The sequence below is a fragment of the Embleya sp. NPDC050493 genome, from assembly GCF_044458105.1.
GTDB lineage: Bacteria > Actinomycetota > Actinomycetes > Streptomycetales > Streptomycetaceae > Embleya.
Genome location: NZ_JBITHP010000017.1, coordinates 1 through 57,671, shown reverse-complemented (window position 1 = coordinate 57,671; position 57,671 = coordinate 1). Strand labels below are relative to the sequence as shown.

The 57,671-nt window shown below is 71.4% G+C and carries 42 protein-coding genes (1 of these 42 running past the window's edge); 23 read left to right on the top strand and 19 right to left on the bottom strand.

Annotated elements, in window-relative coordinates:
- Positions 1-410, top strand: partial view of an SDR family NAD(P)-dependent oxidoreductase gene (locus tag ACIBM5_RS28805; RefSeq protein ID WP_396009427.1) — the end only. 430 nt of this gene lie to the left of the window's left edge; only the last 410 of its 840 coding nucleotides appear in the window; its start codon lies off the left edge, out of view; it ends in the stop codon at positions 408-410.
- Between the two features lie 70 nt (positions 411-480).
- Here the strand turns inward: ACIBM5_RS28805 and ACIBM5_RS28800 are convergent, their stop codons facing one another.
- The 3 genes from ACIBM5_RS28800 to ACIBM5_RS28790 all read right to left on the bottom strand — a co-directional run bounded on the left by ACIBM5_RS28800 (position 481) and on the right by ACIBM5_RS28790 (position 7,832).
- Positions 481-759: a hypothetical protein gene (locus ACIBM5_RS28800; RefSeq protein WP_391584626.1), complete on the bottom strand. Its 279-nt coding sequence runs from the start codon at positions 757-759 to the stop codon at positions 481-483.
- A gap of 238 nt (positions 760-997) precedes the next feature.
- A complete protein-coding gene (locus ACIBM5_RS28795; RefSeq protein WP_396009426.1) occupies positions 998-6,535 on the bottom strand; it encodes a carboxyl transferase domain-containing protein in 5,538 nt (1,845 codons plus the stop codon).
- 388 nt (positions 6,536-6,923) lie between these two features.
- Entirely contained in the window at positions 6,924-7,832 is a 909-nt protein-coding gene (locus ACIBM5_RS28790) for an SDR family NAD(P)-dependent oxidoreductase (RefSeq protein WP_396009425.1), read from the bottom strand.
- Positions 7,833-8,530: 698 nt separating this feature from the next.
- On the opposite strand from ACIBM5_RS28790, the gene ACIBM5_RS28785 reads away from it, so the two are divergent.
- Genes ACIBM5_RS28785 through ACIBM5_RS28775 form a run of 3 tightly spaced genes read left to right on the top strand, consistent with a single transcriptional unit; the run spans position 8,531 to position 11,515 of the window.
- The gene (locus ACIBM5_RS28785; protein WP_396009545.1) at positions 8,531-8,836 is read left to right on the top strand and encodes an acyl carrier protein; all 306 of its coding nucleotides are present in this window, start codon (positions 8,531-8,533) and stop codon (positions 8,834-8,836) included.
- Positions 8,829-10,082, top strand: a complete 1,254-nt coding sequence (locus ACIBM5_RS28780; RefSeq protein WP_396009424.1) for a beta-ketoacyl-[acyl-carrier-protein] synthase family protein — start codon at positions 8,829-8,831, stop codon at positions 10,080-10,082. Before ACIBM5_RS28785 ends, ACIBM5_RS28780 begins: the two co-directional genes overlap by 8 nt.
- Positions 10,079-11,515 (top strand): hypothetical protein, encoded by a 1,437-nt coding sequence (locus tag ACIBM5_RS28775; RefSeq protein WP_396009423.1) that lies wholly within the window; start codon positions 10,079-10,081, stop codon positions 11,513-11,515. The genes ACIBM5_RS28780 and ACIBM5_RS28775 overlap by 4 nt, the downstream gene beginning before the upstream one ends.
- A 708-nt stretch (positions 11,516-12,223) precedes the next feature.
- Here ACIBM5_RS28775 and ACIBM5_RS28770 read toward each other — a convergent pair.
- Both ACIBM5_RS28770 and ACIBM5_RS28765 read right to left on the bottom strand, forming a co-directional pair.
- Complete coding sequence (locus ACIBM5_RS28770) at positions 12,224-12,592, bottom strand: chaplin (protein ID WP_391584621.1); 369 nt, start codon at positions 12,590-12,592, stop codon at positions 12,224-12,226.
- A gap of 183 nt (positions 12,593-12,775) precedes the next feature.
- Positions 12,776-14,275, bottom strand: coding sequence for an MFS transporter (locus ACIBM5_RS28765; protein WP_396009422.1), 1,500 nt, complete (start codon positions 14,273-14,275; stop codon positions 12,776-12,778).
- Positions 14,276-14,608: 333 nt separating this feature from the next.
- On the opposite strand from ACIBM5_RS28765, the gene ACIBM5_RS28760 reads away from it, so the two are divergent.
- The gene (locus tag ACIBM5_RS28760; RefSeq protein ID WP_391584619.1) at positions 14,609-14,980 is read left to right on the top strand and encodes a YciI family protein; all 372 of its coding nucleotides are present in this window, start codon (positions 14,609-14,611) and stop codon (positions 14,978-14,980) included.
- A complete protein-coding gene (locus tag ACIBM5_RS28755) occupies positions 14,977-16,188 on the top strand; it encodes an RNA polymerase sigma factor (protein WP_396009421.1) in 1,212 nt (403 codons plus the stop codon). The genes ACIBM5_RS28760 and ACIBM5_RS28755 overlap by 4 nt, the downstream gene beginning before the upstream one ends.
- A gap of 25 nt (positions 16,189-16,213) precedes the next feature.
- Here the strand turns inward: ACIBM5_RS28755 and ACIBM5_RS28750 are convergent, their stop codons facing one another.
- Entirely contained in the window at positions 16,214-16,576 is a 363-nt protein-coding gene (locus ACIBM5_RS28750) for a hypothetical protein (RefSeq protein WP_396009420.1), read from the bottom strand.
- A gap of 262 nt (positions 16,577-16,838) precedes the next feature.
- On the opposite strand from ACIBM5_RS28750, the gene ACIBM5_RS28745 reads away from it, so the two are divergent.
- From ACIBM5_RS28745 to ACIBM5_RS28735, 3 genes are all read left to right on the top strand, one after another.
- The gene (locus tag ACIBM5_RS28745; protein WP_396009419.1) at positions 16,839-17,513 is read left to right on the top strand and encodes a TetR/AcrR family transcriptional regulator; all 675 of its coding nucleotides are present in this window, start codon (positions 16,839-16,841) and stop codon (positions 17,511-17,513) included.
- Positions 17,514-17,592: 79 nt separating this feature from the next.
- Positions 17,593-18,174, top strand: coding sequence for a TIGR03086 family metal-binding protein (locus ACIBM5_RS28740; protein WP_396009418.1), 582 nt, complete (start codon positions 17,593-17,595; stop codon positions 18,172-18,174).
- 109 nt (positions 18,175-18,283) lie between these two features.
- A complete protein-coding gene (locus ACIBM5_RS28735; RefSeq protein ID WP_396009417.1) occupies positions 18,284-19,468 on the top strand; it encodes a GDSL-type esterase/lipase family protein in 1,185 nt (394 codons plus the stop codon).
- Between the two features lie 78 nt (positions 19,469-19,546).
- Here ACIBM5_RS28735 and ACIBM5_RS28730 read toward each other — a convergent pair whose 3' ends face one another.
- On the bottom strand, positions 19,547-20,083 hold the full coding sequence (locus ACIBM5_RS28730; protein WP_396009416.1) for a TetR/AcrR family transcriptional regulator: 537 nt from the start codon (positions 20,081-20,083) through the stop codon (positions 19,547-19,549).
- Between the two features lie 208 nt (positions 20,084-20,291).
- Here ACIBM5_RS28730 and ACIBM5_RS28725 point away from each other — a divergent pair, with 208 nt between their 5' ends.
- The 6 genes from ACIBM5_RS28725 to ACIBM5_RS28700 all read left to right on the top strand — a co-directional run bounded on the left by ACIBM5_RS28725 (position 20,292) and on the right by ACIBM5_RS28700 (position 32,761).
- Positions 20,292-21,491: a trypsin-like serine peptidase gene (locus ACIBM5_RS28725; protein WP_396009415.1), complete on the top strand. Its 1,200-nt coding sequence runs from the start codon at positions 20,292-20,294 to the stop codon at positions 21,489-21,491.
- 206 nt (positions 21,492-21,697) lie between these two features.
- The gene (locus ACIBM5_RS28720; protein WP_396009414.1) at positions 21,698-23,299 is read left to right on the top strand and encodes an amidase family protein; all 1,602 of its coding nucleotides are present in this window, start codon (positions 21,698-21,700) and stop codon (positions 23,297-23,299) included.
- Positions 23,300-24,425: 1,126 nt separating this feature from the next.
- A complete protein-coding gene (locus ACIBM5_RS28715) occupies positions 24,426-28,535 on the top strand; it encodes a Pls/PosA family non-ribosomal peptide synthetase (protein ID WP_396009413.1) in 4,110 nt (1,369 codons plus the stop codon).
- A gap of 212 nt (positions 28,536-28,747) precedes the next feature.
- Positions 28,748-30,109, top strand: coding sequence for an aspartate aminotransferase family protein (locus ACIBM5_RS28710; RefSeq protein WP_396009412.1), 1,362 nt, complete (start codon positions 28,748-28,750; stop codon positions 30,107-30,109).
- Positions 30,110-30,200: 91 nt separating this feature from the next.
- Positions 30,201-31,475 (top strand): aspartate kinase, encoded by a 1,275-nt coding sequence (locus ACIBM5_RS28705; RefSeq protein WP_396009411.1) that lies wholly within the window; start codon positions 30,201-30,203, stop codon positions 31,473-31,475.
- Positions 31,476-31,672: 197 nt separating this feature from the next.
- The gene (locus ACIBM5_RS28700) at positions 31,673-32,761 is read left to right on the top strand and encodes a MaoC family dehydratase N-terminal domain-containing protein (protein WP_396009410.1); all 1,089 of its coding nucleotides are present in this window, start codon (positions 31,673-31,675) and stop codon (positions 32,759-32,761) included.
- Between the two features lie 38 nt (positions 32,762-32,799).
- Here ACIBM5_RS28700 and ACIBM5_RS28695 read toward each other — a convergent pair whose 3' ends face one another.
- Positions 32,800-34,128 carry an aspartate aminotransferase family protein gene (locus ACIBM5_RS28695; RefSeq protein WP_396009409.1) on the bottom strand — a complete coding sequence of 443 codons (1,329 nt, stop codon included), beginning with the start codon at positions 34,126-34,128 and terminating at the stop codon, positions 32,800-32,802.
- An 87-nt stretch (positions 34,129-34,215) separates the two neighbouring features.
- Between ACIBM5_RS28695 and ACIBM5_RS28690 the strand changes: the two genes are divergently transcribed.
- On the top strand, positions 34,216-35,124 hold the full coding sequence (locus ACIBM5_RS28690; protein ID WP_396009408.1) for a LysR substrate-binding domain-containing protein: 909 nt from the start codon (positions 34,216-34,218) through the stop codon (positions 35,122-35,124).
- Between the two features lie 150 nt (positions 35,125-35,274).
- Here the strand turns inward: ACIBM5_RS28690 and ACIBM5_RS28685 are convergent, their stop codons facing one another.
- The 6 genes from ACIBM5_RS28685 to ACIBM5_RS28660 form a co-directional block, all read right to left on the bottom strand.
- The gene (locus tag ACIBM5_RS28685) at positions 35,275-35,757 is read right to left on the bottom strand and encodes a hypothetical protein (RefSeq protein WP_396009407.1); all 483 of its coding nucleotides are present in this window, start codon (positions 35,755-35,757) and stop codon (positions 35,275-35,277) included.
- Between the two features lie 146 nt (positions 35,758-35,903).
- The gene (locus ACIBM5_RS28680; RefSeq protein ID WP_396009406.1) at positions 35,904-36,911 is read right to left on the bottom strand and encodes a DUF4034 domain-containing protein; all 1,008 of its coding nucleotides are present in this window, start codon (positions 36,909-36,911) and stop codon (positions 35,904-35,906) included.
- A gap of 190 nt (positions 36,912-37,101) precedes the next feature.
- Positions 37,102-38,433 (bottom strand): cupin, encoded by a 1,332-nt coding sequence (locus ACIBM5_RS28675; protein WP_396009405.1) that lies wholly within the window; start codon positions 38,431-38,433, stop codon positions 37,102-37,104.
- On the bottom strand, positions 38,430-39,707 hold the full coding sequence (locus ACIBM5_RS28670) for a hypothetical protein (protein ID WP_396009404.1): 1,278 nt from the start codon (positions 39,705-39,707) through the stop codon (positions 38,430-38,432). Before ACIBM5_RS28670 ends, ACIBM5_RS28675 begins: the two co-directional genes overlap by 4 nt.
- A complete protein-coding gene (locus ACIBM5_RS28665) occupies positions 39,704-41,866 on the bottom strand; it encodes a DUF4135 domain-containing protein (protein WP_396009403.1) in 2,163 nt (720 codons plus the stop codon). Before ACIBM5_RS28665 ends, ACIBM5_RS28670 begins: the two co-directional genes overlap by 4 nt.
- Before the next feature lie 101 nt (positions 41,867-41,967).
- Positions 41,968-42,117 carry a hypothetical protein gene (locus ACIBM5_RS28660; protein WP_391584599.1) on the bottom strand — a complete coding sequence of 50 codons (150 nt, stop codon included), beginning with the start codon at positions 42,115-42,117 and terminating at the stop codon, positions 41,968-41,970.
- A 762-nt stretch (positions 42,118-42,879) separates the two neighbouring features.
- On the opposite strand from ACIBM5_RS28660, the gene ACIBM5_RS28655 reads away from it, so the two are divergent.
- Positions 42,880-43,629 carry a DUF4328 domain-containing protein gene (locus ACIBM5_RS28655; RefSeq protein WP_396009402.1) on the top strand — a complete coding sequence of 250 codons (750 nt, stop codon included), beginning with the start codon at positions 42,880-42,882 and terminating at the stop codon, positions 43,627-43,629.
- 134 nt (positions 43,630-43,763) lie between these two features.
- Entirely contained in the window at positions 43,764-45,176 is a 1,413-nt protein-coding gene (gene proS, locus ACIBM5_RS28650) for a proline--tRNA ligase (protein ID WP_396009401.1), read from the top strand.
- Positions 45,177-45,233: 57 nt separating this feature from the next.
- On the opposite strand, the gene ACIBM5_RS28645 is transcribed toward proS, so the two are convergent.
- Complete coding sequence (locus ACIBM5_RS28645) at positions 45,234-46,919, bottom strand: PucR family transcriptional regulator (RefSeq protein ID WP_396009400.1); 1,686 nt, start codon at positions 46,917-46,919, stop codon at positions 45,234-45,236.
- A 277-nt stretch (positions 46,920-47,196) separates the two neighbouring features.
- Here ACIBM5_RS28645 and ACIBM5_RS28640 point away from each other — a divergent pair, with 277 nt between their 5' ends.
- On the top strand, positions 47,197-48,183 hold the full coding sequence (locus ACIBM5_RS28640) for a hypothetical protein (RefSeq protein ID WP_396009399.1): 987 nt from the start codon (positions 47,197-47,199) through the stop codon (positions 48,181-48,183).
- An 85-nt stretch (positions 48,184-48,268) separates the two neighbouring features.
- On the opposite strand, the gene ACIBM5_RS28635 is transcribed toward ACIBM5_RS28640, so the two are convergent.
- Positions 48,269-49,117: an SAM-dependent methyltransferase gene (locus tag ACIBM5_RS28635; RefSeq protein ID WP_396009398.1), complete on the bottom strand. Its 849-nt coding sequence runs from the start codon at positions 49,115-49,117 to the stop codon at positions 48,269-48,271.
- A 239-nt stretch (positions 49,118-49,356) separates the two neighbouring features.
- Between ACIBM5_RS28635 and ACIBM5_RS28630 the strand changes: the two genes are divergently transcribed.
- The gene (locus tag ACIBM5_RS28630) at positions 49,357-50,361 is read left to right on the top strand and encodes a GlxA family transcriptional regulator (protein WP_396009397.1); all 1,005 of its coding nucleotides are present in this window, start codon (positions 49,357-49,359) and stop codon (positions 50,359-50,361) included.
- 120 nt (positions 50,362-50,481) lie between these two features.
- Positions 50,482-51,105, top strand: a complete 624-nt coding sequence (locus ACIBM5_RS28625; RefSeq protein ID WP_396009396.1) for an isochorismatase family protein — start codon at positions 50,482-50,484, stop codon at positions 51,103-51,105.
- Positions 51,106-51,179: 74 nt separating this feature from the next.
- On the opposite strand, the gene ACIBM5_RS28620 is transcribed toward ACIBM5_RS28625, so the two are convergent.
- Positions 51,180-51,842, bottom strand: coding sequence for an O-methyltransferase (locus ACIBM5_RS28620; protein WP_396009395.1), 663 nt, complete (start codon positions 51,840-51,842; stop codon positions 51,180-51,182).
- 97 nt (positions 51,843-51,939) lie between these two features.
- Here ACIBM5_RS28620 and ACIBM5_RS28615 point away from each other — a divergent pair, with 97 nt between their 5' ends.
- The gene (locus ACIBM5_RS28615) at positions 51,940-52,605 is read left to right on the top strand and encodes a TetR/AcrR family transcriptional regulator (protein WP_396009394.1); all 666 of its coding nucleotides are present in this window, start codon (positions 51,940-51,942) and stop codon (positions 52,603-52,605) included.
- A 114-nt stretch (positions 52,606-52,719) separates the two neighbouring features.
- Here ACIBM5_RS28615 and ACIBM5_RS28610 read toward each other — a convergent pair whose 3' ends face one another.
- Positions 52,720-55,431, bottom strand: a complete 2,712-nt coding sequence (locus ACIBM5_RS28610) for an immune inhibitor A domain-containing protein (RefSeq protein WP_396009393.1) — start codon at positions 55,429-55,431, stop codon at positions 52,720-52,722.
- Between the two features lie 636 nt (positions 55,432-56,067).
- On the opposite strand from ACIBM5_RS28610, the gene ACIBM5_RS28605 reads away from it, so the two are divergent.
- Complete coding sequence (locus ACIBM5_RS28605) at positions 56,068-56,331, top strand: hypothetical protein (protein ID WP_396009392.1); 264 nt, start codon at positions 56,068-56,070, stop codon at positions 56,329-56,331.
- A gap of 45 nt (positions 56,332-56,376) precedes the next feature.
- Here ACIBM5_RS28605 and ACIBM5_RS28600 read toward each other — a convergent pair whose 3' ends face one another.
- The gene (locus ACIBM5_RS28600) at positions 56,377-57,315 is read right to left on the bottom strand and encodes a phosphotransferase family protein (RefSeq protein ID WP_396009544.1); all 939 of its coding nucleotides are present in this window, start codon (positions 57,313-57,315) and stop codon (positions 56,377-56,379) included.
- Positions 57,316-57,671 lie beyond the last annotated feature (356 nt).

Below are 57,671 nucleotides of genomic sequence, written 5' to 3'. Positions count from 1 at the left end.
TCGGCATGCCCTTGCGCAGCGCCTACTCCGCGACGAAGTACGCGGTCCGGGGCTTCTCCGAATCCCTGCGCAACGAACTGCGCCGTGAGGGCAGCGGGATCGGGGTGACCACCGCATACCCCGGCGGGATCAAGACCGCCATCGTGCGCAACTCGCGGGCAGCGCAGGGAACCGACCGGACCGAGGTCGCGGCGGTGCACGACACGTTGGCCAAGACCTCACCGGAGATCGCGGCGCGGGTGATCCTCACCGGCGTCCGCAGGGGCCGCACCCGCGTGTGCGTCGGCCTCGACGCGAAGGTCATGGACCTGGGCACCAGGTTGCTGGGCTCCGCGTTCGAACCGGTCGTGCACGCCTCGATCGAACGCGCGCGGTCCAAGGTCGTGCGAAGCAGCGCGCGCGCCCTGTGACGACGACTGCGGCCTGCTCGATCCGATCGGATCGGGCAGGCCGCAGTCGTGTCCGGTTGCGGTGGAACGGCTACCGGTGGCCGCCCCAACCGCCGCCGCCGCCTTCGCCGCCGCCACCGCCGCCGCCCCACGGGCCCCAGCCGCCACCACCGCCGCCGCCGTGCGCGTCACCGCCGCCGTGGCCCCAGCCGCCGAGGCCGCCACCGGCCCCCCAACCGCCCGAATGCGGAGCCGATGCACCCGCGTTCGGGTCGGCGTCGGCCGCCGCGCAGAACGCCGGTGTCGCCGACGCCGCGCCGGCCATGAGCACGGCCGCGACGGTGACGGAGGCGCGAGTGAACCTACGCATGAAATCCCCTTACCTTCGAAAAGCACCACCTCGCCCGAGGTGGTCGGATTCATCCTGAACGCAGATCCGAGCATGCGGCACGCGACCACCCCGCAAAACCCGCCACGATTATCGGGTTTCGGCGCATCGTCGCTGCTCACCGACCATGTCGGCGATTGTCGAAACCACCCCTACGGACGCAGGCCGCATTGCTGCATTCGGGCGACCGGCGGGACGACGGAGTCGGCGGTACGCCCTTTCACAAGAGCGAGCGCTCCGGTACCGGTGCCCGATGTGCGAGCGGATCGGCCCCGGTTGCCTCGGGATCGCCCCCGAGAGTCGGGCCCAGGCGGGACTCGATGGCCTCGATGATCCGTGGGCGCAGTTCCTCGGCGCGGATGACGACGTCGACGGAACCGACCTCGACCGCGCGCCGAATGTCGTGCACCCGGTCGAACTCCGCGGCCACCTCGCCCAGTTTCTCCGCGCGCACCGACGTGCGGAGCTCGTCGAGCTCCGCCTTGCACGCGGCGCGCTCCGCACCGAAGGTGGTCGCGACGCGTGCCTCCTGGTCGCGCACACGCGGGTCGGCGGCGGTCCGGGCGTGCACGTCGCCGGCGAACACCACCGCGGCGGCCGGGGCACCGCCCAGCACCGAGGCGAAGGAGCCCTCCAGCGCGAGCACGGTCATGTTCGGGTTGAGCGCCTTGGAGAAGACCACGAACGCCCCGCCGTGGTATCGCGAGATCACGCAGAACACGATGGGGCCGCGGAAGTTCACGATCGCCCGGCCGATCTCCGCGCCGTACTCCAGTTGCAGCTTGCGCATCGACTCCGGTGAACCGTCGAACCCGGACAGGTTCGCCAGCACCACCAACGGCCGGTTGCCGGATGCCGCGTTGATCGCCCGCGCCACCTTCTTCGACGACTGCGGGAAGAGCGTGCCCGCCGTGTACGTGTCCGGGCCGTCCGTGGGCGGGAAGCCGAGCCGCGGCACCGACCGCGACTCGATCCCGATCAGACACACCGGAATGCCTCCGAGCCGCACGTCCTGCACCGCCGCGGTGTCCGCGTCGGCCATGCCCGCCCAGCGCTCCGACACGGGGTGGTCCTGATCGGACAACGCGCGCATCACGGTGCGGATGTCGAACGGCTTCTTGCGGTCCGGGTTGTGCTCCGCGGAGAAGATCTCGCCGACGGTGGTGAAGTCGCTGCCTGCCAAGGTGTGCGGAAAGTCGCAGACGTCGCGGTCGATCGGGTCGCTCGTCCGTGCCCGCCGCGGCATCTGCTCGCCGAGGGCGACGTAGGTGTGGTCGTAGTGCTCCATCAGCACGTCCCGTGCCGCGCACAGGTTCGGGGCCCAGTACTGCGCCTGGCCGTTGGGGCCCATCACCCGGTCGTACCCGCCGATGCCGAAGTTGTCCTCGGCGGAGACGCCGCCGGAGAAGTCCAACGACTGCTTGCCGGTCAGCACCATCGCCGAGTCCGGCGTCATCACCAGGATGCCCTTGGTGTGCATCAGCATCGTCGCCTCGGCGTTCCAGTACGGCTGTGCGCCGACGGTGATGCCCGCGACCACGATGTTGATCTCGCCGCCGTCCTGGGTGAACGTGACGATGCGCTTGAGCGCGGCGGCGACCCAGTCCATGTTCTCGGTACCCGAGGTCATCGAGATCCGCGCACCCGCGGACAGCGCGAACCACTCCACGGGCACCCCCATGCGCTCGGCGAGGTCGAGCGCGGCGATCACCCGGCGGCACTCCGGCTCGGACAGCGCACCCAGCGACTTCGTCGGGTCGCCGAGCAGCACCACGCGGGTCACACCCTGGGGGTGCAGCGCGGTCGCGGTGGTGACCACGCCCACGACGATCGCCGCGGTGTTGTTCCCCCTCGGCCGCTCGACCGGCCCCAGAACGTGCGCCTCGTCCAGGTCGTATTCGACGAAGTCGCCCAGCAGGCGCGTGAGTTCGTACGGATACACGGTGTTGCGAGCGGCTGCGCGGAGCACCTTGCGCCGGTAGTCGTCGAGCGGCTCGACCGGTTCGAGCGAGCGCTCGCCGATGGTGAGTTCGGTGCCGCCGGAGACGTCGAAGGAGACGCGCGCGGCGATCTTGCCCAGTTCGCCGGTCTCCCGGTCGCGGCGGCGTGCGATGAAGACGATCTCCTCCAACCCGGCGCCTTCGGCCGTCGGCAACACGCGCCCGATGATGGTCTCCAACTCGGCGCGGGTGATGTCGCTCGGCGGCCAGACGTAGATCACGATCCGGTTGGTGTCGGCGTACTTGCCGGTCGGTCGGCGCGACTGGGCACGGCGGATCGAATCCAGGCAGGTCGCGACGACGTTCTCGGCCGTGGGCAGCGCGATCAGCCTGCCGTCGTGCTCGCGCAGTTCGGTCAGGTCACGGACCTGGGCGAAGGCGACCAGGCGGTCGTCCGAGGGGTTCTCCCGCGCCACGCACCGGAAGAGGTAGACCTCCTCGTCCGAGGACGGCAGGCGGGTCAGGTCGAACTTGCTCAGCCGCTCCAGTTGCATCCGCCGGGCGATGTACGGGTGCAGACCGCGGATCAGCCGCTCCTCGGCCATCCCGGTGCCGGTCGCCCGGAAGGTGAAGTGGTGGTGCATCACCGCACCACCGCGGCCGGCGACGGTGGCGGTGAGCCTGCGCACCCGGTTCGACAGCGGGTGCGCGGCCACGACCTCGTACAGCGCGGCCGCCATCGCATCGGAGTCCGCCGGCTGCTTCTCCCACGCGAGGTAGATGTCGGCTTCGACGGCGTCCCCACCTCCCGCCAATTCCGCGAGCCCGCGCAGTACCCCGCCGAGTTCGTCGAACCTGACCGCCGAGGAGACCAGCCGCGAGCCCGCCCGCTCGGCGACCACGAACGTGCACCCCGCGACCCGGCTCGAACGCACGTCGGTGAGGCCCTTGTTGCCGTAGTACCGCCGGGTCAGCACCTCCAGCATGATCGTGTTGTCCAGGTCGTCGCGGCCGAGCCGACGGCCGAGCAGGCGCACCAGCGGCTCGGTGCTGCGCACCATCGCGGCGATCCGCTCGGCGCGGTCCGGCGCGTCCGGGTGCGCGTCCAGGTGGCGCAGGTGCCTTCGCACGTCGGTGTAGACGCGGGCGCGGTTGCGCCGCAGCAGCGGCTGGGCCAACCAGGCGAACACCAGGCCGCGCGCGAGGTCGGCGACCACGGGGAAACGCACCTGGGTCGCGGCCACCAGCCGCTCCAGGGCCAGGCCGACCGACTCGCGCAGCGTCGCGTCCGGCGGCGCCTCCCGCAACCACACCCGCAGCAGCGTCGTGACGACCGTGGCGTCGGCGGACGCGCGCTGCTGGGCGAGGAAGATCCTGAACACCGCGGCTTCGAGTTCGGCCGAGGGCCCCGACTCGGTGACGCCGTAGTGGGCGAGTGCCTTGGCGAGCTTGGCCCGGAACGCCTCGGGCAACCCGGCCCGTTCGACGTCGAGGCTCTGCAGGTAGCTGTGGAAGTGTTCACGGGCGCTGTGCACGTGCCCGTCGCCGCCGCCGTCCTCGCCCGCCGGGCGGTTGCGGCTCAGTTCGGCGAGGTCGGCGAACGTGTCGACGAGTTCGAATTCCTCGGCCGGCGGTTCGTGACCGTCCTCGACGGCCGCCCGGCGTGCGGCGAGGTAGTCGTCGAGTACCCGGCGTTCGTCGTGCGGATCGACGTCGAAGCCCAGCAGCAGAGCGCGCAGGTCCTCCAGGCCGCGCGCGGCGCGCTCCCGGGTCGGGATCGTCTCGGGAGCGGCGGGCAGGTCCAGCTCGACGGAAGAGGTGTCCTCGGCTTCGGCATCGTCGTCGACGAGCGGCTCGAGCCGCATCAGCGCCGCACCGGTGTCCACCTGACTGCCCACGGACACGGTGCATTCCTTCAACCGCGCCCGAAACGGCGCCCGCAGCACCGTCTCCATCTTCATGCTCTCCAACACCAGCACCGGAGCGCCCGCCTCGACCTCGGCGCCCACCTCCAGTGGCGTGGCGACGACCAGTGCCGGGGCGGGCGAGCGTACGACGCCCCCCTCGTCGCGGCCGACCCGGTGCGTCACGCCGTCCACCTCGACCAGGTGGATCGGCCCGTGCGTGGCGGTGAGCAGGTGGTACGCGGTGCCGTTGACCAGGATCTGTCCGACGTGCCGGTCGAAGCGGTCGAGTTCGACGTCGGCGGTACGCGCGAGGTCGCCCGCCTGGATGCCGACCCGGAAGCGATGCGGGCCCACGCGTGCCACGCGCACGCGGTAGCCGACGCCGCGCAGTTTCAGGTCCAGCGGTCGACCGCTCTCGTGTTGCACCTGCGGGCGGCCGCCGGAGGCGGTGGACAACAGCCGCTGCCGTTCGGCGTGTTCCTCTTCCTCGTACGCGTCGATCGCCGCCGCCGCCAGCGCCACGGCGGAGTGCCGATGCGCGACGAGTCTGCCCTCGCCGCGAACGCGGTCGATCCAGCCGGTGTCCGCGCTGCCGTCGATCACCTCGGGCTGGTCGAGCAGGTCGAGCACGAAGCTCTTGTTCGTCGCACCGCCCTCGATGACCACCCTGGTCTGCAACATCGCCCGCCGCAGCCGGCCGAACGCCTCCTCGCGGTCCCGGCCGTGCGCGATGATCTTCGCGATCATCGAGTCGAAGTCGGCCGGGATGGTGTCGCCTTCGCCGACTCCGGTGTCCACCCGGATGCCCGGCCCGGCGGGCAGGTCCAGGCGCACGATCCGGCCCGGGGCGGGCGCGAAGTCGCGGTCGGGATCCTCCGCGTTCAGCCGGGCCTCGACGGCGTGCCCGCGCTCCACCGGCGGTTCGCCTTCGAGCCGACCGCCCGATGCCACCCGCAACTGGGCCTTGACCAGGTCGAACCCGGTGGTGCACTCGGTGATCGGGTGTTCGACCTGGAGGCGGGTGTTGACCTCCAGGAACGCGAACTGCCGGTCGCCGGGGTGGTAGAGGAACTCGACCGTCGCCGCGCCGCGATAGCCGACCGCGAGGGCCAACCGCTCGGCCGACGCCTTGAGTTCCGCGGCCTGTTCGGGGTCGAGCACCGGCGACGCCGACTCCTCGATGATCTTCTGGTTGCGCCGCTGGATCGAGCAGTCCCGCACGCCCAGCGCCCAGGCCGTGCCCTCGCCGTCGGCGATCACCTGTACCTCGACGTGCCGGGCTCCGGTGACCAGACGCTCCAGGAACACGATGCCGCTACCGAACGCCCGTGCGGCCTCCAGGCTGGTGCGCTCGTAGGCATCCGTCAGTTCGGCCTCGCCGGTGACCACGCGGATGCCGCGCCCGCCACCACCCGCGGTCGCCTTCAGCATCAACGGGTAGCCGATCTCGGCCGCCGCCGCCAGCGCGGCCGGCAGGGTCTCGACCGCACCGCGGCTCCACGGCGCGACCGGCACACCGACCTCTTCGGCGATGAGCTTCGCGTAGATCTTGTCCCCCAGGCGGCGCATCGCCTCCGGACTCGGTCCGACGAAGGTGACGCCGACCCGGTCGCACAGTTCCGCGAACGCCGGATCCTCCGCGACGAAACCCCAGCCGACCCACGCGGCGTCCGCCCCGGTCGCCAGCAACGCCCGCTCCAGGACGGCGTGGTCGAGGTAGGGGCGGGCAGCGGCGGGACCGAGGTCGTAGGACAGGTCGGCCTCGCGCACGAACGTGGCCGCGTGGTCGACATCGGTGTGCAGGGCGACCGTCTCGATCCGGGTCCCCGTTTCCGCGGCCAGCTCCCGCACGGCGTGGATGAGCCGCATCGCGGCCTCACCACGGTTGACGATGGCGACACGACTGAACACTCGACCGACCCTCCTGTTTACCAACGATGTGCGGTCCACAACAGGGCGGTTCCGGCGGTGACGACCTTCCGTCCACCGACCGTGGCCGTGTCGCAGACGGGGCAGGCTACAGGGATCGGGACGCACGAAATGACCACGAGCCGTTGCCCGTCCGCGCCTGACCAGGGCTTATCCGGGAGAGCCGGGGTCCTGGTCCCGATGATCGCCTGATTGGCCGTCGCCCGTTCGGCGCAGCGCCGGGTCCGGCGTTCATCCGAATCGGTCGACTGTGGGCACTGTCCGCCGCGTTGGCCCGCGCCGAACAGCGAGGACCCCGCCGCGCGATGTCGGTCGCGCGGCGGGGTCGGGTGCTGCCACTTCCACGGCGGGCCGGGAGCCGGGACACGGCTCAGGGTCGGGACCGGCCGTCCCGCTGGGCTCCGACGGGCAGTACGTCGTCGGCACCCCCGCTTCGGCTCGGCTCCGCCGTGTCGAGGTCGGTGTCCCTGTCCCGGTCGAGGTCCATGGCGGGACCCTGCACCCCGGCCGCGCCGCCGCCGAAGTCCTTGGCCGGACCGGGTACGGACAGGAGCCGGTAGGGGACATGGCGCAGCAGCCCCGCCAGCACCTTGTAGCGCATGCTCGGCACGCACACGACCGGTGGACGGCGCCGATGAATGGCCCGCACCGCCTGTTTCGCGACGTACGACGACGCGAGCGTGAGCAGCGGTGGCGGTGCGCCGATGTCCGCTCGCACGTGGAACTGCGACGCGAGGTACCCGGGCACGAGTGCGGTCAGCGCGACGGGCGAGGTGCGGATGCGCCGGGAGTAGGCGAACGACTGGGTCATGGCCAACTCGTAGGCCTTGGTCGCGCCGTACGCCGTGCCCAGCCAGGCGGGCCCGACGGCGGCCACCGAGGACACGACCAGGATGCGGCCGGAGCCGCGCCGGAGCATCTCGGGCAGCGCGGCGTGGATGAGGCGGGACGGTGCGACGACGTTGAGGGCGAGCATGCGCCGTTCGTCCGCCCACGCGGTGCGGTCGAAGGACGTGCCCAGCGCCGCACCGGCGTTGTTGATCAGGATGTCCGCGTCGCACGCCGCCGCGGCGACGCCTTCGAGGTCGGCCTCGACGGTCAGGTCGGCGGGCAACACACGTGCCTTGATGTCGTGTTCGGCCACCAGGTCGGCCGCGAGCCGGTCCAGGGGTTCGGCGCTGCGGGCGACCAGGATCAGATCGTGGCCGCGGGCGGCGAGGGCGCGGGCGAGGTCGGCGCCGAGACCACAACTGGCGCCGGTGACCAGGGCCGTGGACATTACTGCCTCCTTCTCGAAGCGGGCGGATGCGAACTGCCCGGCTCCCCGGGGACGTCGACGGCTCGAACCGGCGGATCCACGGTCGGGGGCGCGGGCTTGGGTGGACGGGTCGCGGGTTCGGATCGGCGCGATCACCGGCGCCGGGCGCGGAACGCGACACGTGGGGCGACGCCTTCGCGAGGACGTGCGCGCCGAGGGACGGTCGACGTGCACACTCGGCGGGCCCGTGGCCCGACCTGCGGCGGTGACCGGATCGAGGCGTGCGTCCCGCCGTCGGGAGGACGGTTCCCGGGACGGGTCGTTCGGCGTCGTCGTCCCGCCGTCGGAAGGGACGGTTCCCGGGACGGGTCGCCCGGTGTCCGCGTACGGACGGTCGACCGATCGGACCCCGTACGGGCTGGTTAACCGCCGGGACTCGGTAAAGGTCACGCCCCCGCCGCCGTCGGGTGATCGCGGTGCCCGCGGTTGCGTACTTGCGGGTGAACATCGGGGCACGCTCACGGTGCCGTTCCCGGTCCATCGCCCCAGGTGAAGGGCGGGTTCGGGGCCGTGAGGGCGGCGGGGCGGGAGTTTTGCGCCCGACCCCGCCACCGATACACAAGATGCTCGATCGCATACCCGATCGGGGTTGTTGTACGGCGACGCGCCGCCGGGTGTGCGCGGTCCGACCGAGCAGGAAGGCATTCCCCGTGTACGCGATGCTGTGTGAGTTGCTGGTCCAGGAGTTCGGCATCGACGCCGCGGATCTCGTTCCCGAGGCGACGTTCGACTCGCTGGAGTTGGACTCGCTGTCGCTGGCGGAACTGGCGGTCATCGTCGCGGACCAGACGGACAAGGACTTCACCGGGCTCGGCAACCTGGACAAGGACACCACGCTCATCGAGGCCGCGGCGGCCTTCGAGGCCGCCCCACGGAGCGAACCACGGGACCCGGCCGTCCCCAACCCGGCGGCCGCCTCCGCCGCCGTCTCCGCTTCGGGCCATGCCGCGTCCTCGGATGGCTGAGATGCCCTCCTCCGAGGTTGCGGTCACCGGTCTGGGCCTGGTCACCGCCGGCGGAATCGGCGTCGAAGCCACCTGGCGGACCCTGTGCGCGGGCGTCTCCACGGCGCGCCGCGACCCGATACTCGCCGGCCTGCCCGTGGACGTCTGCTGCGCCGTCCCCGGCTTCGACGGGGACGCCCACCTGGGCCGACGGTTGTCCCGTCGGATGGACCGTCCCGCGCAGATGACCGTCGTCGCCGCCCGAGAGGCCCTGGCCGACGCCGCCCTGGACCCCCGAACCTGGGACCCCACTCGTGTCGGCGTGATCATCGGCTCGGGCGGTCCGAGCATGGAATCCCTGACGGAAGCCATGGCGAAACTGGCGGCGGATCGCGCCACTTCCATCTCCCCGGCCGCTCTCCCCCGCTCGCTGCCGAACACCCCCGGCACCGAGGTCGCCCTCGATCTGGGCGCCCAGGGGACCAACTTCGCCCCCGCCGCCGGTTGCGCGTCCGGAGCCACCGCGCTGGGCATCGCCCGTGACCTGGTGCGCGCCGGCACCCTGGACATCGCGTTCGCCGGCGGCACCGACACGATGTGCAACCGGATCACCGCGGCGGCCTTCGCCCAGTTGGGCGCCCTGTCCACGCGTTCCGGCGACCCGGATCAGGCCTGTCGACCGTTCGACGCCGACCGGGACGGATTCGTGCTGGGCGAGGGCATCGGCATCCTGGTCCTGGAACGGTTGGAGCACGCACGAGCCCGCCGGGCCCGGGTCCGGGCCCTGCTGTCCGGGTACGGCTCCGCGAACGACGCCTACCACGTGACCGCACCGCACCCCGACGGCCGCGGCGCCCGACTCGCCACCCTCGCGGCCCTGGCCGACGCCGGCTGGAGTCCGGGCGATGTCGACCACATCAACGCGCACGGCACCGGCACGGTCCTCAACGACGCCGCCGAGGCCCGCTTCCTCGCGGCCACGTTCGACCGCTGCCCACCGGTCACCGCGGTCAAGAGCATCCTGGGCCACGCCGGCGGCGCGGGCGGCGCGATCGAGGCGGCCGTGACCGTCCTGACCCTCGAACACGGGAGCATTCCACCCACCGCCAATCACCACCGCACCGACCCGGACATGGATCTGGACGTGGTTGCCAAGGCCCCGCGCCGCCCCACCCGCCTGAACACCGCGATCTCCACCTCGGTCGCGTTCGGTGGCCAGAACGCCGTCCTCGCCTTCCGCGCAGCAACCTCAGGAGCCCCCGCATGACCGTGACCCAAGCGGAGACAATGTCGGCGCGATCCGCCGCCCCGGCCTTCGGCCGGCGGCTGGAGGAGTTGGACTGGTGGCGTTCGTGCAGTGTCCGGGTCGTCGACCCGGCCCCGGAACTCTCCGGCGTGGTGCGCACGTTCCTGGACGATCTGACGGCGGCATTCGTACGCGGCGGGCACCGGGTGGTCCCGCGGGGGGAGAACGAGACCCGGCTCGATGTGGTCCTGGTGGGCGTGTCCGTGCCCGACGGCCCCGGCTCGCTGGCCGAGCGCATCGTGGAGGAGCCGACCCCGCTGATGCTCAAACTCCGCAAGGAGCAGGGCCGGCAGGGCGTGGTCGGCCGACTGGTCGCGGTCGCGGAAGTGCCCGAGCGGTTGAGCAAAATGTCGCACCCCGAGGTGGTGCGCGCGGCGCGGATCCTGATGGCCAGGGTGGGCGTGTTCACGGTCGTGTTCATCTCCCCCGGCGCGCTGCCCGGGGAGGTCGCCGAGGCGACGCTGTGCACGATGGAGGGCGGACACCCCACCGAGACCGAGGACGTCGCCCAGGGCATCTGCGACCGGCTGGTCGCCGCGGCCTGTGCGCACGAAGTGGCCGGTCGCCACGACGTGGTGCGCGACGCCATCGGCGCCGATGCGTGGGCCGCGGCCCGCACGCCGCGGAGCCTGGCGGTGGCCGGGACGCGGATGGGGGACCTGGGGCTGCTGCCGGCGCCGCATGCGATGCGCGACTTCGTATCGCCCCGGCTCAGCCGCACCTACGCGATGTACCTCAACCTCCAGGGCTTCAGCGAGGGCATGCTGTTCGCCTTCGACCCCGACCTCGACGCGCTCGTGGTCACCGCCTCCGGACGCTGGGGGGTCGACAAGCGCGACCTCTCCGACGGCGACCTCGTGGCCGTCGACCATCGGCTGAACCAGGGCCGGTTGCGCGTCCTGGCCCCCGAGGGCATGCAGCCCATGGCGCCGTCGGTGGAGGCGTGGGAGGTCTGCGCACTCTTCGAGGCGGCACCGACCGTACGGGTCGGCCGGAACGCGGCGGGGCATTGGGAGTGGGACCCGAACGGCACCCGCGAGGTGCCGGCCATCCGGGCGGGCCTGCACGCGCACGTCGGCGTCTCCTACGCCGACTCGACCCTGATCGAAAGCATCCCGCCGGACCGGGACCGCTATCCGTACGGGTTCGGCTGTGGCACGGACCTGATGATCGACGTCGCCCGCTCCACGCTGGCCGCCTCGCGCGCGCTGCACGACCCCGCGGACACCCGCCGCTACGTGCGCTGGCCGATGCTCTACCACGGCGAGATGGCCCTGGAACTGTGGGGACCCGGCCGGCCCGAAGAGCCGCTGCGCGGCCTCCTGGACCTCTTCGACCCGCAGGTGCTGGGAGCCGTGCGCTTCCACCCGGACCACATCGACCAGCCGTGCTGAGCAGCACACCCCGCCCGGTCCCGCGCTCGGGCCCCGGCCCGGACGTCCGGGCGCACGCGACCGCGCCCCTTCCGGAGCCGTTCGGGACCTGACCGGGCGAACGTCGGCCCCGACCGTTTCGACGGTCGGGGCCGACCGCGTCGAACACCCCACGCCGGCGTCCCGGGCCGACAGCCCCGGCGCGAACGGAACCGACCGCTACGCCATGGTCCACGAGTCACGCAACCGCACCGGCCCGCGCGTCGACCCGAACCCCGGTGACACGCGCGCGTCCGTGAACGGCAAGAGCGTGAAGTTCGTGCGTCGGGCGGGCTCGACGCCGACACGGCGCCCGACCCCCGACCCGGACACGCCGAACGTTTCGGCGCCGCCGCCCAGGCGAGGCGCTGCGACGGCCGCTCCGGAACACCGACCGCCGCCGACGTCTGCTCGTGCCGAGATGCGCTCTCGCTTCTCGACCGGTCCGGTCCTCGGGCATGCCGATGACGCGGCGGCCCGCCGGGACCCGGTCTTCCGGGTGTCGCGGCGGTTCGTCGCGTGCGGGGCGGCACCGGTGGTGCCCGGGGGCGCAGCCGACCCCCTCACTCCGGTGTCGTCGCAAGGCGGCGGCACCGGAGTGGACTTCGGGTTCCCGAGGGTTGTTTCCCTGTCCGTTCGATGCGGTTCGGCGCAGCGGGAGGCGGCCGAACCGCTGTCCCGAACGGGGTGTCAGACCCCCACACGCTCGAGGAGCGAGCGGTGGCCGTCGTCGTGCTGGTAGCCGCCACCGTGGGGGTGCCCCTGAGGACGGTGGCCCTCGTGCTCGTAGTCCTCGTCGTCGATCTCGTTGTTCTCGATCTCGGCGATGACGCATTCGTTCCCGAACGCCGGGTTGAGCGCGGCACCCGTGTCGGCGGTGTTGCCGCAGCCCATGGCCGGGGTGTGGAACGGAGACTGGCCGATGTTGCCGGAAAATACGCCCGAGGACTTCACCGCGGCAGCGTCGGCCTCGGAGCTCGCGCTCGCGGCGCCCGCGCCCGCCATGACGAGGGCGGCGGTACCGGCGGCCAGGACACTGGCCTTCTTGAACGAGTTCACGACAATCTCCCGTATAGCGCAGCATCCGCGCCGCCCGATTGCGACGCGCACTCCTCTCAACGAGACGGTTCGGCTCCGGCAACCCCACCCCCACACCGGTTCACCCGAATGGCTCCACACCCGCACACCCTCCGACGAGTGGTTCCACCGCGGTCCGCCGCGTCCTGCCGACGTCGACGAGCGCTATGCGCGAGTGGCCTCGTACTCGGGGAGCACCTCCGGAGCGGCCGTTGCCCCGGTCGCCGGGCGCATGGTCAGGATCAGTACGGCCGACCCGGCGAAGACGATCGCGGCGACGATGCCGGTGACGTGCAGACCGGTGGTGAACGCCTCGCGCGCGGTGTGCAGCAGCTCCGCGCCCCGATCGGCGGGAAGGTGCCGACTCGCCTCGACCGCACCGGCCAGCGAGTCGGACGTGCCGTCCATCCGGTTGCGGTAGACCACCGCGGCAAGCACCCCGAGCAGCGCGAAGCCGAGCGAGCCGCCGAAGTAGTTGCCGGTCTCCGACATCGAGGCCGCCGAGCCGGCCCGCTCCGGCGGCACGGACCCGACGACCAGCCCGGTGCCGAGCGCGAACAGCGGCCCGGTGCCCAGCGCCAGGACCGTGATGCCGGTCATCACCATCGGCAACGCGGCCGCACCGTCGGCACCGACCAGCAGCAGGCTGCCCAGCGCCGATCCCGCCAGCCCGCCGGCCATCGCGGTCGTCGGCTTCATCCGGCGGGCCAGCGCGGGCGCGGCCATGGTGCCGGCCGCCACCCCCAGACCCATCGGCGCGAACAACATCGCCGACGCGGCCGGCGAGTAGCCCAGCACGCTCTGCAGGTACTGGGTGACCAGCAGGCCCGTGCCGGCCATCGCGATGCCGGCGAAGACCAGTGCGACGAGTACCGCCGTGAACGGACGGTTGCGGAGCAGCCGCAGGTCCAGCAACGGCGTCTCCAGTCGCAACTGCCTGCGTACGAACAGCACTCCGACGGCCGCCCCGACGACCAGGGTCACCGCGGGCACGACCGGCGTGTCCTCGACGGTCAGCTGCTTGATGCCGTGGACCATCGACAACACCGCGACGAGTGACAAACCGACGCTGACCGGGTCCAGCCGACCGGCCCGGTCGCTGCGGAACTCCGGCAACAGGATCGGTCCGGCGATCAGCAGTACCGCCATCGCCGGCACCGCGACCAGGAACACCGACCCCCACCAGAAGTGCTGGAGCAGGACCCCGGCGAGTACGGGGCCGAGTGCGCCGCCGGTGAACTGGCAGGTCGCCCAGATCGCGATGGCCTGCCCGCGCTCCCGTTCGTCGCGGAACATGTTGGTGATCAGGGCGAGCGTGGACGGCGCCAGGGTCGCGCCGGCGACGCCCAGCAGTGCCCGCGCGACGATCAGCATCAGCGGGTCGACCGCGAACGCGGCCACGATCGACAACACCCCGAACGCCGCCGCGCCGATCATCAACAGCCGTCGACGGCCGATCCGGTCGCCGAGCGTACCCATCGTGATGACCAGGCCGGCCACCATGAGTCCGTAGCTGTCACTGATCCACAACTGCTGCACGTTGGTGGCGCCCAGGTCGGCGCTCAGCCGTGGGAGCGCGAGCAGCAGCGCCGTCATGTCCATCGCGACCAGCAGTGTCGGCAACATCAGGACGGCCAGTCCCAGCCACGCCCGGTTGGCTCGCATATCCGATCTCTCTGTTCTCTCGACTCTCTCGACGTTTCGCCGGTTGGTCGGAGCGGCCGAGAGCTTCTTGACATCGGCGCGGATCGGCGCGGGAAGTTTCTCTCCTTCGCCGCGGGACGATGCGGGGTCACCGAAGCGGCCGGCGCCGACGCACGGCTGCGTGCCGCGCGCGGGTGGGAGCAGCGTGCCGCGCACGGTTCACAACGGTCGTGGTGCGGTGACGAAAAAGCGCATGCGGATTCTCGGGCCGGGGATGTCAAGACGACGACGGCGGCTCCGACCAAGCTCTCGAAGGGCCCCGACCGGGGCCCGGCGTACCACGAGGAGTGCGAGATGCAGTTCCTGATCAGCATGCATGTCAACCCGGCGGTGCTGGACGCCCTGACCGACGAGGAGAAGGCGGCGATCGGCGCCGGCCACGGCCGGTTCATCGCGGCGCTGAAGGAGTCCGGCGAGTTGCTCACCACGCAGGCGCTGGTCGACCCGTCCCAGGCCGTCGTGGTGTCCGTGCGCAACGGTCAGCCGGTGGTGACCGACGGACCCTTCCTGGAGTCCAAGGAGTACCTGGGCGGCTTCTACCTGATCGACTGCGAGAACAAGGAGCGGGCGATCGAACTGGCGACGCGGATCCCGGACGCCGCCATCGAGGGACTCGGAATCGAGGTGCGGCAGGTGATGTTCGCCGACGGACAATTGGAGGCATGACAGCACCTGCCGTGGAGGACCTGCTGCGTGATCTCACGCCGCAGGTCCTCGGCACCCTGATCCGTCGATACCACCGGTTCGAAGGGTGCGAGGACGCCGTCCAGGAGGCCGTCCTCGCCGCCGCCGTGCAGTGGCCGGCCGAGGGAGTGCCGGACAACCCGCGCGGCTGGCTGGTGACCGTGGCGTCCCGGCGGCTCATCGACCAGGTGCGCAGCGACCGCGCACGCCGCGAGCGGGAGTCGGCGACGGCCGGCGAGGTGGTGCCGGAGGACGTACCGGACACCGACGACACGCTGGTCCTGCTGTTCCTGTGCTGCCATCCGTCGCTGACCCCGGCCTCCCGGACCGCCCTGACGCTGCGGGCGGTCGGCGGTCTGACCACGGCCGAGATCGCCCGCGCGTTCCTGGTGCCGGAGGGCACGATGGCGGCCCGGATCAGTCGGGCCAAGCAGCGCATCAAGGCCGCCGGCAGTTCGTTCGGCATGCCGGACGGCGCGGACCGCGAGGAGCGGTTGCGGGTCGTCCTGCACGTGCTCTACCTGATCTTCAACGAGGGCTACACCGCGTCCTCCGGTCCCGAGCTGCATCGCGCCGACCTGGCGCGCGAGGCGATCCGGCTGGTACGGATGGTGCACGCGCAGTTGCCCGAGGACGCCGAGGTGACCGGGCTGCTCGCGCTCATGTTGTTGACCCACGCCCGCCGGGACGCCCGGACGACGGCTGCCGGGGATCTGGTGCCGCTGGACGAGCAGGACCGGACGAAGTGGGATCGCGAGCTGATCGACGAGGGCCTGGCGCTGGTCAAGGCATCGCTGGCCGGCCCGGATCTGGGGCCGTACCGGTTGCAGGCCGCCATCGCCGCGACCCACGCCGACGCGGCCGAGGCCGAGGAGACCAACTGGTCCCAGGTGCACGCCCTCTACCTGATCCTGGAACGGATCGCGCCGAACCCGATGGTCACCCTCAACCGGGCCATCGCGCTCGCCGAAACCGAGGGCCCGGCGGCCGGTCTGGCCCTGCTCGCCACCCTGGACGGTGACGAGCGGATGGCCGGACACCACCGACTGCTGTCCGTACGAGCGCACCTGCTGGAGCGGGCCGGCGACCGGGCCGGGGCCCGCGACCACTACCGCCGCGCCGCGAGGGCCACCGCGAGCATCGCCGAACAGCGCTACCTGGAGTCCCGAGCCGGCCGTCTGCGAACCTGAGGTCTGTCCGGATCCGGGGGGTGGGTCACTCGGCGGACAGGGGACGCCGGCGTGCGCGGTGGATGGTGAAGACGAGTGCGGCGGACGCGGCGACGATCAGGGCGACGAACCCGGGGTGGATGTCCTTGGACAGGCTTTGCGCGCCGTCGGGCCGGACCAGCCACACGGTGAGCGGGATCGCGAAGGCGACGGCCACGAGCACGGACGCCAGGCGGACCGCCCGGTCACGGACCCGAGTGAGGACGCCGACAAGGGCGATCACGACGGGCACGACCGCGATCAGGGCGAACTGGGCGAGAACCATGACGGGCACTGCCCACGCGCTGATGGTCACGGCCCGGGGCATGCGTCGACCGGTGCCTGCGGGGGAGGTTGCTACGACGGCCATGACGTTCTCCTGGTGTGTGCGTGAAGGGGGTGCGTGAGTGGGGTGCTTGAGTGCGCGGGTCGTGGGCGGCTCGGACGTGTGGACTCGGCGGGGTCGCGCCACCCGGGACGACTGAGTGGCATTGCCGTTCGTTATAAGTTGTAACTCTCGCAAGCGTCCCTCGTCAAGAACGTGCGTGATACCTTCTAACCAGACCTTGAGCATGTAGCCGACTAGGCTCTCGAGGTTCACCGAGATCCATCGAGGTGGAAAGAGGCAGACCATGGCGGAGACCGACGCGGCGACCCCACGCGAGCGCTACCGCACCCAGGTGCGCGCCGAGATCAAGGAGCACGCCCGGGAGCAGATCGCCACCGCCGGAGCCTCCGCACTCTCGCTCAACGCGATCGCCAAACGTATGGGGCTGAGCGGGCCCGCCCTCTACCGGTACTACGCCGGCCGGGACGACCTGATCACCGAACTCGTCGAGGACGCCTACCGCAGCCTCGCCGACACCATCCACGCGGTCTCCACACCCGCCCCCGACCCGAGGGCACTGGCGTACGCCATGCGCGAATGGGCTCTGGCCGACCCCCAGCGATACCTCCTCATCTACGGCACGCCCGTCCCCGGCTACCACGCCCCCGACCACGTCACGCTCATCGCGAACGAGATCATGGCGACCCTGCTCGAGGCCTGTTCCGCGACGCCCCCCACCGGCCCCGCGACACCGCTCGACGAGCACCTCGAAAATCACCGGCACTGGGCCGGCGACAACCCCGCCCCGGCCACGGTCCTCCATCGGGCCCTGTCCTTCTGGACCCGCCTGCACGGCGTCCTGTCGCTCGAACTCGCCGGACACTTCAACGGAATGGGCTTCGACCCCGCCGTTCTGTTCGCAGCCGAGTTGGCGGACCTCCTCGCCGACGGCGAGGCTCCCCCCACCGACCGGCACTGACCGCCGGAGTCCGAGGCGGGGCGGTGCGCGTGTCGCGTTTGTTCAAGCCGGGGGCGGCGGGCAAACCTAGGCTTTCGGCATGACCGAAACGATCAGTGAGCTTCTCCGGTGTGCCTCCCGTGAGGCGGTTGCGGTGGTCGGCGGGATCACCGACGACCACATGTGCCTGCCGACGCCCTGTGCCGAGTACCGGGTGCGCGACCTGCTCGATCACCTCTTCCAGGTGGTCGTGAACTTCCAGGCCCTTGCCGCCAGGGAGCCGGTGGACTTCTCCTCGACGCCCGATCGGCTGCACGGGGACTGGCGGGCGGACTTCGAGACCGAGACGGATCGGCTCGTGGCGGCGTGGTCGGCGCCCGGTGCCGACGAGGGGATCGCCGGCAACATGGGGCTGCCCGCGGGCATCGTGGCGCGCATGGCCCTGCTCGACCTGACCGTCCACGCGTGGGATCTCGCCCGGGCCACCGGTCGGGACTACCCGGCGCCTCCGCAGGTGATCCCCGCGTTGAACGAACTCGTCGACACGATGGCCGCAACCGCACGCAAGATGAACGTCTTTGCCGCACCCGTCCCGGCCGCGGAGGACGCGTCGCCCTTCGATACCCTGCTGGCCCGTACCGGCCGGGACCCCGGATGGAACCCGGCCGCCGCGACGCATTGACCACGAACGGCCTTGCCCCGCTGCACAGGCTGCCGACACCGACACCGGCAGCGGCCACGCCCGAGCCTCCATGGTCCTCCCACCTCCCCCGATCGACGAGACCAAGGCAATGAGCACCGAACTCGACTGGACCACCACCCCCATCACCGCCGATCTCGTGCGCGGCGCCCTCGACCTGGAGTACACCGACCGCGGCGTGCTGCCCCACCGGCTGCCCGCACGCGCCCGGCGGCAGATCCCCGACGGTCAACTCGCGATGGCGGAGTCACAACCCTCCGGCGTACGGCTGGCCCTGCGTACCCGGGCCACCGCCGTCGAACTGGACGTCGTGGCCACCAAGCGGGTGTACCTCGGTGCCCCGCCGCGCCCGGACGGGGTGTACGAGCTTGTCGTGGACGGGCGGATCGTGGACCGGACCGGTGTGACCGACGGCGACACGCTCACCATCGACCCGGCCACCGGAACCGCACGGAACCGGCCCGGGCCGGTGCGGACCGTGCGGTTCACCGGCCTGCCCGGCGACGAGAAGCACGTCGAGATCTGGTTGCCGCACGACGAGACCACCCTGCTGGTCGCACTGCGCACCGACGCACCCGTACACACCCCGCCGACCGGTGACCGCAAGATCTGGCTGCACCACGGCAGTTCGATCAGCCACGGCTCCAACGCCGCCACCCCGACCGGGACCTGGCCCGCCCTGGCCGCGGCTCTCGGCCGGGTGGAGCTGATCAATCTGGGATTCGGCGGCGGCGCGCTGCTCGACCCGTTCATCGCCCGCACGATGCGCGACACCCACGCCGACCTGATCAGCCTCAAGATCGGCATCAACATCGTCAACTTCGACCTGATGCGGCTGCGCGCGTTCGGCCCGGCCGTGCACGGTTTCCTCGACACCATCCGGGACGGACACCCCACCGCGCCGCTGCTGGTCGTCTCGCCGATCCACTGCGCCATCCACGAGCACACTCCGGGGCCCGCCGCGCCGGACCCCGCCGCGATGAGCGAGGGACGCCTGCGGTTCACGGCCACCGGCGACCCCACGCAGACCGCCGCCGGGAAGCTGACTCTCACCGTGATCCGGGACGCGTTGGCCGGCATCGTCCGGCAGCGCGCCGACACCGACCCGAATCTGCACTACCTCGACGGCCTCGACCTCTACGGCGCAGCGGACCAGGCCGAGTTGCCGCTGCCCGACGAGCTGCATCCGGACCCCGCCGCCCACCGCCGCATCGGCGAACGCTTCGCGCACCTCGCGTTCGGCGCGGACGGTCCGTTCGGCGACCCGACCGGCTGACCGGACGAACCACCGGCTGACCGGCTGCGACCGCGACCGCGGTTCGCAGCCGCAGTCGCGTGCCCGCCGCCGCGCGGATCAGCGCACCATCAGTCGCAGCAGCGCCTCGCGCAGGTCGTCGCGGCGCCCGGCGACGAGTTCCTCCAGGGTGATGTCGAAGACCATCGCCACGAGCAGATGCGCCATCGGTTCCGGTGGATCCCAGCCCAGGGCGACGAGTTCGGGCTGCACGAGTGCTCTGGTACGGGCGTTGCGGGCGCGGGTCTCCTCGAAGAGGTCGGGGTCCGTGCGGGCCTGGACCAGCAGCGCCCTGGTGCCGGTGGTCGCCAGCGCGGCGTCCAGATAGCCGTGCACGCCGCCGACCAGGCGCTCGCGACCGGCGGCGAGACCTTCCAGATCGGCCAGGATCCGCTCCTCCAGCCCACCGTGGTACCTGCGATGCAGCGCCACGAGGTAGTCGCGGCGGTCCTCGAAGTGCTGGTAGAAGCTGCCCTTCGCCATGCCCGCCGCATCCACCACGGCGTTCACCGACATCCTGGACAACCCGCGCGCGTCGCCGACTTCGAGCCCCGCCCGCAGCAACGCCTCGCGCCCCGGTCCGGCCGGCCGTGCCATCGATCACCTCTGTTCGACGGTCAAACCACCTGGTGGTCTTGACAGTTGCGCTCCGCATGAACACCTTATGACCGACCGGCCGGTCATGAACAGAGTCGATCGCGACGGTGCGCACGGCGCGGTCCCCGAGGGAGGCCCGCACGGGCGTTCCCTGCCGCACGCAACACCGCTCATTCCGTTGTCCATTCGAGAGAACACGGACCATTTCATGCGGATACGCAGCACGTTACGACGCAAGATCGCGACCGTGGTGGGGGTGCTCGGTCTCACCGCCGCGGCGCTGACCGCGACACCGGTCGCGCATGCCGACAACACGGCCCCGGTCGAACTGCCCCGACTGGTCACCGCCGACCCCGTCAACCACGCGGGGATGCTCCAGGCGGAGGTCGCCTTCTGGAACGTGGCCCGGATCGCCGAGTACGGGCTCAACTCGGACGGCGCCGACGCGTTCCCGCCGCCGGGCGGCTGGGACGACCTGAGCAAGCCGTGGACCGGCCAGGGCGCGATCTCGCGCACCGCCGGCAAGCTCCTGATGGTGTACCGCAATTCCTTCGACGGCTCGCTCGTGCCCTCCTCGTGTTCGGCGAACGTGGTCACCAGCGCCAACCGGAGCACCATCGTCACCGCGGGCCACTGCCTGAAGGTGACCGCCAACCTCCGCGGAGGACTCGGCGACGACGTCGTCACCAACGCCGTGTTCATCCCCGGTTTCAACGGCGCGAACGTGCCCCGCTTCACCGGCGGCGACGACACCACCGCACCCCTTCCCGGCACCGACATCGCGCCCTATGGCGTATGGGGCGTCACCCGTGCCTGGATCACCCCCACCTGGGACGCGGACAGCACCTTCCGATCCGGCGGCGACGTCGCGATGGCGACCGTCGAACGTCCCGGCGACCCCACCCCGATCCAACAACTCACCGGCGGCCAGAACATCGCCTTCGGCGTGGACGCCAACCCGCTCTCGCTCCACCAGTTCGGCTACCCCACCGACAACACCCGCAACTGGTACTGGACGAAGAACAGCGACGGCACCACCGCCGCCGACTTCGGCGTCGCCCCCTCACTGCGACGCGGTTTCGACGGCCGGGCCCTGATGTACGCGCACGGCAGCACAATCGCCGACTCGACCATTGGTCTGGCACACGACATGGCCTCGGCCATGTCGCCCGGCTCCAGCGGCGGCCCCTGGCTGCTGAACTTCGACCCCGCGACCGGCACCGGCACCCAGATCGCGGTCACCTCGCGCTTCACCAACTCCACGGGAAGCTCGCCCTGGTGGGACGCGGTCTGGGCAATCGTCCACGGCAGCACCCCGAACTGGGCATACGGCCCCTATCTGATGTCCAACGGCTTCGGGGAACTCACCCAGGCGATGTACAACGTCGTCCGCAACGCCACGACCTGACCACCCACATCCACCCCATCCCACCCCCTCGCCGCGAACCCACCGACCGGACAGCGCAAGCACGGCGCCCCCGGCCACGGCCGGGGGCGCTCCGCGGCCGGCACGGTTGACGGTCCGCGGACGAACCGTGAACGCGAGGCTCTCGATCCGAGTGGGTGTCATGGCGTCCTTGTGCCCGGACACCGGGATGTAGTGCGATGACTCGCATGACAAGAAAGAGAGTTGCCCTACTGATCACCACCCTGGTCGCCGGGTGCCTGGTGACGGGGTCGCCGGCTTCGGCTGCCGAGGCGGCCGGGGCCGGCGGTTCGTCCTCGTCCGCGGATTCGCCGGCGCGGTTGGGAGTCGACCTCGACACGGTGACCATCCCCGAGTTACAGGCGCGCATGGCGCGCGGCTCGTTGACCTCGTCGGCACTGACCGGCGCCTACCTGTGGCGCATCAAGACCATCGATCCCCGGATCGACTCGGTGTTGCGCACGGATCCGACGGCCATGCGCCAGGCGGCGGCCAGCGATGCCAGGCATCGACGCGGCGAAAGCCGTGGCCCGCTCGACGGCATTCCGGTCCTGCTCAAGGACAACGTGGACACCCGCGGCCTGCCGACGACGGCCGGGTCGCTGGCACTGGCCGGAAGTCCACCGGACACCGATGCCGTGCTCGTGACCCGGCTGCGCGACGCGGGGGCGGTGATCCTCGGCAAGACGAACCTCTCCGAATGGGCGAACTTCCGTGCGGCCAGGCCCACATCGGGGTGGTCGGCGGTGGGCGGACAAACCAGGAACCCGTATGTCCTGGACCGGAACCCCTGCGGTTCGTCGGCCGGGTCGGGCGCCGCACTCGCCGCGTCGTTGTCGCAGGTGGCGATCGGCACCGAGACGGACGGATCGATCGTGTGCCCGGCCGGCGCGAACGGCGTGGTCGGGCACAAGCCCAGCCTGGGCCTGGTCAGTCAGGCCGGCGTGGTGCCGATCTCCGCCGAGCAGGACACCGCCGGGCCCATGGCGCGCAACGTGACCGATGCGGCGCTCACGCTGTCGGTCCTCAGCGGCGGCCGACTTCCGCACCTCGCCGACTCCTTCGACGTCGCGAGCGGGTCGACCCGCCCCGGCGGTCTGCACGGCAAACGCATCGGCCTGTGGCGGCTGCCCACCCTCGGGCCGGATGTGGACGCCCTGATGACGCGTACGGCGGACCGCCTGCGCGGGGCGGGCGCCGAGGTCGTCGAAGTGAGCCTCCCCTACCAGGAGCGGCTCGCCGAACTGGAGTTCCCGGCGCTGCTGAGCGAGTTCCATCGGGACATCGACGCCTACCTCGGCACCCGCCGGGGACCGCGGGACCTTGCCGAACTGATCGAGTTCAACCGCAGTCACCCGGCGGAGCAGACCTGCTTCGCCGGTCAGGAGTTGTTCGAGCAGGCGTTGACCGCGCCGCCGACGAGCGACCCGCAATATCGGGCGATGCGAGCCGAGTTGAAGGATCTCTCCCGGCGGTCGATCGACGAGACCATGGCCGCACATCACCTGGACGCCATCGCCTCGCCGACGAACCCGCCCGCCTGGACCACCGATTGCGCGCGCGGGGACAACGACGTGATCCCGTCCTCCACCCCGGCGGCCGTGTCCGGGTACCCGTCGTTGTCGGTGCCCGCCGGTTTCGTGCACGAGTTGCCCGTCGGCCTGCTGCTGATGGCCGGCGACCACCGGGACGCCGAACTGCTGTCGCTGGGCGCCTCGGTCGAACGTCGGCTGGATGCCTGGCAGGCACCGCGCTACCCGCCGTCCGTGGGGTCTCGCACCTCGGGGTGAACCGCCGACCCATCCCTGGGACGGGCCCGACCGGCGCTGCGCCGGTCGGGCCCGTCGCCGTTGCCGGTCGGGTGCGGAGCGCGCACATCGGCGGCGGGGTGTTGGACAAAACAACGGCCCCGGACCCACCGAGAAACAACCGATAGGCAACCGTGAGGGAGTCTTTGCCCGTCCCGGTAGCCGCCGGAAGGCACGGGGCGCACTTTTCTGCCCCCTCCGGAGGCCGATTTTCGCCTCGGCGGCCCGATTTCGTTGACTGTTCGTGATCGAGCGATCTCGTCGAGTCGAATAATCCGGGCCGTCCTGCCCTCGACCGGGACGTCGACCGACCGCACCCCCGCCGGAAGGCGCCACGACGTCGGCCCGGGACCGAGGCCGCACGCATCCCGACGGTCTCGCAGGTGACCGCCTCGGCTCCCGGCCCGTACCGGCGTTTGCGGGGGTACCCCGAGAACCCCCCGACGCACGCCCGACTCGTCCGGGATTCCACCCCCGCCGGCGGATTGCGGCCGCGGGCACATAGACCGTGCGAAGCGTCATCGTTGGGTCACCCGGCGTATCCATCCACCCCTGCCAACGAGCCGATCAACGTTGGCTCGTATTCGCCTGTTCGCACGCGCACGCCCGAACCTATTTTTCATTTCGGCTTCAACCGTGACCGCGAAAAAAGTGCAATCCTCAATCGCGGTCACAAAAATCGGCGAAACCGTGATCCTTCGGGGATGATCACGGCTTCCAATTGCACAGGAAGCCGGTCGGTCGTCGACCTCGGCGTCGATCGGTGGTGGAAGAGTGGCGCGGGCGATCCTTATCCGATCGTTCGTCGCGGTTTCGCCTCCGTGGGCAACGTCATTTCGCGAGAGCGCTCCGCGCGCCTCGGCGGTTCGCCGGAACCTGCCGCGCGATACGACGAGCGCCGACCCGCGTCGGGCCGAAGGCCGCCCCCACGACGGCCGCCAGACAGCTCTTCACCTGCGTCGATGACGCACGTCCGCCCGCTCTTGCGAGCGTGCGGACAGCCCGCCGAACGGCCGCCGGAAGCCCCGGTGCATGTGGATCAACAATCGAATAAAGTTCGAATCGATTAATTCAACCAGGTTTACATAATCCCATACGAGGATCCGCCATGACCGAAGTGAGATCCGCTCCGGGACCGGCGAAGGCGGCGATCGACCCCGATATATCACCGCCGACGACCGCTCTCGACGGCTCGCCGATCCGAGCCCTTCCCCATTTCTTCGAACGCTCCTGCGACCGCAATCCGGACGCCATAGCCGTCGTCTGCGAGAACGTCGAGCTAAGTTACGCGGAAGTAGATTCGCGAGCCAATCGCCTGGCGAATCTGCTCCGGACGCGCGGGGCCGCTCCGGGACGTACCGTCGGCATCCTGCTGGAGCGTTCGATCGATTCCTACATCGCGCTCCTCGGCGTGATCAAGACGGGCGCCGCCTATGTCCCGCTGGATCCCTCCTTCCCGGCCGAACGCATCGCCTTCATCGCCCGGGACGCCGACCTGTGCGATCTGGTCACCACCGGCGGCATGCGCCACCGCACCGCGGGACTGCCCGGTCCGTTCCTGGAACTCGACGAGGCAGCCCGCGAGTTGGCGGAGCAGCGCGACGATCGACCCGACGTCGACATCGAGCCGAGTTCGTGGTCGTACGTGATCTACACCTCGGGAACCACCGGCCGGCCCAAGGGCGTTGCCGTGTCGCACGCGAGCATCGCCAACTTCCTGCACGTGGTCACCCCGATCTACCGGGTCCGGGCCGAGGACCGGGTCTATCAGGGCCTCTCGATCGCCTTCGACTTCTCGGTGGAGGAGATCTGGCCCGCCTGGATCGCCGGCGCAACCCTGGTCGCCGGCCCCACGGACGATCGGCGGGTCGGCCGGGGCCTGAGCGACTTCCTGGTCGCCCACGCGATCACCGTGCTGTGCTGTGTGCCCACCCTGCTGACCACCATCGAAGCCGAACCACCCGGCCTGCGAACCCTGTTGGTCAGCGGCGAGGCGTGCCCACCGGACCTGGTGCGCCGCTGGTCGCATCCCGACCGGCGCATCCTCAACGCGTACGGCCCGACCGAGACCACCGTCACCGCCACGTGCGGTGAACTGGCTCCCGACCGGCCGGTCACGATCGGCATCCCGCTGCCCACGTATCGCGTCTACATCCTGGACGAGCGACTGCGGCCGGTCGACCCGGGCGTCGGCGGTGAGATCTGCGTGGGCGGTCCGGGCGTGGCCGTCGGCTACGTCAACCGGCCCGAACTGACCGCCGAACGTTTCCTGCCCAACCCCGTCGAGCACGAACGGGCCGAGGTCCCGCGCATCTACCGCACCGGCGACCTCGGCAGGTTCACCCCCACCGGGGAGATCGAATACCTGGGCCGTGTCGACACCCAGCTCAAGATCCGCGGCTACCGCATCGAAGCAGCCGAGATCGAGGAGGTGTTGCGCGCGGATGCCGCGATCGGGAACGCGATCGTGATCCCCCGGAAGCAGGACGGCGTCGTCCAGGACCTCATCGGCTACGTCACGCTGACCGACCCCGCGGGCGGCGCCTCGCACCAGGCGCTGCGCGAGCGGCTGCGGGTGTCGTTGCAGAGCCGACTCCCCGACTACATGATCCCGTCCTTCGTCGAGGTCCTGCCCGAATTCCCGCTGCTGGCCGCGGACAAGGTCGACCGGTCCGCCCTGCCGGCCCCCACCTCCCCGCCGCTGAACCGACGCACCACCACCCACGTCGTCCCCGCAACCGCGTTGGAGGGGCTGCTGGCCGAGGTGTGGCAGGAGGTTCTGGGCGGCGAATCGCCCTCCGTCGAGGACGACTTCTTCTGCGACCTGGGTGGCCACTCCATGTCCGCGGCCCGGCTCGTCTCCCGGCTGCGCCGCGAGCCCGACCTGTCCGGCGTGGCGATGGGCGACCTGTACGCCCATCCCACCGTCCGCCGGCTGGCACGCTTCATCCAGTCCGAGGTCGAGGCAGCGGCAGCGGCAGCGGCAGCGGCAGCGGCAGCGGCAGCGGCCAAGGGCCACACCGACACGGACACCGCGACCACGGCACCGACGCTCCCCGAGCCGCTCGCGCCGCTACGCCACTCCGGCGCCCGGGTGTTCGCCTGCGGCCTCGCGCAGATCGCCTGCCTGTACGGATGGCTGTTCGTATTCGGCCTGCCCGGCGTGGTTCTGCTCTACCGGCTGTTCCTGGTCTGGCAGTTGCCGGTGCACCGGCCGGCCGCCGGCGGTGTCCTCGACCGCCTGATCCACCTGAACCTGCCCGGATTCATCCTCCTGGAGATCGGTTGGATCCTGGTGAGCCTGCTGATCCCGGTGCTCGGCGGACGATTGTTGATGCTCGGCGTACGGCCCGGCCGATATCCCCTGTGGGGCGTGACGTACCTGCGGTTCTGGCTGTACGGCAAGATCCTCGTCTTCGGTCCGCTCGCCTTCCTGACCGGTTCGCCCCTGCTGGCCCCGTGGTTGCGGCTGCTCGGTGCCCGGATCGGCCGGGGCTGCCACCTGTCGGCCGTGATCGGCCTGCCCGCGTTCGTGGAGATCGGCGAGGGCACCAGCATCGGCTACGGGGCGCGGTTGCAGCCGTACGTGGTGGAGGACGGCCGGCTGTGCCTGGCGCCCATCCGGATCGGCTCCGGCAGTTTCGTGGGCACCAACAGCGTCGTCCTGGCGGGCGCGGTGATCGGCGACCGGGCCTCGATCGGCGAGCAGTCCCTGGTTCCGGCCGGCCACGTGGTGCCCGCGGACGAACACTGGGCCGGATCGCCCGTCGCCCGCCGGGACACCGCGCCCGCCCTGCTCGCCGCGCTGGCCGCCGAGGACGACGGACGCCCCTGGCCGATACGGGTGTTGTTCGGGTTCGGTGCCGGCGCGCTGTTGCTCGCGCTGGTCCCGCTGCTGGTCGCCGCGGGGGCCGGCACCCTCGTCGGTTGCGTGGCCTGGAAGTTCGGTTTCGGCTGGGCCGTCGCCGCCACCGTCCTGGCCGGCCCACTGGTGGTGTTGTTCACCTGCACGCTGGTGCTGCTCGTCAAACGAGCCGTACTGCCGCGGGTGCGCGCCGGAATCCACCCCGAACGCAGCGGCTTCGGCGTGCGCAAGTGGATCGGCGACGGCATGATGACCACCAGCCTGACCCTGACCCACTCGCTCTATTCGACGCTCTACCTCGTGCCCTTCCTGCGCATGCTCGGTGCCCGCACCGGACGCTGGTCCGAGGTGGCCACCGTGAGCTTCGTCGACCCGGACATGCTGATCATCGGCGAACGCAGCTTCGTGGCGGACGTCAGCGTCGTGGGGCCGGCGGTCTTCCACCGCGGTCGCGTCTCGCTCGCACCGGCCGAGATCGGCGCACGCAGCTTCGTCGGCAACGGGGCCCTCGTGCCCGGCTCGTGCCGACTCGGCGAGAACAGCCTGCTCGGCGTGCACTCCCTGGCCCCGAACCGGCCGATCGACCCCGAGACGACCTGGCTGGGCTCACCCGCCATCTTCCTGCCGCGCCGCGAGGCGAGCCGGGACTTCCCGGCGAAACTGACCTACAGCCCCTCCCGAGGGCTGATCGCGGCGCGCCTGGCCATCGAGTACTTCCGGGTGACCCTGCCCGCGACGATCGCCTCGCTGGCCGCGCTGGCCAGTCTGTACGGCTGCATCCGGGTCGCCGAGAACTGCCCGCCGTGGGTGCTGTTCCTGCTCGGTCCCGCCTTCTTCCTGGCCGTCGGCGTGGGTTCCACCCTGGCCGTGGTGCTGCTCAAGTGGCTGGTCATCGGCCGCTATCGGGCCCGTGTCGAACCGTTGTGGAGCATCTGGGTGCGCCGTACCGAGGTGATCACCGGGCTGTTCGAGAACCTCGTCGTGCCGAGTCTGCTCAACCTCCTCACCGGCACGCCGCTGATGGGCCCGATCCTGCGGCTGTTCGGCGCCCGCATCGGGCGGCGGGTCTGGCTCGCGACGACCTACCTCACCGAATTCGACCTGGTCGAGGTCGGCGACGACGCCGCGGTGGCGGAGGTGACGTCCCTGCAGACCCATCTGTTCGAGGACCGCGTCATGAAGATGTCCGAAGTGCGCATCGGGGCGGGCAGTTCGGTCGGCACCCGATCGGTGGTGCTCTATGACGCGCGGGTCGGCGCCGGCGCCTCTTTGGACGCCATGTCCCTGGTGATGAAGGGCGAGCACCTGCCGGACGGCACCCGCTGGCGCGGCATCCCGGCCCGTCCCGGTTGAACCGGCGCACGGTCGAAGGCCGTTCCGCTCCCGTGCCGCCTCCGCTCCGATCCCGCGCCGCTCCCGCGCATCCACTCCCGTCCCGCGCCGATCCCGTCCCGCTCCCGTTCCGCCCCGCTCCCGTTCCGCGTTCGTCCCCGACGCACGATCCGATTCCACCCCTCGTCCCCATCCCTCATGCCCCATCTCCCGCCACGCCATCGGAGACCCTCATGGCACCGCTCGTGCAACGCACCATGACCGAACCGCGGGTCGACTGCGACCTTCCCGGCCCACGCTCCGCCGAACTGCTCGCACGTCAGGGACGCCGCGAGTCCAATGCCCGCACCTATCCGCGACACCTGCCCATCGCGCCGGCCGAAGCCTCCGGGAGCTTCGTGCGCGATGTCGACGGCAACGTCTTCATCGACTTCCTCGCCGGCGCCGGGGTGTTGTCCCTGGGCCACAACCACCCGGAGCTGGTGCGCTCCGTCGTCGCCCAGCTCGGCCTGCTCACCCACGGCCTCGACTTCCCGACACCGATCAAGGACGAGTTCATCGAGGCCCAACTGTCCATGCTGCCCGCGGGCATGCGGGAGCGCACGAAGGTGCACTTCTGCGGCCCGACCGGAGCCAACGCCGTCGAAGCCGCGGTCAAGCTGTGCAAGATCGCCACCGGCCGCGGTGACATCGTCACCTTTCAGGGCGGCTTCCACGGCAGCACCCACGCCGCGATGGCCCTGTCCGGACTCGTGGCGCCGAAGACGGCCGTCCCCAACGGCATGCCCGGCACCCACTTCTTCCCGTTCTCCTACTGCGCCCGGTGCCCGCTCGACCTGAGCCCGGCGACGTGCGACACCAACTGCGCGACCTACCTGGAGCGTTCGCTCACCGACGGCAACGGCGGCATCCCGCTCCCGGCCGCGGTGATCCTGGAACCGATCCAGGGCGAGGGCGGCGTCGTGCCGGCCACCGCGGACTTCGTCCGCCGGTTGCGGACGATCACCCGCGAACTGGGCATCCTGCTGATCGTCGACGAGGTCCAGACCGGCTGCGGACGGACCGGGACCTGGTTCGCCTTCGAGCGGTACGACATCGAACCGGACGTCATCGTCGCCTCCAAGGCGCTCAGTGGCATCGGCACGCCGATCGCGCTGATCCTCTACGACGAGAAACTGGACACCTGGGCGTCGGGCGCGCACATCGGCACCTTCCGCGGCAATCAACTCGCCTTCGCCGCCGGTGCCGAGGCCGTACGCATCGTGCGGCGCGACGACGTCCTGGGCAACGTGCGCCGTCGCGGTGCGCAGATCTCCGCGCGCCTGACGCCGCTGATGGCCGACCCGTGGGTGCGCGAAGTACGCGGCAGGGGGCTGATGTGGGGGATCGAGTTGGCCGATCCGGAGACCGGCCGGCCCGCGGGCGACTTCGCCGGCGCCGTGCAGTCCCGGGCGCTGCGCCGCGGACTGATCATCGAACGCGGAGGTCGCGACGACTGCGTGGTCCGGATCCTGCCGCCGCTCAACGTCACCGCAGACGTCGTGGACACCGCGTGCTCGATCCTCGTCGACGCCATCGAAACCGGCCATCCGTAGGCCCACGCCGTATCGGCCCCGGTGCGATCGGCCCGGCCCGGCGCCGATCCCGGCCGCCCGTCACCGGCAGCCCTTCGAGGAGACCTCCCCCATGGTTTTGATCGTCCAGAAGTACGGCGGCTCGTCGGTGCACAGCATCGAGCGCATTCGACGCGTCGCCGAACGTGTGGTGGCCACCCACCGGGAAGGCCACGATGTCGTCGTGGTGTTGTCCGCGATGGGCGACACCACCGACGAACTGCTCGACCTGGCCCGGCAGATCTCACCCCTCCCCCACCCGCGCGAACGCGACATGCTGCTCACGGTGGGCGAGCGCATCTCCAACGCCCTGGCGGCGATGGCGATCCGTGCCCTGGGCGAACGGGCGTGCTCGCTCACCGGTCCACAGGCCGGCGTGTTCACCACCTCGGAGTATGGCAACGCCCGGATCGTCGAGGTGGCGCCCCAACGCATCCGGCGGGAACTCGACCGGGGCGCCATCGTCCTGGTCGCCGGGTTCCAGGGTCTGAGTCGGGACACCGACGACATCACCACCCTGGGCCGCGGCGGTTCCGACACCACGGCCATCGCCCTGGCCGCCGCGCTCAAGGCCGACATCTGCGAGATCCACACCGACGTCGACGGCGTGTACAGCGCGGATCCGCGGATCGTCCCGCGCGCGGCACTGCTCGACCACATCGGCTACGAGGCGATGCAGGAGATGGCCGCGGCAGGCAGCAAGGTCCTGGCCCTGCGCTCGGTGGAGTACGCCCGCCGCTGCGGTGTGCCGATCCACGTCCGCTCCGCCTACGGCGACCGGCCCGGAACCACCGTGTCCGGCGCGCCCGACGACGCGGATGCCGGTCGGTCGACGATCACCGGCGTGGCCCACGACACGTCGGGGGCGAAGGTCACCGTGACCGGCGTGCCGAACGATCCCGCGGCGGTGGGTCGGCTCGTGCGAACGGTCGCCGACGCCGGCGGCGAGATCGACATGCTCGTCCACAACGCGGCGCCGCCGAAGGGCGGACGTACCGACATCACGTTCGTACTGGCGGGGGACGGCGCGCTCGCCGCCCTGGCCGCCCTGCGTGGGAGCGCCGCGGAGATCGGCTTCGAGGAGGTGAGTCACGACGAGGACGTCGGCAAGATCTCGCTCATCGGCAGCGGCATGCGCACGTGCCCCGGAGTGACCGCGACGTTCTGCGAGACGCTGGCGGCTGCGGGGGTGAACATCGAGATCATCTCGACCTCGGAGATCCGCATCTCCGTCCTGTGTCGCACGGCCCGGGTCGCCGACGCGGTCCGTGCCCTGCACACCGCATTCCGTCTCGACACCGACGACACCGAGGAGGAGGCCCCGGTGCACGCGGGAACCGGCCGTTAGCGGGCCGACAAGCACCGTGTACGAGCCCGTCCGGCCGGCGCCGGGCAGCCCGTACACGGTGCCGCACGACGGGGTGGCGGGGCGGGGGATCGTGACCGGGGCCGTCCCGCGGCCGGACACCCGACGCTTGTCAATGTCAAGCATATCGATAGGGTGTGCGACGGCAACCTGGCGATCGTCCGGAAGGCGAGGCGGGCATGACGACCGACACCGTGGAACTGGATCGCAGGCTCCAGGAGTGCGTGCTCCGGGGCACCGCGTCCGTCGTGCGCGCCCGGTACGCGGTCAACGCGCCCATGCTCGACATGTGGGCCGACGCCCTCGGCGACCCCAACCCCGTCTACCGCGACGCGGGCGCCGCCGCCGCGACCGGGAGGGCCGGGATCGTCGCACCGCCGACCATGGTCCAGGCCTGGACCATGCCCCGGCTGTCGGCCCTGGCCGCCACGTTGCCGCAGGTGCCCGGGTATGCGCCGTACCTGGGCGGGCAAGCGGCGAACGACGGGCCGTCGGCGACCGACAGGGCGGACGGGAAGGGCGCCGACAACCCCGCCGCGGCCGTACATCGCCTGCTCACCGCGCACGGGTACGCCGCCCGCGCGGCGACCCGATGCCGGCAGGAGTACCACCGCGAGGCGGCCGTCGGAGACCACCTCACGTGCGAGAGCGTGCTCACGACGGTGTCGGCGCGCAAGCAGACGGCGTTGGGCGCCGGATACTTCGTCACCACCCGGATGACCTTCCGGAACGGGGACGAGGCGGACGTGGCCACGGTCGACTGGACCGTACTGTGCTTCCGCACACCGGAAGACCGACCCGCCGCCGCGCCGGCCGCCGCCGCGGATCCTCCGCCGCCGACACCCGCGAGCGGCCGCACCTGCCGCCCGCTCGCGGCGGCCCCGCGGGTGGGCGACCGCACCCCCGTCACCACGATCCCGATCACCCCCACGTTCGTGATCGCGACCGCCTTCGCCACGGGGGACTTCTACGCCGCCCACCACGACGCCGACTGGACACGCGGCTCGCTCCGGCGTCCCGGCATCTTCACCAACATCCTCGCCACCACCGGTCTCGTCGGCGGTGTGGTCACCGACTGGGGCGGCCCGGCCACCCGGCTCCTGGAGGTCGACCTGCGCCTGCTCGCCCCCAACCACACGGGAGACACCCTCACCCTCGACGGCGAGGTGACCGCCGTACACGACGGCGAGACAACCCTGCGCGTCACCGGCACGAACGCACTGGGCCCCCACACCCGAGCCACCGTCCGCGCCCACATCCCGACCTGACCCCGAGCCGGACCGCCCGCCCGCGGGTGGCGGCGTGCTCAAAGGGTGGCGCAGGCGTCGCCTATCGCCTCGTCCAGGATGGTCAGGCCGAGGGAGAGTTCCTCCTCCGTGGCGGTCAGGGGTGGGGCGATCCGGAAGACTCCGCCCATGCCGGGGAGTTGCACGATGTTCATGTGCAGGCCGAGTTCGAGGCAGCGCCGGGTGATGCGTGCGCCCAGTTCGTCCGTGCTGCGCTTCGCCTCGCCGTCGACGGCGAGTTCGAGTCCGGCCAGCAGGCCCCGGCCGCGGATGTCGGCCACGACCGCGTGGCGCGCGGCGAGTTCGGTCAGGCCGCGGCGCAGGAACCCGCCGAGCGAGCGCGCGCGCTCGTCGAGCCGCTCGCGGATCAGGACGTCGAGAACGGTGTTGCCGACCGCGGCCGGCAGCGGATCGGCGACGTGCGTGGTGAAGAACAGGTACCCGCGCTCGTACGCCTCCTGCTCGATCTCGGCGCTGGTGACCACGGCCGCGAGCGGCAGTCCCGCGCCGAGCGTCTTGGACAGCGTCAGGATGTCGGGGACGACGCCGTCGCGCTCGAAGGCGTACCAGGACCCGGTACGGCACAGGCCGGTCTGCGCCTCGTCCAGGATCAGCAGCATGCCGCGCTCCCGGCATTTGTCGCGCAGGGCCGCGAAGTATCCGGCCGGCGGCTCGACGACTCCGCCCGAGCTGAGAATCGGCTCGACCAGGCACGCGGCCAGGCTGCCGGTCGACTGGGCGTCGATCAGGTCGAAGGCGAGGTCCAACTGGCGCTGCCAGTCCAGGGAGCCGTCCGCCGTGGTCAGGTCGGGCCGGTAGGTGTTCGGCACCGGGATGGCGAAGTTGCCCGGCGCACCGGGGCCGTAGCCCTTGCGTCCCGCGCTGTAGGTGGCGGACGCGGCGGCCTGCGTCATGCCGTGCCAGGACCGCGCGAACGAGACGATCTCGTGCCTGCCGGTGACCAGCTTGGCCATCCGGATCGCGGCCTCGTTCGACTCGGCGCCGGTCGTCAGCAGCAGTACCTTCTCCAGCGGCGCGGGCAGCGTGTCGGCCAGCCGCCGGGCGAGGTCGACCACCGGGCGGCTGAGCATGCCGCTGTAGAGGTGGTCGAGGGTGGCCACCTGTCGCCGCACGGTCGCGACGATCTCCGGGTGCGAGTGGCCCAGGATCGCGCTCATCTGGCCGGAGGTGAAGTCGAGGATCTTCCGGCCGTCCGCGGTGAACACGAAGCTCCCGGCGGCATGGTCGATGATCTCGCGGGTGAACTCGCCGCCGTAGCGGACGAGATGCCTCTCGGCATCGGTCCAGAAGGTTTCGGTGGACGCCGGGGCGGGGGTCGAAGCAGCCATGTCTTCGACGGTAGGTCGCGTCCGAGCAACACGTCCAGCTCACGATTCCGGCTGTCCTGTTCGGGAAAACCGCACAATAATCGGTAGGTGATGAATCCCTGGCGGCTACGGCTGCTGAGCCAACTGGACACGCTGGGCACCGTCCGTGCGGTCGCCCAGGCCGCCAACCTGAGCCCGTCCAGCGTCTCCCAGCAGCTCGCCGTGCTGGAGGCGGAGACGCACACCCAGCTCCTGGAACGAACGGGACGCCGAGTGCGGCTGACCTCGGCCGGGCTGATCCTCGCCCGGCGGGCGCGGGCGATCCTCGACCACATGGACGGCGTCGAGGAGGAACTGCGCGGGTTCGGCGAGGAACCCGCCGGGCTGGTGCGGCTGGGGGCGTTCCAGAGCGCGATCCACAGCATGGCGGTACCGGCGGTGACCCGGCTGGCGCGCGAACATCCGCACCTGGACGTCGAGTTGCTGGAGCTGGAGCCGCACGAGAGCATGCCCGCGCTGCGGGTCGGCGATGCGGACGTGATCATCACGACCACGGATTTCGACGAACTGCCGCTGGGGCCCGACCTGGACATCGTGCCGCTGACCACCGATCCGATCGTGCTGGTGGTCCCGCCGGAACACCCCGTGCTCGGGCGCGGCGCCGTGGATCTGGCGGCCTGCGCCGAGGAGCCGTGGGCGTTCGACGTGCCGCAGTCGTACATGGCGAATCTGGCGCTCCGGCTGTGCCGTCAGGCACGGTTCGAGCCGCGGGTGGTGTGCCGGTTCGGCAACTACATGATGACCCTGCAGCACGTCGAGGCCGGCCTGTCCATCGCGCTGCTGCCCGGCCTGGCGGTCGACCGCCGATACCGCGTCGCCACCCGGGAACTCGCAACCCCCGTGACCCGCACGATCACGGCGGCGATCCGCCGCGGCCCGCCACCTCGTGCGGCGGTGCGCGCCGTACTGGACGCACTGCGACACGACCCGGACCCGCCGTTCCCGGGGCACGGATAGCGGCGTCGCGTCGAACCCGGGGCGGGGCCGCCGGCGAACCCGTCCGCGTCGGGTCGGGGTCGGCGACCCGGTCGGAGCCGGCATCCGATTGCACGTCCCGCTCCACCTTCGTCGGCACGACGGGTGCCGGGCTTCGGGGCGTGCGGGGAGTCAGGTACGGCCCTGCTGTTCCTGGGCCTGCTTCAGGATCGGTGAGGCGGGCATCCAGTCGGCCCGCACCACCGGGAATCCCGCGGCCGCGTACGCCTCGCAGACCCGGGCGTCGTCGTCGACGACCATGCCGACGGTCCGCCCCCGGGCAAGTCGGCGCAGCAACTCGGGTTTGGCCACGCGGGCCGGACGGCGGTCCCGGTCGGCGCGCATCAGCAGTCGGCCCCGCGGCAGACCGTGCCGGCGCAACCAGTCCACAGTGTCGCGGCGGCAGCGCTCGGGGCGGCCGGTGACGTACACCACCTCGTGGGTCTCGACACTGGCCTTCGCGAGCGCGACACCCTCCTCCAGCGGCGCGTCCTGCGCCGCCGCCGCGAAGAACGCCGCCCAGTCGTGCGGACGCGACTCGACGAAGTGCAGCCGGTGACGGGTGTCGGCCACCGTGCCGTCCAGGTCGAACACGGCCAACGGACGAGACTTCACCGACACCTCCAGGACCACTCAAGACTCGGCCGCGCAGTCTACGCCGGGACCGGTCACCGCGTTTCGCCGGTGTGGGATCGCGGGGTGGGGCACCGGTCGTGGCGCCCCACCCCACAGCCGGCGTGCCGGACCCACGCCCGCGCGGCTCAGTCGCGGTGGGGAGCCACCGCCTCCTGCGCGTTGCGGAAGGCCTCGGCGAGAAAGCCGCGGCTGGTGTGGTACCAGGGGTATTCGTAGACGCTGTTGTTGGCACCCGCGAACTGGACCGCGAGGTCGATCCATCGGTCCGACATCGCGAGCGCGAAGGTCAGGATGCTGAGGTCGTGCAGCCAGGTGGGATTGCGGCCGGCGCCGTCCTTGGGATAGGCCGCGAGGGCCGCGTCCAGGTCGGCCCGACGCTCGGGGTGCGACCAGAACGCGTCGATGTCGAAATCGGAGTCACGGTCGTTCTCGCGCAGTTGGTACTCGACGTGTGCCTGCAACACCAGGAGCGCCAGCGGGGATCCGGCCGGAGCCGCTGCCGCGACCTTGCGGGCGAACGCGTACATCTCCTCATGCGAGCCGTACCACTTGGCGGCCAGGTACTGGAGCGCGCTGTTGTGGCCGAACCGGCTGTGCGGGTCCCGGGCGAGCAGTTCGGACCAGCGGGCCTCGAACACCTCCCGCGGGGCTCCACGGCCGATCGTCACCCACAGTCGGGTGATCCAGGGCGTCGGGTCCTGCGGGGCGGCTTCGCACGCGAGCAGGCAGGCGTGCTCGGCGTGTTCGAGGATCCGGGCGAATTCGGCGAACGCCTCGGAGCTGGTGTCGCGTGCCCACCCACTGCCACGCGCCTCCCAGGCGGCGTTCACCGCGACCTGCGCCTCGACCACGAGCCGGTCGGCCGAATCGGGCTGTGCCCGGGTCCAGGCCACGAACCAGGCGGGGTTCTTCAGGACGCTGTCGGCGAGGGTCTGCGCGCAGAGGGAGCGCCGATCCCAGTTGGAGCCGATCTGTTCGAGCATCTGCGCCGCGGGCTCGAAACGCCCGGTCCGCACCACGAAGTCGCGGGCCGCGGCCACCTCGAGGTCCAGCATGGCGGGGTCCTCGACGAAAACCGGACCTGCGGGGGTCTCGTCGGGCCCGGGCCGACGAAACCGCTTGAAGATCGACATGAGAGCGCAGCGTAGGGCATGCCCCGCACCCGAACGCGCCCGGCCCGTAGGAGAGGTCGGGCCGGGTGGCACCCGGCGCACCGGCGGGCGGGCGGCCGTGCGTTCGACCACCCGTCGGGCTCGGAGGCGGGCGGGTGGTGGACGACGAGCACGGCGAGCGCGGCCGCGTCCGAAGGCCGCCGCGAGGCGGTCAGGAGTGATGCAGGGCGTGGAATCGGCTGAGGTCCTCCAGGAGGTGCCGGGCGTCCTCCCGGGCCGCCGTGGGCAGTCGGTCGAGGAGAGTACCGGTCCGAGTTCCCCCGCCGGACGTGCGCAGGCCGGTGAGCAGGCGGCTCAGGGTGTGCGCATCGAGTGTGGTGCGGGTGGTGTGTCCGCACGCGGCGACGATCCGGGCGGCTCCCGTGTCGTGCCAACGCACCGGCTCGTCGACCGGCAGCGTGACGGTCGCCTCGTCGTCCAGGGCCCGATGCGGTGCGGGCGGCGGCGACGGGAAGAAGCCGCCGGCCGTCCAGCGGCGCAGCGACAGCGTCGCCACCCACTCGTTCAGCGAGTGCTCGTCGATGCCGGAGCGGAAGAAGTCCACCGCCTGGGCCAGTGCGGGCGGCAGTTCGCCCACCACCGAGGCCCCGTCGATCGGGTCGGCCGGTGCCCATGCCGGGCCCGCCAGGGCCGGCAGTCCGGCGGTTTCCATTTCCTCGCTCAGCATGGATTCGGGCGTGGGTTCGGTCAGGTACTCCGCCACCTCGAACGCCGACCGGGTGAACTCGCGCGGCAGTCCGACGTTCACGCTCGTGGCGGGGGTTTCGTCCAGTGCACTTTCACCGACGTGGTGGTAACTCGACGGCCAGTACAACATTTCGCCCGGATGCACCTCGACGGCGAAGGAACCGGGCAGGTACCGCTCGTAGTCCAGTACCGACGTGACCGCCTCGGTCCATGGCCGTTCCGGCCAGAAACGCATGCGTTTGCGTCCTTGGAGCGCGAACATGAACGATGCGAACCGGTCCTTGTGCGCCCCGATCTGGGTGTGCTCGTAATTGCCGTGGAACATCGTGGTGATCGCGCTGCTCAGCGGCAGCCCGAACCGTCGGAAGGCGCCGTCGTAGAAGGCTCGTTCGCGCCGCCACAGCGCGGGGTGGAAGGCGTGGAACGCCTGCACGGTCAGCGAGTAGCGGCGCCCGGCCAGGCGCTCGGCCAGGCGGTGCGCGTAGCCGTCCAGCGAGCCGTCGCCGGCGCGGGGCAGCCAGCCGTCCGGGCGGGACTTGAGGTCGCGGTCCACGGCGAACCGGACGTGCTTGGGGATTTCGCCGGCGGCGTTGGCGGCGGTGGCGGCCACGGCCGAGGCGAATACGTCGTCCGGCCGGAACGGGTGCCGCTCCGGGGCGTCCGCGAGTCGGATCAGCACGGGACGTCGGTCCCAGTAGCGTGCGGCGATCAGTTCCCAGTCCAGGCCGTCGATCACGTCGACTCCCCCGGTCCGGTCCGCGATGTCGGTGCGGTGGTCGCCCCGTGGTGTCCTCATGGTTGCGTCTCCGTCTTCGGTGCCGACGGCCCGTCCGGGTCGAGCGGCTCGCCCGGGTCGAGCGGCTCGCCCGGGTCGACCGGGTCGAGCGCGCGGGTGCGATACAGCGCCCGCAGCAGTGCCAGGACGCCGTCCTCCCGGGCGGGGTGGCCGGCTGCGCCGACCCGCGCGAGCAAGTCGCGGACCGTGATGGGGCGTTCCGGGTCGAGTTCGGCCAGGACCCGGGCCGCCAGGGTGCCGCGTACCGGGAGCAACAGCCCGTTGACCGCCCACACTTCGCGGTTCGCGCCCTCGGGTACCCGAAGCACCTGCGCGCCGAGCCGGACCCGCGAGTCGGCACCCGGGCCGAGGTCGGTCGCCGGGCGCGGTTCCGGGACGGGTTCCAGGCCCGCCGCGGAGCGCCGAGCCGCCCAGCGCCGCCGCACCGCTCGCTCCAGTTCCGCGTCGGGCCCGTCGATCACCCGGCGGAGCACGTCGGCCACTTCGGCGAATTCGCCGGCGACCGGCGTCGAGCCGTCGGGGTTCTCCGGCGGCGGATAGGGCAGGTACGGCATCGCTCGGTCCGCGAGCGGGTCGCGGCGCACCAGGTCCAGCAGCACCGTACGCACGGCCGGCAGTGCGGTCGTGGGATCGGTGGGCACCAGGATCCGCAGCACGGCGGCCCGGTCGCGGTACATCTCGCCCGCGTCGTCCGGCGCGCTCGCGGCCGGACGGTACAGCACATCGCCCGCCCGCGCCCCGGGCCCGAAGGTGCCGCCGAGCACCCAGGTCAACACGTCCGTACCCGGCGCCGGCGCGGAGGCGGAGCAGCCGTGGCCGAAGCTCAGTTCCGCCGTCAGCGGCAGCGCCGGCCATCCCGCCCGGCGCCACAGTCCGGCCAGCGCGTCCCGGGTGCGCGCCCATCGGTCGAAGTTCAGCACGAACGGATGACGGATGGTCAGGAGCCAGCCCTTCCCGCCGAGTTCCCGATCAAGCCGGTCCGCGTAGCGGTCCCGGTCGAGGTCTTCCTCGGTGGGCAGCAGGGCACCGGGGGCGGCCAGGCGCCCGTCGACGGTGAAGAACCGGACGGCCGACACCGAACGCGGCCGCGCACCGGCCCGAAACGGCCCACTCATCCTGACCGCGGTACCGAATGCCTCCGCCGCGTTCACGGGAGGGGTCACGCCGGTGGCATGGACCGGCTCGCGGCCCCACGCGTGGGCGCAGCGCTTCTCCCACGCGGTGTCGGCGTACGCGTGCCCGGTTCCCGTCGATCCGGCCGCCGGGCCGCTCACGACGCCTCCTCCGTGGCTGCGGAACGGGCGGGTTCGTCGGGGGTGGTCGTGCCCCTGGCGGGTACCTCGGGCGTCGTCGCGGACGCCGCGGGTACGTCGGGCCCGGCCGTGGGTCGGGCGAGTTCCTCCAGGTGGACGCGCACGGCCCCCGCGCTCCACTCGTAGCCGACCCGGCGGCCCGCCCGGGGCCAGTCGAAGTCGACCCGGCCCCCGTCGTCGGACCACCGCAGTCCTACGCCGAGCGCGGGATCCGACAGGGTGCGCACCTCCCCCGTGGGCGGCGTGCCGAGGCTCACGACCGCGTCGCGCAGGGCCGGCCCGAGGGCGCCCAGGGCGGCGTCGCGGTAGCGGTGGAGGCCGGCCGTGGGGAACTCCGGTACCTCCGCCTCGGGGCTCTCCTCGGCCGGAACGGGCGCGGCCGTGAACGGCGCGGCGGCCGGGACCGTCGCGAGCAGCGGCCCGCCCGAGGCGGCACAGAAGTAGTACGGCACGTCCCAGCGCCCCAGTTGCCGCTTCTCGTCGATGCCGAACGGTTCCCCGTCCGGGTACACCTCGTCGGTCACGCCCCGCAATCTCGCGTCGATGGCCCGCGCGTAGTCGGCCGTCGGGCGCGGCACGATCCGGATGTACGCCCCGGGGCAGCCGCGTTCGAGCTCACCGCGCAGGGCCTCCCGGTGGCGGGAGAACAGCGTCCATGCGTCGAACATGCCGCGGAGCATCGCCGGCAGGTAGGGCGCCCGGCCGATCCGCCCCTCGGTGTCGGCGACGGCCGACGGGACCGCCGTGCGGGTCAGCGGCCGGTCCATGGGTGCCGGGCGCGGCACACCGGTACGGGGCGAGCGCCGCCACACGAGGGCGCCGCCCTCCTGGTCCGGCCAGTCGGCGGTGTCCTCCAGCCCGGGCGGGAACTCCCCGAGTGCGGCGGGCGGATGGGGCGGGTTCGGGCTCGGTTCGCGCGCATCCGGTGCCGGGGCCGGCCGCGCGTCCGAGGCCGGGCCGGGGACTGTGGCGGAGTCCGGGCCGGGATCCGCGTCGGAGGCCGGCGCGGGACCGGCATCGGCCTCCGGGCCGAGGTCGGCGCCGGCGTCGCCCGCCGTGTCGCGGTCCGGTGGCAGCAGGCCCGTGGCACGCAGCCCGGTCAATCCGGTGAAGTAGCACTCCAGGTCCACCGGATACAACATCGGCTCGTCGTCGGGGCGATGCGGCCTGGCGCCGGCCAGGATGTTGCCGCCGATCAGGTCGGAGATCCCGAAGGCGACGCAGGCGGCGGCGAGATTGCCCGCCCGCCGCCAGAACCGCGCCGCGTCCTCGGGGGCGAGCACGGTACCGGTCATCGTCCAGCGGCCGTCGACCCGCACGGCGCCCTGCTCGGCCGGCGGTTCGATCCACTCCTGCCAGCTGTACCCCGCCGCCCCGGGACCGGACCCGGTCCACGTGCCCAGCACCGGCAGGCGTACCGGTCCGGACGCCTGCGGCAGCGCGTTGATGCGGGCGAACAGGCCCGCGCCGTGGCCGCTTCGCCCGCCGTCGGCGAGGAACAGCGCCTCGCCGTTCGCCGGCCGCGGCTTGTACGCGACCCGCCCGCCGCCGGCCAGCCGCAGCCGCAACACGCGTAATCCCCCGTTGTGGGTTTCCGTGCCCTGGGCCGACAGATCGGTGACCGGGCCGCGCAGTCGCGCGTCCCGGGGCCAGTCGGGCGAGCGCAGGTCGGTGCGCAGTCGGGCGAGGAAAAGGTCCAGCGCGGCGCACAGTTGTCCCGTGCGCTGCTCCGCGAGGCGGTCGGCGACGTCCGGCGGGGAGTTGAAACACGCGGTGAAGACGGCGCCCAGGGTGGCCCCGAACGCACCGGAGTCGACCGGGTCGAGCAACCCGGGTGCCAGTACGTCCTCCTCCACGACGGAAGCGGTCCGCACACACCAGGCGTCGAGCCGCTCCAACGCCCGCCGCAGCGGCGCGAATCGCTCCTGCCCCAGGAGCGCCGCCACCTCGTCGGCGTCGCGCCCGCCGCCGAGCGCACGGTCCGGCGCCAGCGTGCCGTGCGGTCCGTCGGTGACGACGGGCGGGAAGAACTCCGGGGCGCCGTGCACTCGTACCCGCCGAATCAGGCGGCCGAGTACGGGACCGCGGTCGAGCACGTGCCCCGGGAGCGTGGTGGCCATGGCGAATCATCCTTCCGCCCTGCCAGGAGGGCGCCGACGAGTCCGGAAACGAGCCGGATGCCGCACCCGGCGGGCACGGCATCCGGCAATCAGGCTCGGCCTCAGGCCGGGCAGTACCCGTAGTGGGTACAGCTGGTCGGCGGGCGGAGCCTGTCGTCCACGAGCTCGAACTCCAGGTCACCGACGAGGATGTCGAAGGAGTCGTCCTCGTTCGCCGACTCCACGCGGAGTTCCGTATTGCGCAATTCCATTGTGCGATCTCCCTTCGTGCCCTCGGTGACAACCGTGTCGACACACGGGTCGTGGGCACGTGCCCCCGTGCACGCCGACGGTTCTCATCATTGGCCGGAGCGGAAACCGACGGGAGCCGAATTCAGGTCACTTGTGCGCCACCCGACGCCTCCGGTTCCGGGCCCGCCCGGAGCACCGGCGACCGAGGGCGTGCATGGCGTGCCGGGCCGAATGCGGTGGACCGAAACGTTCCGGCACCGCTGCTCCGATGCGGCCGGCCCGGCGCCGTGGGCGACTCGGCCGGTCGCTCGACCGGTGGCGCAATCCGTGTGGGCCCGGCCGGACCGAGGGCCGGGCCCCCTCCCGGAGCCGGGAAGCGCGTTTCACTCTGGGAACAAACGCTGCGTGCGGGCCGGTCGAGCCCTTCCGACTTCGGATTCGGCGGCGGCGGCGCGGAGTTCCCCGACCCGCCGGCGACGGGGGTCGACGGTCACGGCATGATGCCGGTAACGCCTCGCCGGATACGGGAGGTCGAGGGGGATCGGATCCGTACTCGCGTGTGCGATCGTCCCGCCGTCGTCGACAGGGGAACGCAATCCGTGCTGTGCCCATTCTGCGGCGGGCAACCCGCCGTCCCAGGCCCCTGCGCCGGCTGCGGCAGGCAGGTACCCGCGCAACTCGCGCCGGGCCCGCCGTACTGGGCGTACCCGGCGCCTTTCCCGGCCGGCCCGGTCCGGCCGATCCAGCGCCCCCTGCGCGGGCTTGCGATCACGCTCTACGTCATGTTGGGGGTCTCGGCTCTCGTTTCCGCGTCCGCGGTCGTTTCGCTGCTCTACCGCGCGGGGCTGTGGGACGACATCGCGCACGGCCGGCAGCCGAGCCGGAATCCGAACGACGTGAACGACACGCTCGCCCTGTTCTGGCACGCGTACGCGTTCGTGCAGATCGCCCTGATCGTGGTGTTCGTGATCTGGTTCCACGCCGCCCGCGGCAACATCGACGCGTATCCCGGTCGTCAGGGCCGAACACTCTCCCGCGGTTGGGCGATCGGCGGTTGGTTCTGCCCCGTGGTCAATCTGTGGTTCCCGCCGATGATCGCCCAGGAGGTGTGGCGGGCCAGTGACCCTCGTGCGCCCCACGTCGGCGGCGCCACGCCCGGGCGGCTCGTTCTGGTGTGGGGCTGGTGGATCACCTTCGTCGTCGGGCAGACGGCCGGGGGGCTCCTCCGCCTGCTCGGCCCCGAAGGGGACCCGGACACCTCCTCGCCCACCTTCGACCCGATCGTCGACGCCGAGGCCGCCCATGCCGCCGGTCTCGCGCGTACCGCGATCTTCGTGCTCCAGATCGTCGCCACGGGCTTTGCCATCGCCCTGGTCGCCCGCATCACCACGTTCCAGAACGAACGGGGACAGGCGATGCAAGGGCCGGTATTCGGCCCCTCGACCAACACCTTCACACCGTCCGCGCCCGGCTACGCGACGGCCGATGTACCGGGGCCTCCCACCACGAACCGCACGACCACGGGTTCCTGACCACCCCGTGCGGCCCGGGACCTTCGGGTACCGGGCCTGGTGCGCCGGGCCTCGTACACCCCCTGGGGGAAGCCGACGGCCGATGGGGGAAATCGATTCGCGCCCGCACCGGACCGCGTCCTACCATCCGCAACATGCCCAAGGCTCCTGTTCTCACCCCCCGAGCGGACGACTTCCCCCGCTGGTACCAAGACCTGATCGCCAAGGCCGAACTGGCCGACAACGGTCCGGTGCGCGGCACCATGGTCATCCGACCGTACGGGTACAGCCTGTGGGAACGCATGCAGCAGGAGATGGAGGCCCGGATCAAGCAGGCGGGCGCGGCGAACGCCTACTTCCCGCTCCTGATCCCGCAGTCGTACCTGACCCGGGAGGCCGAGCACGTCGAGGGTTTCGCCCCCGAGCTCGCGGTGGTCACGCACGGCGGCGGGAAGGAACTGGACGAGCCGGTCGTCATCCGCCCCACCTCCGAGACGATCGTCAACGAGTACTTCGCAAAGTGGGTGCAGAGCTACCGCGACCTGCCCCTGCTCATCAACCAGTGGGCCAACGTGGTGCGTTGGGAGCTGCGCCCGCGCGTGTTCCTGCGCACGACGGAGTTCCTGTGGCAGGAGGGCCACACCGCGCACGCCACCTACCAGGACGCCCGGGACTACGCCGCACGCATCCATCGGGACGTGTACGCCGAGTTCATGGAGAACGTCCTGGCCATGGATGTCGTGCCGGGGCGCAAGACGGTCAGGGAACGGTTCGCCGGCGCGATCAACACGCTCACCCTCGAAGGCATGATGGGCGACGGCAAGGCTCTCCAGTTGGGCACCAGTCACGAACTCGGCCAGAACTTCGCCAAGGCATTCGAGACGCGCTACCTGTCCAAGGACGGTCACCAGGAGTACGTCTGGCAGACCTCGTGGGGCTCCACCACGCGCATGATCGGCGCACTGGTGATGATGCACGGGGACGACGACGGTCTGCGCGTCCCGCCGCGTCTGGCGCCGATTCAGGTCGTGGTCCTCGCCGTCAAGGGCGACGATGCGGTCCTGGCCGAGGTCCGCGCGATCGGTGAGCGGCTCCGGGCGGCGGGCATCCGCGTCCACGTCGACGACCGTACGGACACGCCGTTCGGCCGCCGTGCGATCGACTGGGAGCTCAAGGGTGTGCCGGTACGGATCGAGGTCGGGCCTCGGGACCTGGCCGACGGTACCGCCGTGCTGGTTCGCCGCATCGCGGGCAGCAAGTATCCGGTGCCGATCGCGGGACTGCCCGAACTCGTGCCCACGGTGCTGGCGGACGACCAGGCGCTGCTCCTGGCCCAGGCCCGCGAGCGGCGCACGAGCCGCGAGGTCGAGGTGACCACGATCGAGGAGGCCGTGGAGGCCGCGGGCACCGGCTGGGCCCGCATCCCGTGGGCCACGCTCGGCCCGGAGGGCGAGGCCCGCCTCGCCGACCAGGGGGTATCCGTCCGCTGCCTGATCGCCGCGGACGGCTCGGTGCCCGATTCCGACGACCAAGCCGGCAACATCGCCATCGTCGCCCGAGCCTACTGACCCCGAGAGCCCACCCCGCCCCCACCGCCCGGCAACGTACCGGGCGGTGGGCCTCGGCTACCCCTCGACCCGGGCCGTGGCCGACACCGCGTCGGCGACCTCGCGGGTCGGATCGCTCGGGCGCGGGGTCATCAGTCGCAGTTGCAACTGGACCGCGAAGCGTGCCGCCGGGTCCTGGAGGTCGATCCGGCCGACCTCGGTCATCCGACGCATCCGGTAGCGGAACGTGTTGGGGTGCACGAACATGCTCGCCGAGGCGGAGGTCACGTCGCCGAAGGCGTCCAGCCACGATCGCAGCGTCTCGACCAGGCTCGTGTTGTGCTTGGCGTCGTAGGCGACGAGTCGGGCCAACGGACCGACGAGTTCGTCGCCGTTGGCCACGGCGAGGTCGCGCACCTCCAGGAGCAGGGCGTCGATGTAGACGTCGGCGATCGAGGCGACCCGCCGGTTCACATGTCCGCCGACGAGCACCCGCAGGGCGCGGTCCGCGTTGGTGCGCGAGCGGCGCAGCGCGGCGGGTTCCTTCGCGATCGATCCGATGCCGATCAGCGCCTTGACCCGGTCACCGGTGCGCTCCAGGAAGTTCGTGGCGATCTGCACGGTGCGCTCGCGTCCGTCGGCCGGATCGCCCGGTGCCGGCAGGACGGCGTAGGCGACATCGCCCAGGAGGGCGACGGCCGAGCGCGGTTGCACGGCGTTGAGGTGGATCGCCAGGGCTCCGGCCAGCCGCTGCCGTTCGGCGGTCAGTTGTGCATGGTCCACGCCCGCTCCGGGGGCCAGGCCCAGGGCCAGCACCACCGTGGGCTCGTGCACCAGGCCCAGGCGGTCGAGGGCGTCCACGGCGCCGGGGCCGCCCTCCAGCACCGTGGTGACCAGGTCGGCGCGCAGCCGGTGCTCGAAGTCGGCGCCGGCCCGGTGGCGCAGCAGGTGCAGGGCCGCGAGTTCGGCGGCCTCGCGGAACGCCGTGGCGCGTTCGGGGCTGAGCGGCTCGCGCACGGCGGCCCAGATCGACCCGAGGATCTCGTCGCCCGCCCGGATCACGATCGCCACCCGCGCGAGCCCGAGTTCGTCCTCTTCGAGGGTGGCCGGGGCGAAGAACACCGGTTCCCGGCTGCGGTACAGCTCCTTGAAGACGCCGCGGGCGGCCATGATGCGCAGGTATTCCTCGGGCACTCGACGGGCCAGGATGGTGGCCACACGTGAAGGGTCGGCCTCGTCCTGTCGGCCGGAAAAGGCGAGGACGTGCGAGCGACGGTCCTCGATGGTGATCGGCGCGTCGAGGAGGGTGGCCACCGCGTTGGCGAGCGCGAACAGGTCCCCCGAGGGGATGCCGCCCAGGGTCGGCGTGCCGGCGTCGCCGACGTCGCCCTCGGTGAGCAACGTACGCAACAATGCCGCGAGTTGGGCCCACGACGCACCCCGGGTCAGCGCCAGCAGCGCCACTCCCGCGTGTGCGGCGGCGGTGGCGACCACGGGGTCGGGGTCGATCGGCCCGCGGACGATCAGTGCGCCGACGTCGTGGGTGCCGAGCGTGTGCAGCAGGCGGGCGATCTCGGCGGGCCCGTGCACGGCGGGGCCCAGGACCACGGCGTGCTGGGGGTATTGCGGTTCGTCGTGCGGATCGTGGATGACCACCCCGCCGATCTCCTCCACGGTGTCCGGATCGCCGTGGATCAGGTCGAGGAGGGTGGGGCCGAATTCTTCGAGTACGCGGCCCAGGCTCCTGCGGGAGTGCGTCGTCACGTGTGGGTCACCTCTGTGGGACGGAACCGAAACGGTCCTCCGATTTCGTACGCGGGGACAACAATAGGCACATCCACGATGACCTCCCGGGGCACCGACGGTGACGACGTCCGCTTTGCCGGGTTTCGTCGGGATGCGATGCGCGGCCGGTGCCGCGCGAAGGCCCGGGAGCGCCGGCCGGCGACCGCCGGAGCCCGGTCCTCGCCACGGAACCCACCGGGCGGGTGGTGCGTCACACCGGCGTCGCGCAGGGTGTGCGGCGTCTCGGAGGTGGACCGTGTCCGTTCCCGCACCACGACTGATCGTCACCCTCGCGGTCGCGCTGCTCGCCGCCACCATGACCGGGTGCGACGCGAAGCACGACGACGGCGCCGGTGCGGGTGCCGGTGCCCCCGCGGCGACCGGCCACGACGTCGACGAAGCCGTCGCGCGGGGACGACGGGATGCCGAGCAGGCCGCCGACCGCTGGGAGGCGGAGCGCGCGGCGGACAAGCCGCGCTCGTTCGTCGTCCGCGGCGGCCTGCCCACCCAGGTCGGCAATTGGGAGCCGAACAACCAGGCCTTCAAGCTCGCGCTCGCCGACGGCTGCTTTGCCCCGCCCGCACCCGGGGTCCTCCCCCCGACACCGGTGGACGGCGAGGTGCGCTGGGCGGACGGGGTCGTCCAGCGCCGCCCGGCCACGGCACCGCTCCAGGGCTACGGGAAGTCCGTACCGGCCGAGCTGAAGTCCCGGTGCGGAACGGCGCAGTCGCCCCGGCTGACCGTCACCTCGGTCTCCGCGACGACCCGGACCGTGCAGACCACCGAGGGCGCCGCGACCGTCCCGGCCTGGGAGATCACGTTCGCGGACACCTCCGTACGGGTCATCGACCTCGCGCTCACCGACGACCCACCGCCGGACCTCGGCCGCTCGATCGAGAGCGGGAGCACCGCGACCGTGGGCGCGGACGGCCGCACCGTCACCGTCGGGTTCGACGGCTCGCCGGACGGGCCCGGCCCTTGCGGGTCCGACTACCGACCGGTGGCCGTACAGCGCGACAGGGTCGTCGCCGTGGCGGTGGTCGGCATCCGCAAACCCGGGCCGACGGTCGCCGCCGACGGCGTGCGCATCGCGTGCCCCATGGTGATGGCCTCGCGCACGGTGACGATCACCCTCGACGCACCGTTGGCAGGCCGCGCCCTGATCGGCACCGCCGGCCTGCCGCTCCTCCCCCCACCGACGCGGTCGACACAGCCCACGCAGCCCGCTCCAGCGAAGGGCTGACGCGGGATCCGACACGGCGGCGCGGCCGGTACCCGGACACGCCTTCACCCTGTGCGGCATGGGCCGCAGGGGCCGCAGGGGCCGGTCACGCGCGTTTGACCGCCACACCGCCGTACATCGCGATGTCCCGATCCCGCACGGGCGGGGCGTCGTGGTCGGGCCGCCAGTGGTGGACCAGGGTCACCCCGGGGTCGACCAGGTCGTAGCCGTCGAAGAAGGCGAGGGCCTCGGCCCGATCCCGGATCTGCAACGGCATGCCGCGCGCGTTGTACTCGCGGCCGACACCGCCGACCCCCACCGGGTCGGTGTCGCCGGTGAACACGGTCAGCACCAGGAAGCTGCCGGGCACCAGTTCGTCCATGAGCCGGCGGACCAGTCCCCGCGGGTCGTCCTCGTCCAGGACGAAATGCACGATCGCCACCAGCGACAGCGCTACCGGCTTGCTCAGATCCAGCACCTCGCGCAGCTGCGGCGCGCCGATGATCGAGTCGACGTCCCGCAGATCGGCGTCGACGTAACAGGTCCTGCCCTGGACGGTGCTCGACATCAGGGCCCGCGCGTGGGTCAGCACGATCGGGTCGTTGTCGACGTAGGCGACCCGTGCGTCGGGCGCGATGCCCTGCGCGATCTCGTGCACGTTCGGCGAGGTGGGGATGCCGGTGCCGATGTCCAGGAACTGCCGGACCCCGTACTGCTCGGTGAGATGGCGCACGGCGCGGTTCATGAACGTGCGGGTGGTGCGCATCGAGATCGGCAGGGCCGGCCACGCCTCCACCGATGCCTCGGCGGCCACCCGGTCCGGCTCGAAATTGGTCTTGCCGCCGATGAGGTAGTCGTAGACCCGGGCCGAATGCGGTATGTCCAGCCGTAAGTCCACCATCGGCTGGTGCTCGTCCTGCGGTTCCCGTCCGGACATCCACTGCTCGTCCGACATCCTTCGCCTCTTCCGTCCGTCTGAAGGAACAACACCAACTGCCCTTCGGGTCAGCCGTCTTGGGCATGCTAGCCACGCTCGCCGAAGGACCCCACGGCTCCCCTGTCCCAGCCGCTCGCCGGACGCCGGCGCTCGCGCCATACGGGGTGGTCGCCGGTGCGGTGGGTGATGACGTGCATGTCCGGATGTGACAGTCGGGTGTCATTGCGGTCATGGGTGGTGCTGGGGAGGATGGAGACATGTCCTTTTCGCACCGGGTCGTCATCGCGGTTTTTCCCGATGTCGATCTTCTCGACGTCACCGGTCCGGCCGAGGTGTTCGCGCTGGCCAACGAGGAGATCGATGGAGGGATCGCGGGCCGTGCCGGGTATCGGGTTCGGCTCGCCGGGCCGGTTGCGGGTGCGGTGCGTACGTCGGCGGGGGTGCGGCTGCTGGCCGACCTGGCCTTCGACGAGGTCGGCGACGACGTGGACACGTTGTTGGTGCCCGGCGCGGTGGAGGTCACCGACGACGGTCCCGTGGCCCTGATCGATCCCGATGTCGTGGCCTGGGTCAAGGAGACCGCCCCGCATGCCCGGCGGGTGGCATCGGTGTGCGTCGGTGCGCACGTCCTGGCGGCGGCCGGCCTGCTGGACGGCAAGACGGCGACCACACACTGGTCGACCGCCGCCCAACTCGCCGCCGAGCATCCGGCCGTCGCGGTCGACCCGGATCCGATCTTCCTGCGCACCGACTGCGGCCGACTGTGGACGGGTGCCGGAATCAGCGCCTGCCTGGACCTCGCGCTCGCCCTGGTGGCCGAGGACCTGGGCGAGGAGGTGGCGCTCGCGGTGGCCCGACAGTTGGTGATGTACCTCAAGCGACAGGGCGGGCAGAGCCAGTTCTCCGTACCGCTGAGCCGTCCCGCCTCCGCCCGCCGGGACATCGACGCATTGCGGCTGTGGATCGCCGACCACCTCGATCAGGACCTGTCCGTGGAGGTACTGGCGGCCCGGATGTGCCTGAGCGAGCGGCACTTCGCCCGCGTGTTCAAGCAGGAGACCGGTGCCGGTCCCGCGGCGTACGTCGAGGCCGCCCGGGTCGAGGTGGCCCGGCGCCTGTTGGAGACCACCGACGATCCGCTCGACCGGGTCGCCGGCGCCGCCGGGCTCGGCTCGGCGGAGACCCTGCACCGGGCGTTCAGGCGGCAACTCGCCACCACGCCGGCCGCCTACCGTCGACGCTTTCGCACGCGGACCCACTGACCTTCCGGACCGATCGAAATCCCCTGCCGATACCCGGCACGGCGGACCACTCCGCCGTGCCCGGTTCCCGGCCGCCCGTTTCCCCGAGCCACACTCCCCTATCGAAAGGCACCACACGCGATGAGCACGAACCAGCCCTCCACGACCCTGCGCGACGTCATCGGCCTGGACAACGAGCCGCCGAGGCCGGCCGGCTCCGTCCTGATCATGGTCGACTTCCAGAACACCTACCGCACCGGCGTCATGGCCCTGGACGGCGCCGAGGACGCCCTCGCGGCGGGCGCCCGCCTCCTGGCCCGTGCCCGCGCCGCCGGCGCCCCGGTCGTGCACGTGCTCAACGACGGCGGCGAGAACACCCCGTACGACATCCGCGCCCACATCGGCGCCATCAGCGACGAAGTCGCCCCGGTGGCCGGCGAGGCGGTCGTGGTCAAGGAGTTCCCCGACTCCTTCCACCGCACCGAACTGGAGCGGATCCTGACCGACCTCGGCGCCGCACCGGGCAGTGGCAAGGACCTGATCATCGGCGGCTTCATGACCCACATGTGCGTCGGCCACACGGCCCAGGGCGCGTTCAACCTCGGCTACCGCCCCACCGTCGTCGCCGAGGCCACCGCCACCCGCGCCCTCACCGCCCCCGACGGCACGGTCCTGTCCGCCGCCACCCTCCAGGCCGCGGCGCTGACCACCATCACCGACCTGTTCGGCACCGTCGTCCCCACCGTCGACGCCCTCCCCGCCTGACCGGCGCGCCGGCAGGCGGGCCCGGGCCACGCGCGGGTGGGTGGCCGGCCAGGGCGGGCCCGTGCGGTGGTCGGTCAGAGGCGGCAGCTGATCTCCAAGCCGTCCTCGACCGGGAACGTCACGTTGTGGTAGCCGTTCTCCGGGTTGCGCACGTAGTCGAGGTAGGGCTGCAGGCTGCTCAGGACGATGTCGTCGGCCACGACGAGCGTGCCGGGTCGCAGTCGCGGTTCGAGCAGTTTCAGTACCGGCAGGCACAGGTCCTTCCAGCCGTCCAGCAGCAGGAAGTCCGCGGGGCCGTCCAGGTCGCGGAGGGTCTCGCGGGCGTCCCCCTCCAACACGGTGATCAGGTCGTCCAGGCCGGTCTCGGCGAAGGTGCGGCGCGCGGCGGCGATCTTGTCCTTGCTGAGTTCGGTGGTGACGACGCGTCCGGTGCCGTTGTCGCGTACGGCCGCGGCCAGATACAGCGTCGAGATGCCGAAGGACATGCCGAATTCGACGATCGTGGTCGGGCGTACGGCTCGGACCAGGTTGTAGAGCAGTGCTCCGGCTGCGGCGGAGATGGGCATGTAGATCTCCGCCGCGGCGTCGGCGTGCTCCAGGGGTGACAGCGGCCCCCGTCCGCCGGGCAGTTCCGCGTCGACGCGCGCCGCGACCGCGTCGTCCTGTTCGGCGTGCGCGAACATGCGATCGAGAGCCGTGCGGACGCGCGGGTCGGCAAGCGTGTGTGTGTAGGTCATGCCTCCTAGAGTAGACGCAACGTCTCGTCGTTTCTAGATGCAATATTCTCGACCCGCAGGACGAGACGACACAGGACGAGACGACAGGGGAGGCGAGATGGCATCCAGGACGCAGGGCACCAGGGCGGACGGCAGCAAGGCGGACGACACCGGGGGATCCGTACGGCAGCACCACGGCAACCGACACGGACGCAGCGAACAGGCCCGGCTGGCGGTACTGGAGGCGGCCGACGACCTGCTCGCCGAGAAGGGGTTCGCCGGCGTCACGATGGAGGGCATCGCCGCCCGGGCCGGCGTGGCCAAACAGACCATCTACCGGTGGTGGAGCACCAAGACCGACGTCCTGATGGACGCCTTCCTCCAGGACGCCATCGAGGACCTCACCCCGCCCGACTCCGGGGACCTCGCCCACGACCTGCGCGACTACCTGCGCCAACTGGCCCACTTCCTGGGCAGGTCCGACTCCGGAGCCGTCTTCCGCGCGCTGATCGCCCAGGCTCAGCACGACCCGGCGTTCGCCCGGGACTTCCGCTCCCGCTGGCTCGACGCACAACGTGGACGCGACCGCCTTCCGCTCGAACGCGCCATCCGCGACGGCCGGTTGACCGCCGACCTCGACATCGCGAGCGAGACGGATCAACTCGTCGGCCCGCTCTACTACCGCGTCCTGGTGACCGCCGAACCGATCGACGACGCCTTCACCGACGGCCTCGTCGACGCATTCCTGCGCCGGCACGGATCGACCGCTCCACCGGCCCTCTGAGCGATCCGGATCGACCGCCGGCACGGCGGCCCGCCCCTTCGGGCATGCATCGGCCCCCACGACCACAACCGGGTCGTGGGGGCCGATGTCGCACCCGTGCTCGTGCGCGCCCGCCTACTTGCGTGCGGGCACGATCCACACGACGGCGCCCTTGTCACCCGACAGCGGGTGGACCGGGAACACGGTCACGCCGTATGCCTTGTCCCATCCGGGGTTTCCGGAACCGAGCACCGAGGAGAAGAACGGCTTGCCGTAGTTCGCGTAGTCCGGCGAACCGTCCGCCTTGGTCACCCTGGTCGAGTACGGAGCCCGCGCCGGCACCACGGTCGAGCCGGTGGCGTCCTTGGCACCGAAGCCGGTCGCGGTGGCCTCCGCACCCGGGGCGTAGCCGAGCGAGTCGGAGAAGAACCGCACCGGCTCCTGCTTGGCGAAGGTCGCGCAGTGGTCGCCCGCCCTGCGGCACGCCCGGAACCCGGCCGTGTCCTTGAAGCTGAACGCCGCGTTCGCCGACTGCACCCGGGGTTCGAGGTTGGCCGCCGAGTTCGACGGCGCGTCCGGGAACCGGTAGGGGTTCGGGTTCGCGTCGACGAGGAGCAGCTCGCCCTTGGCTCCCCACGACGGGGACTTGTCGATGTTGTCCAGGACCCCGTTGTTCGGGTACGAGCTGTCCCGCAGCCACACCAGCAGGCCCGGCGCGTTGTACGCGAGCTTCTCGCGCTTGCCGTTCTCGCCGAACGTGTAGGTGTACTTCAGGCCCTGGTCGAAGCCGGACATGTTGCGCCATTCGAGCAGGTAGTACCGCTCGCGGCTGAAGGTGCCGTCGCTCTGGACCCAGCCGGCGCCCTTGGTGCCCGCGCCGACCGAACCGCCCTGCGGGGTCCAGCCGTTGTCACCCTGCTCGACGTCGTCCGACCACACCGTCGTGGTGCCGTTGGTGAGCGAGAAGTCGTCCGCGACCCAGCCCTTCTCCTGCGTCGCCGCGTCCGTGTCGACGCCGAGGCGCAGCTTGATGTTCCTGCCGGCGTACGGCGTCAGGTTCACCTGATCATGGCGCCAACCGTTGCTGCTGCCGGTCAATCCGGTGCTCTTGTGGAAGCGTCGGAGGTTGCCGTTCGGGTCCGGGTAGTCCGGCGGGGTCGACACGAGCGCGCCGGCCTCGTTGCGAACCTCCAGCTGCGTCCACGTGGTGCCACCGTCGGTGGACACCTCGACGAAACCGAAGTCCCAGTCCTCCTCCAGGACGTAGTCGCTCCACCATTGGAACTTCACGTCGGAGCCGGCCGGGACCGCGATGTCGCGGACGAGCTTCACGTCCGCCCAGTCCTGGTCGTTGCTCGAATACCACGCCTTTTGGCCGCTGTGCGGCGTGCTGAACCTGGTCACCTGGTCCGGGAGGTTCACCCGGACGGCCTGCTTGGTGCCCTTGGGCGTCTTGGCCGCCTGGCCGAGCGTGGCCAGGGCGGGCCGGTCGCCCACCTTCAGGACCTCCGGTGTCAACCAACCCAGCGTGTACTTGGACCACGCGCTCATGTGGGCGGGCATCGACTGGAACAGCGGGCCGGAGTGGGACCCGTTCGCCATCAGGTCCCAGAAGTTGACGTCCGACGCACCACCGGGGACGCTGCTGAAGTTGTCGTACAGGTCCGGCAGTCCGAGGTCGTGGCCGTACTCGTGGGCGAACACGCCCACCCCGGAGTCCTCCGGCTGCACGATGTAGTTGGCGACCTTCAGTCGGGTCCCGGGAACCGTGTAGCCACCCGCCACGGCGCTGGAGTGCGCCCAGATGGCATAGCTGCCCTCGGCGCCGCCGCCGGTGGACTTGTCCTTGCCGGAGTGCACGAGGACCAGGTGGTCCACCACACCGTCCGGCTCCTGCGTGTTGCCGTCGCCGTCGGCGTCGCCGATGTCCTCCTTGTCGTAGTCGGCCCACGGGAAGTTCGGCTGACTGCGCGCGAGTTCGTTCACCGCGTCGGTGGCCAGCGTCTCGGCGCCGCCCGGATTGTTCGGGTGTCCGCCCATGTCCTGCTCGCGCTTGCCGCAACGCCCGGCGCCGTACCACGCCTCCGAGTGCGGCACCTTGATCCACGAGGTGGCGGTGCCGGACACGGTGTACTTGCCGCCGGACATCTCCTCGTACATGTTCTTCATCGTGTAGCCGGAGACGTCGATGCCCGGCTTGCCGTCGGGACCGGTCAGGTCCGGACGCATGCGTTCGGTGATGCCCTGCTTGGTGTAGAGCATCTTGTTGAAGTGTTCCGGGCTGAAGTCCTTGACCCACGGCGTGTTGTTGTCCTGCCCGGTGAGCGCCGGGTCGGGAATGGTGTTGTGCAGGGGTCCGTTCTTGATCGTGCCCGGCGGTTCCACCACGCAGGAGGCGTCGCTCACGCTCGCCCTGCGGTTGAATCCGGAGAAGTCGTCGTTGGCGTTCTCGTTGAACTCGACGAGAATCGTCAACAGTTTGGCTTCCTGCCTGGCACCCGGTGCCAAGCCGCTCTTTTCGGCCCTGAGCTGCTCCGGGCTCTTGCCCGTGCGCTGGGCTTCGGCCTCGAGAAGGCGCAGTTGCGATGCCGCGCGCGGGTTGCCCTCGCGTTCCTTGCTGCCGCCTCCCGCTTTGGCCTTGCGGGACTTGTCGGCGGCGGTCTGCTCGGCATCGATGCGGCCGTCGGGGCCGATCTCGGCCTCGACGGGGTTGAAGTACCGATCGTCGGGGCCGGGGTTCCATACCGCCTTGGTGGTGTCCACACGCGCGGCGGCTGCGGACGAGGTGACGCCGGGTGCCGCGGTCAGTCCCGTGACCGCGAGGAGCGAGACGGACAGTAGCGTCACCGGGCCACGCAATCGCCGGATGGCTCGTGGCGGAGTTCCGCCACGTCCGGGTATCGCTCGACTCAAGATGGTCTCCCTTCCGCCCGGAAGGTGGTTCCGGACGCGAAGCGACGCCGATCAGGGTGCTGTGGTGCCGTTGTGCGCCCACGACGTCGAGCTGTTTCGGCAGAACCCGACGCCTGCTCCCACCAACCGTCGGGTCACGGCGACCGGTGGGAAATGGGCCGGGTGACCGGACCCTAGAGGCGTGAGTGACGGCAGAGGCAGGGGAAGCCAAAGGTTCTTTGCGAACTCTTTGCTCAGCTATCAACGAGGCGTGCCCTGCGCAGTGATCGCGCCCGTGCCGATCGGCTAAAATTCGCCGCCGCGAAATCGCCCCGCGCCCGGTCGCAGCCTCAAGTGCCCTGTCGACAGCCGGATTTCGTCCTCCGAGGCAGATGTTGCCGGCACCGTGCCGCGCGCGGCACGCGGTTCCTGCGGGGAGTCGACTTTCGTATCTCCCACGGTCATCCTTCGCGCCGTCACACCCAACTTTCATCGGTTCCGCGCGAGTCGGGCCGCTGCCATCCTGGACCGGTCCGGCGCGCCGTGTGCGTTCGGCGCACCGATCCCGATCCCGCCACCGACACTCGAAGGATGGACATCCTCGAAACACACGGCACGATCTCGCTCCCGGATCGGGGCGAAGTCGAGGTCACGCTCGACCTGTACGACCCGCCCCGCACCGACGACGTACTCCCCCGCGGGTGGACCGCGATCATCATCTCCGGTCCCGACCTCACCGTCGGCGACCGGGGCCTGCTCTTCCTCGACGCCCAGGACGGCCTGATCGCCAACCCCTTCATCGTCGTGGCGAGCGCCGACCGCACCACCCGGATCAGCGGCCACGAGCCGCCGTGAAGGAGCATCCCCACCCCCGCACGGGCCGGCGTCGCCCGCGAATCCCTATTCGGCCGAGACCAGGTTCAGCGCCTCGTTCAGGTTGTGTTCGGCGATCTCCCGCATGAACGCCCGGTCGGGGAAGTCGCCGTCGAGCAGCCGCAGCGGGCCGGCCGTCAGGGACAGTCGTTGGGCGAGCATGTAGAGGGCGAGCCGGTCCTCGTCCAGGCCGCCGACCGCGAGTCGCCGGTAGTCGTCGTGCAGCCGGATCCGCAGGAACACGTGCTCCCACTCGACGTCGAAGTACATCAGGTCCTCGATGTCGATCAGCACGGGCCGGCCCTCACGGTCCACCAGTACGTGGTCCAGCCCCAGTTCGCCGTGCACGACCGAATACTCGGCGCGCGGTTGCACCGCCGCGGCGAGCTCGTGCAGCCGCTCGTGCAACCGGTCCCGGGCCCGCGCGATCCGGTGGTCGCGCGAGGCCGCCTCGGCGAGGCAGCGCAGCGCGAAGTCGAGCACGGCCGTCTCGCACGACATTCCGCGCGACGTCCCGCCCCTGTCGACCAGGTCGACCTTGCCGTAGGCGGGCGCACGGTGGCCCCGCATCGCTGCCAGGCCCTCCGCGAGACGCGCCATCGTCGGCTCGGCGGCGTGCGGGTCGCGTTCGAACAGGTCCATCAGGTGCTCGCCGGGGAAGTCCTCCACGACGGCCAGGTCGGCCGGGTAGTGGGTGCGGTCGCGGTCGACCAGGTGGATCGTCGGGACCCGCAGACCCAGCGAGTCCAGTCGCGCGTGGGCGGCCTCGAACAGGTCGAGCCCGACACCGGGTGAGAACGGATCGCTGACGTCGTCGTCCCCCTCGGCCGCCGGCCAGTAGTTCTCGGAGTCCGCCCACAGATAGGCGATCGCCGACGTCGCGTCGTCCATCGTCAGGCGGTACACGCCTTTTCTGGTGCCACCGGTGAGCCGCTCCACCCCGTGCAGCCGACGCCCACCGCCCATCGCGGCCCGCGCCGCCCCCGCCAACAGATCCCGCGTCACATTTCCGGGCGCCACGTGCGACCCACCTCTCCGGCTCGACAACCGAAGCACCCTATGCGGGCCGGCACGCGACGCCGAACGATTTATCCGGCCAAGTGGCCGATGCACCGGGGAGGTTCACCGGAAACCGAAAGGAAACCGGTACCGAGGGAAGCCGATATCGGCCGCGCCCTCGGCCCGGTCGGGCCGAGGGCGCGGCGAGGGCGCGGGCGTGGGGGGGGGGGGCGGGGGGGGCGGCGCCCCCGCCGCCGGGCGGCACGCCCGCACCAACGCCACGCGGAAAACACTCACCCCGCCCGCCGCCGCGCAGCTCCAAC

Bases quoted from the DNA above. Each gene is read 5' to 3' on its own strand.
- ACIBM5_RS28675 (WP_396009405.1), bottom strand. From the start codon at position 38,433: ATGAGGACACCACGGGGCGACCACCGCACCGACATCGCGGACCGGACC.
- ACIBM5_RS28615 (WP_396009394.1), top strand. From the start codon at position 51,940: ATGGCATCCAGGACGCAGGGCACCAGGGCGGACGGCAGCAAGGCGGAC.
- ACIBM5_RS28720 (WP_396009414.1), top strand. From the start codon at position 21,698: ATGACAAGAAAGAGAGTTGCCCTACTGATCACCACCCTGGTCGCCGGG.
- ACIBM5_RS28700 (WP_396009410.1), top strand. From the start codon at position 31,673: ATGACGACCGACACCGTGGAACTGGATCGCAGGCTCCAGGAGTGCGTG.
- ACIBM5_RS28745 (WP_396009419.1), top strand. From the start codon at position 16,839: ATGGCGGAGACCGACGCGGCGACCCCACGCGAGCGCTACCGCACCCAG.
- ACIBM5_RS28715 (WP_396009413.1), top strand. From the start codon at position 24,426: ATGACCGAAGTGAGATCCGCTCCGGGACCGGCGAAGGCGGCGATCGAC.
- ACIBM5_RS28730 (WP_396009416.1), bottom strand. From the start codon at position 20,083: ATGGCACGGCCGGCCGGACCGGGGCGCGAGGCGTTGCTGCGGGCGGGG.
- ACIBM5_RS28710 (WP_396009412.1), top strand. From the start codon at position 28,748: ATGGCACCGCTCGTGCAACGCACCATGACCGAACCGCGGGTCGACTGC.
- ACIBM5_RS28790 (WP_396009425.1), bottom strand. From the start codon at position 7,832: ATGTCCACGGCCCTGGTCACCGGCGCCAGTTGTGGTCTCGGCGCCGAC.
- ACIBM5_RS28765 (WP_396009422.1), bottom strand. From the start codon at position 14,275: ATGCGAGCCAACCGGGCGTGGCTGGGACTGGCCGTCCTGATGTTGCCG.
- ACIBM5_RS28680 (WP_396009406.1), bottom strand. From the start codon at position 36,911: ATGTCGATCTTCAAGCGGTTTCGTCGGCCCGGGCCCGACGAGACCCCC.
- ACIBM5_RS28660 (WP_391584599.1), bottom strand. From the start codon at position 42,117: ATGGAATTGCGCAATACGGAACTCCGCGTGGAGTCGGCGAACGAGGAC.
- ACIBM5_RS28740 (WP_396009418.1), top strand. From the start codon at position 17,593: ATGACCGAAACGATCAGTGAGCTTCTCCGGTGTGCCTCCCGTGAGGCG.
- ACIBM5_RS28605 (WP_396009392.1), top strand. From the start codon at position 56,068: ATGGACATCCTCGAAACACACGGCACGATCTCGCTCCCGGATCGGGGC.
- ACIBM5_RS28785 (WP_396009545.1), top strand. From the start codon at position 8,531: ATGCTGTGTGAGTTGCTGGTCCAGGAGTTCGGCATCGACGCCGCGGAT.
- ACIBM5_RS28755 (WP_396009421.1), top strand. From the start codon at position 14,977: ATGACAGCACCTGCCGTGGAGGACCTGCTGCGTGATCTCACGCCGCAG.
- ACIBM5_RS28735 (WP_396009417.1), top strand. From the start codon at position 18,284: ATGAGCACCGAACTCGACTGGACCACCACCCCCATCACCGCCGATCTC.
- ACIBM5_RS28635 (WP_396009398.1), bottom strand. From the start codon at position 49,117: ATGTCGGACGAGCAGTGGATGTCCGGACGGGAACCGCAGGACGAGCAC.
- ACIBM5_RS28800 (WP_391584626.1), bottom strand. From the start codon at position 759: ATGCGTAGGTTCACTCGCGCCTCCGTCACCGTCGCGGCCGTGCTCATG.
- ACIBM5_RS28620 (WP_396009395.1), bottom strand. From the start codon at position 51,842: ATGACCTACACACACACGCTTGCCGACCCGCGCGTCCGCACGGCTCTC.
- ACIBM5_RS28655 (WP_396009402.1), top strand. From the start codon at position 42,880: ATGTTGGGGGTCTCGGCTCTCGTTTCCGCGTCCGCGGTCGTTTCGCTG.
- ACIBM5_RS28625 (WP_396009396.1), top strand. From the start codon at position 50,482: ATGAGCACGAACCAGCCCTCCACGACCCTGCGCGACGTCATCGGCCTG.
- ACIBM5_RS28705 (WP_396009411.1), top strand. From the start codon at position 30,201: ATGGTTTTGATCGTCCAGAAGTACGGCGGCTCGTCGGTGCACAGCATC.
- ACIBM5_RS28775 (WP_396009423.1), top strand. From the start codon at position 10,079: ATGACCGTGACCCAAGCGGAGACAATGTCGGCGCGATCCGCCGCCCCG.
- ACIBM5_RS28780 (WP_396009424.1), top strand. From the start codon at position 8,829: ATGGCTGAGATGCCCTCCTCCGAGGTTGCGGTCACCGGTCTGGGCCTG.
- ACIBM5_RS28695 (WP_396009409.1), bottom strand. From the start codon at position 34,128: ATGGCTGCTTCGACCCCCGCCCCGGCGTCCACCGAAACCTTCTGGACC.
- ACIBM5_RS28725 (WP_396009415.1), top strand. From the start codon at position 20,292: ATGCGGATACGCAGCACGTTACGACGCAAGATCGCGACCGTGGTGGGG.
- ACIBM5_RS28750 (WP_396009420.1), bottom strand. From the start codon at position 16,576: ATGGCCGTCGTAGCAACCTCCCCCGCAGGCACCGGTCGACGCATGCCC.
- ACIBM5_RS28665 (WP_396009403.1), bottom strand. From the start codon at position 41,866: ATGGCCACCACGCTCCCGGGGCACGTGCTCGACCGCGGTCCCGTACTC.
- proS (WP_396009401.1), top strand. From the start codon at position 43,764: ATGCCCAAGGCTCCTGTTCTCACCCCCCGAGCGGACGACTTCCCCCGC.
- ACIBM5_RS28630 (WP_396009397.1), top strand. From the start codon at position 49,357: ATGTCCTTTTCGCACCGGGTCGTCATCGCGGTTTTTCCCGATGTCGAT.
- ACIBM5_RS28760 (WP_391584619.1), top strand. From the start codon at position 14,609: ATGCAGTTCCTGATCAGCATGCATGTCAACCCGGCGGTGCTGGACGCC.
- ACIBM5_RS28600 (WP_396009544.1), bottom strand. From the start codon at position 57,315: ATGGGCGGTGGGCGTCGGCTGCACGGGGTGGAGCGGCTCACCGGTGGC.